General features: G+C 43.8%; 51 protein-coding genes and 1 tRNA gene (1 of these 52 running past the window's edge). 24 read left to right on the top strand and 28 right to left on the bottom strand.

Translation table 11 applies throughout. The features are described 5' to 3' along the window. The 7 genes from ychF to QZZ55_RS10670 form a co-directional block, all read right to left on the bottom strand. Positions 1-155 carry the 5' end (the start) of a redox-regulated ATPase YchF gene (gene ychF, locus QZZ55_RS10700; RefSeq protein ID WP_293267316.1) on the bottom strand. Its footprint begins 937 nt before the window's first position, so 155 of the gene's 1,092 nt are visible here — the first part of the coding sequence; its start codon is at positions 153-155; the stop codon falls past the left edge of the window. Positions 156-172: 17 nt separating this feature from the next. Continuing rightward, positions 173-760: an aminoacyl-tRNA hydrolase gene (gene pth, locus QZZ55_RS10695; protein ID WP_293267315.1), complete on the bottom strand. Its 588-nt coding sequence runs from the start codon at positions 758-760 to the stop codon at positions 173-175. A 30-nt stretch (positions 761-790) separates the two neighbouring features. Continuing rightward, the gene (locus QZZ55_RS10690) at positions 791-1,372 is read right to left on the bottom strand and encodes a 50S ribosomal protein L25/general stress protein Ctc (RefSeq protein WP_293267314.1); all 582 of its coding nucleotides are present in this window, start codon (positions 1,370-1,372) and stop codon (positions 791-793) included. 121 nt (positions 1,373-1,493) lie between these two features. Further along, positions 1,494-2,435: a ribose-phosphate pyrophosphokinase gene (locus tag QZZ55_RS10685; RefSeq protein WP_293267313.1), complete on the bottom strand. Its 942-nt coding sequence runs from the start codon at positions 2,433-2,435 to the stop codon at positions 1,494-1,496. Positions 2,436-2,501: 66 nt separating this feature from the next. After that, positions 2,502-2,576: transfer RNA gene (locus QZZ55_RS10680), tRNA-Gln, on the bottom strand. Positions 2,577-2,670: 94 nt separating this feature from the next. After that, positions 2,671-3,267, bottom strand: a complete 597-nt coding sequence (gene lolB / locus QZZ55_RS10675) for a lipoprotein insertase outer membrane protein LolB (RefSeq protein WP_293267312.1) — start codon at positions 3,265-3,267, stop codon at positions 2,671-2,673. Further along, a complete protein-coding gene (locus tag QZZ55_RS10670; protein ID WP_293267311.1) occupies positions 3,264-4,970 on the bottom strand; it encodes a tetratricopeptide repeat protein in 1,707 nt (568 codons plus the stop codon). The genes lolB and QZZ55_RS10670 overlap by 4 nt, the downstream gene beginning before the upstream one ends. Before the next feature lie 215 nt (positions 4,971-5,185). Between QZZ55_RS10670 and hemA the strand changes: the two genes are divergently transcribed. From hemA to QZZ55_RS10645, 5 genes are read left to right on the top strand one after another with little or no spacing between them, the layout of a single operon-like run. After that, a complete protein-coding gene (gene hemA, locus QZZ55_RS10665; protein WP_293267327.1) occupies positions 5,186-6,451 on the top strand; it encodes a glutamyl-tRNA reductase in 1,266 nt (421 codons plus the stop codon). 3 nt (positions 6,452-6,454) lie between these two features. Next, on the top strand, positions 6,455-7,537 hold the full coding sequence (prfA, locus tag QZZ55_RS10660) for a peptide chain release factor 1 (RefSeq protein ID WP_293267310.1): 1,083 nt from the start codon (positions 6,455-6,457) through the stop codon (positions 7,535-7,537). Between the two features lie 11 nt (positions 7,538-7,548). Continuing rightward, positions 7,549-8,394: a peptide chain release factor N(5)-glutamine methyltransferase gene (gene prmC, locus QZZ55_RS10655; RefSeq protein ID WP_293267309.1), complete on the top strand. Its 846-nt coding sequence runs from the start codon at positions 7,549-7,551 to the stop codon at positions 8,392-8,394. A gap of 60 nt (positions 8,395-8,454) precedes the next feature. Continuing rightward, the gene (locus tag QZZ55_RS10650) at positions 8,455-9,216 is read left to right on the top strand and encodes a molybdopterin-synthase adenylyltransferase MoeB (RefSeq protein WP_293267308.1); all 762 of its coding nucleotides are present in this window, start codon (positions 8,455-8,457) and stop codon (positions 9,214-9,216) included. Continuing rightward, positions 9,213-9,635 carry a CoA-binding protein gene (locus QZZ55_RS10645; protein ID WP_366512314.1) on the top strand — a complete coding sequence of 141 codons (423 nt, stop codon included), beginning with the start codon at positions 9,213-9,215 and terminating at the stop codon, positions 9,633-9,635. The genes QZZ55_RS10650 and QZZ55_RS10645 overlap by 4 nt, the downstream gene beginning before the upstream one ends. A 25-nt stretch (positions 9,636-9,660) precedes the next feature. Here QZZ55_RS10645 and QZZ55_RS10640 read toward each other — a convergent pair whose 3' ends face one another. Both QZZ55_RS10640 and QZZ55_RS10635 read right to left on the bottom strand, forming a co-directional pair. Next, a complete protein-coding gene (locus tag QZZ55_RS10640; RefSeq protein WP_293267307.1) occupies positions 9,661-10,701 on the bottom strand; it encodes a type I asparaginase in 1,041 nt (346 codons plus the stop codon). A gap of 22 nt (positions 10,702-10,723) precedes the next feature. Beyond that, positions 10,724-12,043, bottom strand: a complete 1,320-nt coding sequence (locus tag QZZ55_RS10635; protein WP_293267306.1) for a lyase family protein — start codon at positions 12,041-12,043, stop codon at positions 10,724-10,726. A gap of 160 nt (positions 12,044-12,203) precedes the next feature. Between QZZ55_RS10635 and QZZ55_RS10630 the strand changes: the two genes are divergently transcribed. Next, positions 12,204-13,016, top strand: coding sequence for a helix-turn-helix transcriptional regulator (locus QZZ55_RS10630; RefSeq protein WP_293267305.1), 813 nt, complete (start codon positions 12,204-12,206; stop codon positions 13,014-13,016). 5 nt (positions 13,017-13,021) lie between these two features. Here QZZ55_RS10630 and QZZ55_RS10625 read toward each other — a convergent pair whose 3' ends face one another. The 5 genes from QZZ55_RS10625 to QZZ55_RS10605 all read right to left on the bottom strand — a co-directional run bounded on the left by QZZ55_RS10625 (position 13,022) and on the right by QZZ55_RS10605 (position 18,490). Continuing rightward, entirely contained in the window at positions 13,022-13,645 is a 624-nt protein-coding gene (locus QZZ55_RS10625; RefSeq protein WP_293267304.1) for an ankyrin repeat domain-containing protein, read from the bottom strand. A gap of 2 nt (positions 13,646-13,647) precedes the next feature. After that, entirely contained in the window at positions 13,648-14,604 is a 957-nt protein-coding gene (locus QZZ55_RS10620; RefSeq protein WP_293267303.1) for an AEC family transporter, read from the bottom strand. Between the two features lie 84 nt (positions 14,605-14,688). Further along, complete coding sequence (locus QZZ55_RS10615) at positions 14,689-15,180, bottom strand: histidine phosphatase family protein (protein ID WP_293267302.1); 492 nt, start codon at positions 15,178-15,180, stop codon at positions 14,689-14,691. Positions 15,181-15,289: 109 nt separating this feature from the next. Beyond that, positions 15,290-16,921 (bottom strand): CoA-transferase, encoded by a 1,632-nt coding sequence (locus QZZ55_RS10610; RefSeq protein WP_293267301.1) that lies wholly within the window; start codon positions 16,919-16,921, stop codon positions 15,290-15,292. Positions 16,922-17,092: 171 nt separating this feature from the next. Continuing rightward, positions 17,093-18,490, bottom strand: a complete 1,398-nt coding sequence (locus QZZ55_RS10605) for a sigma 54-interacting transcriptional regulator (protein WP_293267300.1) — start codon at positions 18,488-18,490, stop codon at positions 17,093-17,095. 131 nt (positions 18,491-18,621) lie between these two features. On the opposite strand from QZZ55_RS10605, the gene QZZ55_RS10600 reads away from it, so the two are divergent. After that, the gene (locus QZZ55_RS10600; protein ID WP_293267299.1) at positions 18,622-19,512 is read left to right on the top strand and encodes a hypothetical protein; all 891 of its coding nucleotides are present in this window, start codon (positions 18,622-18,624) and stop codon (positions 19,510-19,512) included. 119 nt (positions 19,513-19,631) lie between these two features. On the opposite strand, the gene QZZ55_RS10595 is transcribed toward QZZ55_RS10600, so the two are convergent. The 8 genes from QZZ55_RS10595 to QZZ55_RS10560 form a co-directional block, all read right to left on the bottom strand. Beyond that, positions 19,632-20,042, bottom strand: coding sequence for an SMI1/KNR4 family protein (locus tag QZZ55_RS10595; protein ID WP_293267298.1), 411 nt, complete (start codon positions 20,040-20,042; stop codon positions 19,632-19,634). A gap of 68 nt (positions 20,043-20,110) precedes the next feature. Further along, the gene (locus QZZ55_RS10590; protein ID WP_293267297.1) at positions 20,111-21,277 is read right to left on the bottom strand and encodes a PilT/PilU family type 4a pilus ATPase; all 1,167 of its coding nucleotides are present in this window, start codon (positions 21,275-21,277) and stop codon (positions 20,111-20,113) included. Between the two features lie 13 nt (positions 21,278-21,290). Beyond that, complete coding sequence (locus QZZ55_RS10585; RefSeq protein WP_293267296.1) at positions 21,291-22,217, bottom strand: exopolyphosphatase; 927 nt, start codon at positions 22,215-22,217, stop codon at positions 21,291-21,293. Positions 22,218-22,364: 147 nt separating this feature from the next. Continuing rightward, positions 22,365-23,066, bottom strand: a complete 702-nt coding sequence (locus QZZ55_RS10580) for an ABC transporter ATP-binding protein (protein WP_293267295.1) — start codon at positions 23,064-23,066, stop codon at positions 22,365-22,367. A gap of 1 nt (position 23,067) precedes the next feature. Next, positions 23,068-23,835: a high-affinity branched-chain amino acid ABC transporter ATP-binding protein LivG gene (gene livG, locus QZZ55_RS10575; RefSeq protein ID WP_293267294.1), complete on the bottom strand. Its 768-nt coding sequence runs from the start codon at positions 23,833-23,835 to the stop codon at positions 23,068-23,070. Then, positions 23,835-25,082, bottom strand: coding sequence for a high-affinity branched-chain amino acid ABC transporter permease LivM (locus tag QZZ55_RS10570; RefSeq protein WP_293267293.1), 1,248 nt, complete (start codon positions 25,080-25,082; stop codon positions 23,835-23,837). Before QZZ55_RS10570 ends, livG begins: the two co-directional genes overlap by 1 nt. Next, complete coding sequence (gene livH / locus QZZ55_RS10565) at positions 25,082-26,008, bottom strand: high-affinity branched-chain amino acid ABC transporter permease LivH (RefSeq protein WP_293267292.1); 927 nt, start codon at positions 26,006-26,008, stop codon at positions 25,082-25,084. The genes QZZ55_RS10570 and livH overlap by 1 nt, the downstream gene beginning before the upstream one ends. Before the next feature lie 112 nt (positions 26,009-26,120). Next, positions 26,121-27,233 (bottom strand): branched-chain amino acid ABC transporter substrate-binding protein, encoded by a 1,113-nt coding sequence (locus tag QZZ55_RS10560; RefSeq protein WP_293267291.1) that lies wholly within the window; start codon positions 27,231-27,233, stop codon positions 26,121-26,123. Between the two features lie 314 nt (positions 27,234-27,547). On the opposite strand from QZZ55_RS10560, the gene QZZ55_RS10555 reads away from it, so the two are divergent. The 6 genes from QZZ55_RS10555 to QZZ55_RS10530 all read left to right on the top strand — a co-directional run bounded on the left by QZZ55_RS10555 (position 27,548) and on the right by QZZ55_RS10530 (position 36,728). Further along, the gene (locus QZZ55_RS10555) at positions 27,548-28,684 is read left to right on the top strand and encodes a YCF48-related protein (RefSeq protein ID WP_293267290.1); all 1,137 of its coding nucleotides are present in this window, start codon (positions 27,548-27,550) and stop codon (positions 28,682-28,684) included. Then, positions 28,677-31,073 (top strand): MMPL family transporter, encoded by a 2,397-nt coding sequence (locus tag QZZ55_RS10550; protein WP_293267289.1) that lies wholly within the window; start codon positions 28,677-28,679, stop codon positions 31,071-31,073. The genes QZZ55_RS10555 and QZZ55_RS10550 overlap by 8 nt, the downstream gene beginning before the upstream one ends. After that, entirely contained in the window at positions 31,063-31,911 is an 849-nt protein-coding gene (locus QZZ55_RS10545) for a universal stress protein (RefSeq protein WP_293267288.1), read from the top strand. The genes QZZ55_RS10550 and QZZ55_RS10545 overlap by 11 nt, the downstream gene beginning before the upstream one ends. A gap of 363 nt (positions 31,912-32,274) precedes the next feature. After that, the gene (locus QZZ55_RS10540) at positions 32,275-33,276 is read left to right on the top strand and encodes a dienelactone hydrolase family protein (protein ID WP_293267287.1); all 1,002 of its coding nucleotides are present in this window, start codon (positions 32,275-32,277) and stop codon (positions 33,274-33,276) included. Between the two features lie 337 nt (positions 33,277-33,613). Next, the gene (locus QZZ55_RS10535; protein ID WP_293267286.1) at positions 33,614-34,342 is read left to right on the top strand and encodes a matrixin family metalloprotease; all 729 of its coding nucleotides are present in this window, start codon (positions 33,614-33,616) and stop codon (positions 34,340-34,342) included. Positions 34,343-34,745: 403 nt separating this feature from the next. Beyond that, entirely contained in the window at positions 34,746-36,728 is a 1,983-nt protein-coding gene (locus QZZ55_RS10530) for a methyl-accepting chemotaxis protein (protein ID WP_293267285.1), read from the top strand. A gap of 32 nt (positions 36,729-36,760) precedes the next feature. Here QZZ55_RS10530 and QZZ55_RS10525 read toward each other — a convergent pair whose 3' ends face one another. Beyond that, positions 36,761-38,068, bottom strand: coding sequence for a glycosyltransferase (locus QZZ55_RS10525; RefSeq protein ID WP_293267284.1), 1,308 nt, complete (start codon positions 38,066-38,068; stop codon positions 36,761-36,763). Positions 38,069-38,331: 263 nt separating this feature from the next. Between QZZ55_RS10525 and QZZ55_RS10520 the strand changes: the two genes are divergently transcribed. From QZZ55_RS10520 to QZZ55_RS10485, 8 genes are all read left to right on the top strand, one after another. Then, positions 38,332-40,125 (top strand): acyl-CoA dehydrogenase C-terminal domain-containing protein, encoded by a 1,794-nt coding sequence (locus QZZ55_RS10520; protein WP_293267283.1) that lies wholly within the window; start codon positions 38,332-38,334, stop codon positions 40,123-40,125. 44 nt (positions 40,126-40,169) lie between these two features. Beyond that, positions 40,170-40,643 carry an SCP2 sterol-binding domain-containing protein gene (locus QZZ55_RS10515; protein ID WP_366512312.1) on the top strand — a complete coding sequence of 158 codons (474 nt, stop codon included), beginning with the start codon at positions 40,170-40,172 and terminating at the stop codon, positions 40,641-40,643. 140 nt (positions 40,644-40,783) lie between these two features. Next, complete coding sequence (locus QZZ55_RS10510; protein ID WP_293267282.1) at positions 40,784-42,454, top strand: AMP-binding protein; 1,671 nt, start codon at positions 40,784-40,786, stop codon at positions 42,452-42,454. 9 nt (positions 42,455-42,463) lie between these two features. Further along, complete coding sequence (locus tag QZZ55_RS10505; protein ID WP_293267281.1) at positions 42,464-43,018, top strand: DUF2889 domain-containing protein; 555 nt, start codon at positions 42,464-42,466, stop codon at positions 43,016-43,018. Between the two features lie 18 nt (positions 43,019-43,036). Beyond that, positions 43,037-44,059 carry a nitronate monooxygenase family protein gene (locus tag QZZ55_RS10500; RefSeq protein ID WP_293267280.1) on the top strand — a complete coding sequence of 341 codons (1,023 nt, stop codon included), beginning with the start codon at positions 43,037-43,039 and terminating at the stop codon, positions 44,057-44,059. A gap of 13 nt (positions 44,060-44,072) precedes the next feature. Continuing rightward, positions 44,073-44,831, top strand: a complete 759-nt coding sequence (locus QZZ55_RS10495) for an enoyl-CoA hydratase-related protein (protein WP_293267279.1) — start codon at positions 44,073-44,075, stop codon at positions 44,829-44,831. A 275-nt stretch (positions 44,832-45,106) separates the two neighbouring features. Beyond that, on the top strand, positions 45,107-45,859 hold the full coding sequence (locus QZZ55_RS10490) for an electron transfer flavoprotein subunit beta/FixA family protein (protein WP_293267278.1): 753 nt from the start codon (positions 45,107-45,109) through the stop codon (positions 45,857-45,859). After that, the gene (locus QZZ55_RS10485; RefSeq protein ID WP_293267277.1) at positions 45,856-46,785 is read left to right on the top strand and encodes an FAD-binding protein; all 930 of its coding nucleotides are present in this window, start codon (positions 45,856-45,858) and stop codon (positions 46,783-46,785) included. Before QZZ55_RS10490 ends, QZZ55_RS10485 begins: the two co-directional genes overlap by 4 nt. A gap of 59 nt (positions 46,786-46,844) precedes the next feature. Here the strand turns inward: QZZ55_RS10485 and QZZ55_RS10480 are convergent, their stop codons facing one another. Further along, positions 46,845-48,455: a methyl-accepting chemotaxis protein gene (locus QZZ55_RS10480; protein ID WP_293267276.1), complete on the bottom strand. Its 1,611-nt coding sequence runs from the start codon at positions 48,453-48,455 to the stop codon at positions 46,845-46,847. A gap of 472 nt (positions 48,456-48,927) precedes the next feature. Between QZZ55_RS10480 and fadB the strand changes: the two genes are divergently transcribed. The 3 genes from fadB to QZZ55_RS10465 all read left to right on the top strand — a co-directional run bounded on the left by fadB (position 48,928) and on the right by QZZ55_RS10465 (position 54,166). Then, positions 48,928-51,084, top strand: coding sequence for a fatty acid oxidation complex subunit alpha FadB (gene fadB / locus QZZ55_RS10475; protein WP_293267275.1), 2,157 nt, complete (start codon positions 48,928-48,930; stop codon positions 51,082-51,084). A 2-nt stretch (positions 51,085-51,086) separates the two neighbouring features. After that, positions 51,087-52,265, top strand: coding sequence for an acetyl-CoA C-acyltransferase FadA (gene fadA / locus QZZ55_RS10470; protein ID WP_293267274.1), 1,179 nt, complete (start codon positions 51,087-51,089; stop codon positions 52,263-52,265). Between the two features lie 212 nt (positions 52,266-52,477). Continuing rightward, positions 52,478-54,166, top strand: coding sequence for a methyl-accepting chemotaxis protein (locus QZZ55_RS10465; RefSeq protein ID WP_293267273.1), 1,689 nt, complete (start codon positions 52,478-52,480; stop codon positions 54,164-54,166). Positions 54,167-54,226: 60 nt separating this feature from the next. Here QZZ55_RS10465 and ald read toward each other — a convergent pair whose 3' ends face one another. The 4 genes from ald to QZZ55_RS10445 all read right to left on the bottom strand — a co-directional run. Then, on the bottom strand, positions 54,227-55,342 hold the full coding sequence (gene ald / locus QZZ55_RS10460; RefSeq protein WP_293267272.1) for an alanine dehydrogenase: 1,116 nt from the start codon (positions 55,340-55,342) through the stop codon (positions 54,227-54,229). 222 nt (positions 55,343-55,564) lie between these two features. Then, a complete protein-coding gene (locus QZZ55_RS10455) occupies positions 55,565-55,885 on the bottom strand; it encodes an AzlD domain-containing protein (protein ID WP_293267271.1) in 321 nt (106 codons plus the stop codon). Next, positions 55,882-56,646, bottom strand: a complete 765-nt coding sequence (locus QZZ55_RS10450; RefSeq protein ID WP_293267270.1) for an AzlC family ABC transporter permease — start codon at positions 56,644-56,646, stop codon at positions 55,882-55,884. Before QZZ55_RS10450 ends, QZZ55_RS10455 begins: the two co-directional genes overlap by 4 nt. Before the next feature lie 16 nt (positions 56,647-56,662). After that, positions 56,663-57,671: bifunctional helix-turn-helix transcriptional regulator/GNAT family N-acetyltransferase (locus tag QZZ55_RS10445; RefSeq protein WP_366512311.1), on the bottom strand; the 1,009-nt coding region annotated here is incomplete at its 5' end.

Here is a 57,671-nt window from a genome sequence, read left to right as displayed (position 1 = left end):
TCTAGTCGTGTATCTGGCATAGGGACAACGCCAGAATTAGGCTCGATAGTGCAAAATGGAAAGTTAGCAGCATCAATGCCTGCTTTTGTAAGAGCGTTGAATAGTGTTGATTTACCTACGTTAGGCAGGCCAACGATTCCGCATTTAAAACCCATAATGTAATTACCTTTCGTTAGCCTTTAAAGCTGTGGAGTTTGTTCATGGCTTTCGCCCAATCGCCGCAAGTGGCATCAGGGAGATAGTGGATTGCTTCTTCGATTGCTGTTTGTGTACTATTGCGATCGCTGATTGGTGCTTTGTTTAATACAAAGTCAGCCACTGCGTTTGCGTGGCCGGGGTGTCCGATGCCAAGGCGTAGCCTGTAAAAATTTTTATTGTTCCCCATCTTGCTAATGATATCTCTTAAACCGTTGTGTCCACCGTGTCCGCCGCCTTTTTTAAAGCGTGCAATACCGGGAGGTAAGTCGAGTTCGTCGTGAGCAACAAGAATGTTTTCTGGAGGAATTTTGTAAAAATTGGCAAGCGCTGAAACAGACTGCCCACTAAGGTTCATGTAGGTGGTCGGTATCAGTAAATGTATTGTCTGATTATTCAGAGTGGTTTTCCCATACAAGCCGTAATACTTCTTTTCGGCTTGTAGGGAAGTGAGTTGTCGGGCAGCAAGCTGCTCGACAAACTCGGCACCGGCATTATGACGGGTTTTAGCGTATTGACTGCCTGGGTTACCCAAGCCAACAATGAGCTGAATCGTATCTTTCATGCCAGGGCTAACGTCCTAAGGCTAAATATATTATTTAGCACCGCGTGGAGAGTAGATGTAACCGATCCCTTGGTTGTGGTCTCCACCACGACGCAATGCAGCAATCTCAACACCTTCTGGTACTGTGATATCTGACAGGTGAAGAGTCTGACCAATTTCAACATTTTCTAGATCAATAGTCAGTGCTTCTGGTAGGTTGTCAGGTAGGCACAAAATCTCTACAACGTTGCTTTCAGCAGCAAATTTTGCAGCGGCTTTAGACGCAGCAGATTTTTCAAAATTAGCAAAATGAAGAGGAACGGTGATTTTGATTTTTTGAGTGCTAACAACACGAAGAAAATCAGCATGCATAATCAGTAACTTGGCAGGGTGACGCTGCAAGTCTTTAATGATTACTTTTTCATCTTTCCCATCAATTTTCAAAGTTAGGATAGAAGAGAAAAAAGTCTCATCAGATAATAACTTGACCAAGTCTTTGTTGACCATTGAGATAGAGGCTGGTGTTTCGCTGCCGTATACAACGCCTGGTACCAGGCCTTCGTGACGCAGGCGGCGGCTCGCACCTTTCCCCTGATCTTCACGAGATACAGCTTCAACTACAAAATTAGACATTTTTTTACCTATAAGTAAACTACCTTTAGCGCCTCGCGACCAGGGCTCTAAAGTGATTTAAAATAGCCCTTTTCAGGACTTCATATACCCGGTAGCGGGTTTCTGGCAGGCTTTGTTCCGGCTAGCGGAACATAGCGCTGATAGATTCTTCGTTGCAAACACGACGTACTGCTTCAGCCAGTAAGGGCGCTAAAGTTAGCTGTCTAATTTTGCTGCACTGTTGTGCATCTTTTGATAGAGGAATGGTGTCAGTAACGACCAATTCATCTAGCATAGAGTTCGTAATGTTGTTGATTGCAGGGCCTGATAAAACCGCATGAGTTGCGTATGCAATAACACGAGCCGCGCCGTTTTCTTTGAGCGCCTGTGCGGCTTTACATAAAGTGCCTGCTGTGTCACACATATCATCTACTAAAACGCAGGTGCGGTTCTCTACATCACCGATGATGTTCATCACCTGAGATTCGTTAGCGCGTTCACGGCGTTTGTCGATAATAGCTAGGTCGCAATCCAACTGCTTGGCAACAGCACGGGCACGTACTACACCACCAACGTCTGGAGAAACAACCATTGGGTTTTCGTACTGCTGGTCAATAATGTCGTCCAGTAATACTGGAGAGCCATAAACGTTGTCTACAGGAACAGAGAAGAATCCCTGAATCTGGTCTGCATGAAGGTCTACTGTGAGTACACGGTCTACACCTATCGTTGTCATCATGTCAGCAACAACTTTAGCTGTGATAGCAACACGAGCTGAACGCGGACGACGATCCTGTCTAGCGTAACCAAAGTAAGGTACTACAGCTGTAATTCTTGCTGCTGATGCGCGACGCAGTGCATCAGCCAAGACAATCAATTCCATGAGGTTGTCGTTGGTCGGTGCGCAAGTGGATTGAATAATAAAAACATCTCTACCGCGGACGTTTTCCTGGATTTCGACACTGACTTCACCATCGCTAAAACGAGCAACGTGAGCTTTACCCATTGGTATATCGAGGCGATCGACTACTTTGAGCGCTAGCTCAGGGTTTGCATTGCCAGTGAAAACCATCATTTCTGACATGATGTGCACCTTTTCGGACTGTTCTTCATTGGAATTCATGTTGAGTGGGAACTCACCATAGATTATTGGCTGGGGTAGCAGGATTTGAACCTGCGCATGACGGGATCAAAACCCGCTGCCTTACCGCTTGGCTATACCCCAGTATCATCTCTGGAGGTCATTCCCCTCAAAAAGAGGGCGCTATTCTCTTAAAAACAGCCAGAATGGTCAAGTAAAAACGAAAATTGTGCTCTTTTTAATCAATAATTCGCCAGTTCCGTAGAATCAATGTCAGCTTTAGCGCTTCGCGGGTCATTGTTAGCTTTCTTGGTAGGCTTGTTTTGTTGGCTTCAACATAACTATGGTATTCAATTTCCCAGCCCTGTTGCGTGAGACTCGCTAGGCGGTTATTTGTAAGAGATAGGTCATAAGTGCTATTGGGTGAAGGGATGCCTTTGATCCAATACTGTGCATCATTAACAGGGATTTTCCAGCCAAGGCGCAGGCTAAGCAATTCTTCTGGAGTGCCAGCGGCCATTGGTTGTTCACCGGCAATTTCTAGGGTTGAAGAATGCGGGTCGCCGCTTATGGTGGCTCCACCTTGGCCGAGGGGGCCAGATAAGCTAATGCGGTACGCCTGCTTATTTTGAGTCCAAGAGAGAGTGGCGGATTGCGAATCATCTGGTGTACGAATGCCTATTTTCCCTGCTGCAGCCCAATGAGACATCTTGGATATAATCATTTCATGCTCTTCCCAACTGATGGTCGTTGGTGCTGGTGCAGTGGCGGTAGGGATAAGGCTGCAGCCTGTCATTACTAGAGATAGCAGCAGCAATAAAAAAAACTTTTTCATGGTTGTCCGTTCAGTGTTTTCTTAGCGTTGAGAGTATGAGGATTATCTGGGAATTTGTTGAATAATTCGGCAAACAGTTTTTGGGCTTGTTGTTTATTATCCGTGGCCACTAATACTGCGATTAGGTGGCTACCTACCTCGGGGTCTGGATAGGCTTTGTAGGCTTGGTTCAAAAAAGAGAGTGCTTCTTCATAGCGGTTCAATTTGAATAGTACCCAGCCGATAGAGTCCATGATAGCGGGGTCTTTTGGCTTTATGTTGATGGCTTTATTTAGAAGGAGGTAGGCCTCCTGATAACGCTCTGTGTACAGTGATAATGTGTAGCCTAGCGCGTTGAGAGCCATTGCGTTATCTGGGTCTTTATTAATAATAAACTTAAAATCAGCTTCAGACTGTGTGAACTCTTCTGGCGGGCGCAACATTGCACGCGAATAGCGTAAAGGAATATGGTCTGGATAAGCGGATACCCCTTTATCTAGATGGCTGATGGCTTTTTTCTCAAAACCAAAGCTTCTTAGCCAGTCTGCATGCAGAACGAGTAGATTGGGTGCTAGGTTTGCATGGGTTGCTGTGGCATTGGATATTATCGATGTGATGCGGGGTTCATGTGTTTTGTTGGCTAGCAGCGCAAGAGTCCGAGTATACGCTTGCAATATGTTATTACCACTATCTACTTGTAAGTAGTGCTGGATTGCTTGTTCTGGATTGTTTTTTTGTTCTTCAATTAGCCCTAAATAAAACTGCAGTGATGTGTCTCGCGTGCGTGAGTACAGTGGCTGCAAAATAGATTTGCTATCGTTTAACCTATTAAAATCCAATGCTAATAATGCGAGATACAGGTGTAGTTGATTGTCAGTGTCAAAGCTTGTGATGAGTCGAGAGCTTTCTTTGACGGCAGCTTCATGCTTGTTGCTTTTATAAAGTGTTTGTACTTTAAGAATGGATAGTTGTTTGTTGTCAGGGTCTTTTTTTAGCAAAGCCGAGGTTATGCGAAGAGCTTCAGAGAGTTTTCCGGTGTCCTTTAAAAGGTTAACCTTTTGGATGGACGCAGTTCTATTTTCAGGGTTTAGTTTGATTGCTTTGCTGAAGCTGATCAACGCCTCATCATTTAACGATAGGTGGCGCTCGAATAATCCTTTTGTTAGCCATAACTCTGAGTGTTTGCTCGAGTGTGTTATTTGTTTGCTGATAACGTTTAAATATGACTTTGCTTCTGCGGGTGTCATTTTTGCAGAGTGACTGTTGAGTAACCCCAATATCTGATGGCTGTTAGTAGACAGTGCAGTTTCGATGAAAGGCAATGCTTTCGAGAATTCTTTCTGTTGGATGAGTAAGCCAACCAGCAAGGTCTGCGGTTCTTTGCTGTCCGGTTCGTATTTAACCCAAATTCTAGCCGCTGCTTCAAGTGATACTTTATCTTTAGTGAATTGGGCGATACGAGCAGCCCGTCTGATAATGCTGGGGTCGCCTGTTAATTCAGCTTGTTTTAAATATTTTTCAAGAGATATATCGTATTGTTGATGGTGGCCAGCAAATTCAGCGATAAGAAGATCATACAAAGACTCTCCATTAAGCTCCCCAGGTTCATATGCACTTTCCCAAGCATGAGTTGGCTGTGCTGGTTCGTTGGCGTTCTGTATGGAGCTACACCCAGTCAGTATTCCTGTACTGATAACCAACAAAAAGAGTATTTTTTTTAGCACAATATATAATCGATCCAAGGTTGATGTACTACTGACTAATGCCACTATAGTAGAGTTTGATATGCCTTGTCATCGCCAAAGCATACCTTGATTAGTGTAAAACTGTGTAAATTGGTTCCATAAAGTGCACTTTCATCCCTAGGTAATTTCATGTTTTAGGCTAATTCGGTGTATCATTGCGCGCTTATTGGTTGTCTGGTGTAGTTAATCGATCTATGTCTCTTCTTGCTTTGGGCATTAATCACAAAACGGCGTCTGTCTCCGTCAGAGAACGAGTGGCATTCAGTCCTGATAAATTGGCGGATGCTTTGCGGCAGGCCCATGGCTTTGCGCAGCTTAAAGAAATTGCCATTCTTTCTACGTGTAATCGAACTGAGTTGTATTGTTCGACTGAGTTGCCGGGTACGCGCTCTGTATTGGAATGGCTGGGTGAGTACCATGGGCTTGAGCTGAGCGAACTTGAAGCTTGCGCATATACCTATTGGGATGAGTCTGCAGCCAAGCATATGATGCGGGTTGCCAGTGGTTTAGATTCTTTGGTGTTAGGTGAGCCGCAAATCTTGGGACAGCTTAAGTCCGCCTATTCTTTATCACAGGATCATGGGCTTGTTGGCGCCGAACTAGGGCGTTTATTCCAGCAAACTTTTTCTGTGGCAAAAAAGGTACGTACCGATACAGCTATTGGTGAAAATCCGGTATCTGTTGCGTATGCTGCAGTGAATCTTGCACAGCATATTTTTTCTGACCTTAAAGATAGTCGAGCACTGTTGATTGGCGCTGGAGAAACAATCGAGCTGGTCGCCCAGCATTTGGTGAACGCAGGTGTTAGTGATATCACCGTTGCTAACCGTACAGTTAGCCGTGCATTAAGCGTTGCAGAGGCTTTTAATGGTAAGGCAGTGATGCTTGGGGATATCCCTGAAGTATTAGCCGATGCTGACATTATTATTTCATCTACTGCTAGCCAGTTACCCATTTTAGGTAAAGGGGCAGTAGAGAACGCATTAAAAAAACGCAAGCATCGGCCAATTTTTATGGTTGATATAGCTGTCCCACGAGATATTGAGCCCCAAGTCGCAGACTTAGACGATGTGTACTTGTATACCGTTGATGATTTACGTGAAGTAATTGAAGAAAATCAACGAAGCCGTGAAAGCGCAGCAAAAGAGGCTGAAGCAATTATTGATGTTGGCGCGCATGAGTTTATGCGCCAATTACGCTCGCTAGATGCTGTTGATACTGTTACCCAGCTACGCGGACGCTATGAATCTTTACGTGATCAAGAAGTAGGAATTGCCTTAAAGCAATTGAAGAAAGGTACTGATCCCGAAGAAGTGCTTGCTCAGATGGCACGCCGTTTGACTAATAAAGTGCTTCATCACCCAACAATTCAGCTTAGAAAAGCGAGTGCTGAAGGCCAGTCTGAGATTGTGACTGCTGCCCAGACGCTTTTCCAATTGTCTGATACGGACGAAAATTAATACATGAAAGAGTCTATTCAAACCAAGCTGGAGAAGCTGGCAGATCGATTTGAAGAGTTATCTGCATTACTAAGTGATGCAGGTGTTATTTCTGATCAGAACAAGTTTCGGGATTTTTCTAAAGAGTATGCAGAGCTAGAGCCGGTAGTACAGGCTTACAGTGCATACCAGCAAGCGCAGAATGATGTATCAGAAGCGCAGTTGATGATGGAAGACAGCGACCCAGAAATGCGTGAGATGGCCAAAGAAGAATGGTCAGATGCTCAGGCGCGTATTGTGACGCTAGAAGATGAGTTACAGATTCACTTATTACCTAAAGACCCTCACGACGGCAGCAACGTTTTCTTGGAAGTGCGTGCAGGAACAGGGGGGGATGAGGCCGCTATCTTTTCAGGCAACCTTTTTAGAATGTACTCAAAATTTGCTGAAGCACAGGGCTGGCGTATTGAAGTCATTAGTGCAAATGAAGGCGAGCACGGTGGCTATAAAGAACTTATTGCCCGTATTGTAGGGCAAGATGTGTTTTCGCGAATGAAATTTGAATCAGGTGCGCATCGTGTGCAGAGAGTACCTGAAACGGAGTCGCAAGGGCGTATACATACATCGGCTTGTACGGTTGCGGTTATGCCTGAATTAGATGATGTTGCTCAAGTAGAGATAAATAAAGCAGATCTACGAGTTGATACTTATCGCGCTTCTGGTGCGGGTGGGCAGCATGTAAACAAAACAGATTCGGCTATCCGCCTTACGCATATTCCTACGGGTGTTGTGGTTGAGTGCCAGGAAGAGCGTTCTCAACATAAGAATCGCGCGAAAGCGATGGCCTTATTGGCATCTCGTTTGCAATCCGCAGAGAAAGAGAAACATGCGGCTGAGCAAGCGACAACTCGTAAGAGCCTAGTGGGCAGCGGAGACCGTTCTGAACGTATTCGTACTTATAATTATCCACAAGGCAGGATTACTGATCATCGTATTAACCTGACTCTTTATAAGCTTGATGAAATCATGGAAGGCAAGCTTGAAGAGGTTATTAATCCGCTAATGCATGAATATCAAGCCGAGTTGTTAGGAGCACTATCTGAGTAGTAGGGGCGACCATGCAAATTGCTGAGGCGATATTATACTCGAAACAGTTAGAAGAGGTCAGTGACTCGTCTCGGTTGGATGCTGAACTGCTGTTATGTCATGTGTTGGGTAAGCCCACGAGCTACTTGATGACCTGGCCTGAAAAGCAGCTTTTGATGAGTGAGCAACAGCAGTTCTTTGCACTGATGGCGCGACGCTCTAAAGGTGAGCCTATTGCCTATATTTTGGGTACTCAGGCTTTTTGGACATTAGATATTGAAGTCTCAACTGACACTCTCATTCCCCGTGCCGATACAGAAGTATTGGTGGAAACAGCTTTATCCCTCTTTGTTAATACTCCGTTTTCTAATAGATCGCTGAGAGTAGCTGATCTAGGCACAGGCACAGGTGCTATTGCTTTAGCTTTAGCCAGTGAAAGACCTGCATGGGAAATATGGGGGTGTGATCGTATTGATGCGGCGGTTACGCTGGCGCAACGAAACCAAAAAAGGTTAGGTTTGGCTCAGGTAAGTTTTGTTCAGGGCAGTTGGCTTGAACCTCTCTCTGGGCTTTTTGACATGATAGTGAGCAACCCTCCGTATATAGATCCAATGGATGAGCATCTTGATCAAGGTGATGTTCGTTTTGAGCCACGCAGTGCGTTAGTGGCTGATGATGAAGGTCTATCGGACATTCGACATATTATTAGTGCTGCAGCAGAGTATCTTATGGTTAATGGGTGGCTATTGTTTGAGCACGGATATCAGCAAGGGGCTGCTGTGAGGCAGTTGTTTTCTGAGCAAGGCTATGAACAGGTAAGCACTTGTCAGGATTATGCAGGCAACGATCGTGTCACCTTAGGCTGTTGGATAAAATAAGTTATGGTCATAATGCATTTGATGGCTATTAGATAAACTAAGGTGCTGGAGAAAAGAAGCATGCTAAGTGATGAACAGTTGCTACGCTATAGTCGCCAAATTATGTTGCCTGATGTGGATATTGATGGTCAGGAGCGCTGGTTAGCTTCCAAGGTACTCATTATAGGCTTGGGTGGATTGGGTAGCCCTGTGGCGCTTTATTTGGCGGCTGCCGGCATCGGTGAGTTGGTGTTGGTAGATGATGATCAGGTTGATCTTTCGAATCTGCAGCGTCAAGTTGTTCATACTACGGCTCGCATCGGAATGAATAAAGTAGACTCGGCCGCACAGATGTTGCGAGAAATTAATCCAGATATTAATGTTGTGACGCGAGCAGAGCGCTTAGATTCTGATGGATTAAAAGCATTAGTGGCCCATGTTGATTTGGTGCTGGATTGTACAGATAATTTTTCAACACGCTTTGCTGCGAACCAGGCTTGTGTTGAGCATAAAAAACCACTGGTTTCAGGTGCTGCTATTCGTATGGAAGGCCAAATTGCGGTTTATCAGCCGGGTGTTGAAGGAAGTCCCTGTTATCAGTGTTTGTATACAGAAGGCGATAATGAAACGCTTACTTGCTCTGAATCTGGCGTACTTTCTCCATTGGTAGGTATTATTGGTTCTATGCAGGCCTTAGAGGCTCTTAAGGTGTTGGCTAATATCGGCACAACGTTGACAGGACGGTTGTTACTGTTGGATGCAAAGCATATGGAATGGCGTTCGCTTAAACTGAAGCAAGATCCTGCTTGTCCAGTATGCAACAATAAGGAGGTTAAGGCGTGAGTGAGATAGAAAAGGTAAAGCGTATTCTTGAAAAAAGTCGGGTTGTTGCACTTGTTGGTGCTAGCCCAAAGCCTGAGCGTGCCAGTTATCGGGTTATGGCTTTCCTACTTAATCAAGGCTATCAGGTTATCCCTGTTAATCCATTGAAAACGGGGCAGAAGTTGCATGGCCAAACAATTGTAGCGTCATTGCATGATATTACTGAGACTGTTGATTTAGTGGATATATTCCGCAACTCAGAAGCGGCTGCTAGCGCAGTTGATGATGCGATTAGCATTGGTGCTAAATCGGTATGGATGCAACTTGGCGTGATTAATCAGCCTGCTGCTGACCGAGCTGAAGCAGCAGGGCTTGATGTGATTATGGATCGTTGCCCTGCTATTGAAATTCCGCGCTTGGGTATATCAAAAGTTTCATAAAGCTTTTGTGGTTTCATCGTTTCTATTACAGCGTTACCTCTCCGCAAAGAGAAGACGACATCAATGTTTTGATGTGCTCGGTACTTTTTTCGGTAGCTAATAAAAAAAGTAGCTTTGTATAAGCCGCTTCAACTGTCATGTCAGCACCTGGAATTACGCCTAATTGATTGAGGCGGGCTCCAGTGGCATAAGATCCTTGTATCACTTTGCCGGAGTGGCACAGAGTTAAGTTGACGATTATAACCCCGCGATTATTTGCTTTCTCTAGTAGGGACATCATGCAGTGATTATTATCTGGAGGGTTTCCTGCCCCGTAACTCAGCATAACAACCCCTTTTATATCTGGATTATCTAATACTGCTACTAATTGAGCGTCGCTAATGCCAGGGTAGAGGTGGAGTTGTGCAACGTGGTGCGTGCAACAATCGGGTGTTTTGAATTGAGGTGTGCTTTTTTGTGATTCTTGAATCTGCTGAGTATTCTCTAAAGTGGTAGGGCAGAGTTCAGCTTGAATGCCCGATTGGCCTAAAACATTAAAATTTGGAGATGAAAAAGCGCGCAACGAAGAAGTGTGAATCTTTTTAGCACGGTTTCCCCTTAATAGCTGGTCGTCGAAGCAGATGCAGACTTCTTTGTTATCAGGCTCTCGTGCGAACTCAATCGCATTTAATAAGTTGTTCGTGGCATCGGTTCTTGGTTGAGCCAAAGGAATTTGAGAGCCAGTTAGTATTACTGGTTTGCTTAGGCCTATAAGCATAAAAGAGAGCGCCGAGGCTGTGTAGGCCATGGTGTCAGTGCCGTGAAGAATGACGAAACCATCATATTTTTCGTAATGAAGTTCGATAAGCTTAGCCAGAGTAGCCCAATCAGCAGGGACAATATTTGAGCTATCAATGAGTTTGTCGAGCTCAATAATATCGAAAGGCTGGAGAGCTGAAATGGATACTTTATTGAGTCGCTGCTCTAAAAGCTCATTGAATCCCCCTTGAGGTACGTAGCCAGATTCGGAAGGCCACATTCCAATGGTACCGCCAGTATAGATAATTAGAACACGGGACTTATTCATTTGACGGCCTCATTAAATGTAATTATATAGCCGTTTTCATGGGGCTAGTATTTGCGGCTGCCGAGCTTAGATGATTTAGAGGATGAGTTCCATAGCTGAGAGTTGGCATGAGTGCTGCGAGTAGACGATTATCAGGAATGTTGAGCTGAATGGGAGGGTTATTGGAAGTTATGCCACGGATACAGCGGTGGTCCAACATGTATATAGCAGAGCTCAGCATTTTCATGGAGTTAAGAATGTTGTAGATAATGACAGGCTCCATTGCGTTGAGTTGTTGGGAGCCTGCTTCTGCGGCCATGCAAACAGTGACATCATGCCCAATGACTTGAAAAGCAGTTTGGCTAACGGCCTCGGGAATGACGGGGCTGGATACACCTGGTACGAGTGATGAGCCTGCTTGTGCGACCGGAAGGTTGATCTCATTAAAGTTTGTTAGTGGGTCGTTAGATAGTATGCATATTTCACTACAAATCTTGGAAAGCTTTATTGCTAATTTTCTTTGGATAGCAGAGATCTTTACAAATACTTCCATACTGGATTCGTTATCAGTCGAGCCTTTTTCTGGTGTGATGGGTAGAGATGAAATGCGTGTAAGGTGTTTTATTGCTGATTGCGAATAATCAGGATGAGTATTATTCGCATGGTCGTGCGATGTGCTATCAAGGTTAACTGCACAAAGCTGGGTACAGGCGCTTTGTATATTCACTATCTCTTTTTCAAGAGATAGCGTGAAGTCCTTAAACTCACTTCCTAACATTTTTATTACAGTATCTTGTAAGTGTGCACTTCTTATTAGAGGCGTTTGAGCAAACTCTTCAGACTTCGTTTTGAGGCTTTTTTTAATGGAAGAGAGTGCGTGTGTCAGCGTTTGTGTGCTCAATACTATAGATAAACGTGTAGCTGTTGCATAAGCATCATTGGCTGACTGAGATTTGTTGACATCATTGTTAGGGTGTAAGTATTGGTATTCACCTTTTTCGTGTCCCATAACAGAAAGGGCGAGGTTAGCAATGACTTCATTGGCGTTCATATTAGTGGATGTGCCGGCTCCGCCCTGAATTAAATCAACAACGAATTGGTTATGTAGCTCCCCTTCACGAATACGCATGCATGCTTGACGAATTGCATTGGCTTTTTTGCTGCTGAGTAGCCCTAGTTCATGATTCGCTTCAGCGGATGCTTCCTTCACCATGGTTAACGTATTGATGAGGTCTTGGAAGTGGTGAATAGGTACGCCAGACGTGTTGAAGTTTCGCAGTGCGCGTAAAGTCTGGATGCCGTACCAAGCATTATTGGGAAGCGTTTCATCACCTAATGAATCATGTTCTGTTCTGTTGTGCATTGGGTGATTAGCTCTTTATAAAATAGATGAAATACCATTCAACCATACTTAAGTAGTGTCTATCTATTGGGCATTGATGCAGTATCTGATGCAGGGTGCTGCTTGTAATGCATCATTCAGCGCCACTATAATAAAAGTATCTAAATTAAGGGCTGTGTATATGTACCAGGATTTGTCCAGCAATCTTAAATTACTCTGCAGTTATTATGACTCGATTGCTGATGTGTGCCGACGCCTGAATCTTAATCGTACACAGTTTAATCGGTACTTAAGCGGCCGTTATAAGCCCTCACCAAAGACTATGCGAAAACTCTGTGATTTTTTTGGTGTAGAGGAGTATGAGCTATTGCTTCCTGTCGCTCAGTTTGAACGCCTTATTCAAGTCCGTCCGAAAGTGGTTACTTCTTCAGGTCTACCGAGAGTCGAAGATGGTCATCTTCAGGCATTGAGTCATGCAAGTTCGGCTCAAATGGAGAAGTACGTGGGATACTATTTCGAATACTACATGTCGATGGCATGCCCGGGTAAGATACTTCGGAACTTGATATGTATTGAAAAACGAGACGATGCGTATTATTACCAGCGCACTGAACGGTTAAAGGAAAGCCCGTCTGAAGCCGCATTTCACAGTAAATATCTCGGTATGGCGCTATTTCTGACTGACCGTATTTTCATGATAGATTATGAAGCGCTGGCGACAAATGAAATAACAGAAACCGTGCTGACCCCGAGCTATAAAAACCGCATTAGTCGTTTAAATGGTTTAAGAATTGGAGTGCCTGCAAACGGGGTGAGAAAACCGAGCTGCGCCCGTGTGGTTATGGAGTATTTAGGGTTGCAAGTCGACATTCGAAAAGCACTAGGGCTCTGTGGTCTATATGAGTTGAGTGATGATGCAATTGATGAATCTGTTAAAGTGTCGGTACGTAATCAGATGGATGAGTCTGATTGGCATTTTACTGCACGTGCATAATGCTTTTATTGGCCTAAAAACATCTGTCTGATGCGCAAGTCATCAACAGAACGCTTTAAATGCTGCGTCAGTTCTTCAGGTAATGATGTTGGCCACTGCGCCGGTGTTTGAATACCTGAAGCAATTAAAAAATTAAGAAGCTCTATATTTTGATCCACTAGAGCATAATCCAGTGCGCACATTCCTTGAGAGTCTACTTGGTTGAGGTTAATCCCATACTCGATAAAACGGCTCAGATGCAGCATCAGCTCTGTGCTAGAACAGTGCTTAAAACAGGCTGCTATTAAATACGTGTCTGCGTCCTTTAGCTTATGCTCAGTACTCGCGCCTGATTGTAGTAGTGCATTGATGAGAGGTAGGCTTTGTTCTTGTTTGAGAGCCATGAGCAAGTAGGGCTCATTGGTTGATGAGCGTTGCTCAATTTTAGCTCCCGCAGCAATGACCATAGCAAGGGCTTTAGGTTGATTGGCAAGGATAGCGGTCTCGATGGCGCTGCAATGTTGTTCTGTTGAGTTGTTTAGCTCTGCAGGTCCAACACTTTTAAGCCGCTTAGCAAGAAAGGCTAAATCTCCTGTTTCAATTGACTTAAATAGTTTGGATTTTTTTTGTTTTTTGAACAACGCTAGCATAGCTAGATGACCTCTAAAATTTTCATCAGGTAAATACCACTACTTAGTGTGAATACTGAACCGATAGTCGTTGTTAAGATAATATTAGCGGCCAGTTGAGCGTTACCCCCCATGGCTTTTGCCATGACGAAACTAGCCGCTGCAGTAGGGCACCCGAAAAGAACAAACATTAGTACCAAATCTTGGTTATTGAAACCAGCTTGCCAGGCGCCTAGTGTGAGAACAATCGGTAGAATCAGTAACTTAGTCGCAGTAGCCCAAAATGCCTGAAATGATGTGTTTTTTAGGCTTTTTAAGTTTAATGTAGCGCCAATAGTGAGTAGTGCTAAGGGGAGTGTAAGGTTGGCAAAGTAACGTCCAGTGCGGTCAATAACTTCGGGTAACGAGAATCCAAAATAGGAAAAAGGTAGAGCAAGTAATACGGCGATAATTAACGGGTTTTTTAGGATCTCTAAAATGACACCGGACAGTGATAAGGCATTATTGTTTTTCATCGGTAATGCGAGAGCAATTATGGATAAAACGTTATAAACAGGGATAACCAATGCAAGTAACAGAGAGGCTTGGGCTAAACCTGTTTGACCAAATAAATTGAAGCTTACTGCTAAGCCTATAATGCCATAGTTACTGCGAAAGGCTCCTTGAATAAAGACGCCTAGATCTTCAGGTTTCTTAATCCAATGCTTTGCTAACCACCAGATAGCTATAAATGTGATGAGTGTTCCAGCGGCCACGTAGCTGAGTTGTGCCGGGTTAAAAACTGCCTGAAAGTCTGTTCTGGCGATGCTCATAAAAACAAGCGTTGGTAAAGTGATCATAAACACCAGTTTGGAACCAGTGCTCACAAATGCGTCATCAATAAGGGACGTGCGTTTTAATAGCACACCCATAAATACAATGAAAAAAATAGGAGCCACAATGTTAGCGGTAAAAGCCAATGTATCAAGATAAAGCGCCACGTAGGGCTCCTTATAAATAAATGGAGGCAAGATAATACTGTTGTCGAGGCTTAAGCGCTATGCAATACCGCGTGGCTGAATGGCTTATTGATGTAGTTTTGGATAATCGAACCAGAGCAGTGTCCCACATGACTCCGTCAGTTCTGACCAGCAGGTAACACCCAGTTGAATATGCATAACACCGCAGGTGGGAAGGTTGTTAACCCTCTCTGCGCTTAAGTATTCTCCTAGACGTTGTAAACCTGGGTTATGGCCAAACAGTATGATGTGATGATCTTTGTCCGAGTGGCGCTGTAATATGTTAAGTAGTGTCTCCATACACGAGTCATATAGTTCAGGAATTACTTCAACGACAGGTTTGTTAGGTAGCTGTTTGCTGGTAGCTTTTGCTGTCAGGTAAGCGCGAGTAGCGCCGCTCGATAAACATTTGTCTGGATTAAAGCCTGCGATTTTGAGGCGCTCAGCCATGGCGGGTAAATCACGCTTACCACGTTTGTTTAAAGGGCGATTAAAGTCTTCAATATCAGGATTTTTCCAACTTGATTTTGCATGTCTGATAAGCGTAAGTGTGCGCATAGAAAGGCTCCAGCTTGAAAGAAGCAGTTCGTGCAAGATAGCATGCTTTAGGGTTCTCTAAATTAAAAAGTGAGAAATACTTGCGGTAGATACAAATATTTTTCATTTATTAAATAGTAAATTCTTGGTCTTTTGCGGTGTTATCTAGCATGCGTTTCCACACCGAGCGCATATGTGGCATCGGCATGCTGCCCACATGCTGTAAGTTCATAGGCCCGTCGTTAAACAAGCGCGGGTCCATTAATACATAATCATCATCGATTATGGGAGCAAACTCCATTTGATCAAGGATATCAGTTTGCAGGTTAACGCCGGGAGCAATCTCTAGCAGTTTTAACCCTTCTGGTATTAACTTGAAAACAGCTCTTTCTGTAATGAACATAACATTCTGCTGCTTTTCTAAGGCGTATTGACCGTTAAAAGTAATTTGTTCTACGGCAGCGAGAAATTTCTTGATGGGGCCGTTATCAATGACCATTAGTTTATTGTTGTGAATCTTAAGTGTTTGAGGGCCTGAGGTAAATGTACCAAGAAAGTAAACATCTTGGGTATTTTGTGTGATGTTTATGAACCCTCCGCACCCGGCGAGACGTTCGCCAAAACGGCTGACGTTAATATGACCTTGTGGGCCTGCTTCCGCTAAACCGAGAAAAGCCTGATCTAAACCGCCTCCATCGTAAAAATCAAATTGTGCGGGTTGATCAATGATGGCATCGGCATTAGCTACGGCTCCAAAGCTTAAACCGCTGGCGGGAGCTCCTCCAATACCGCCGGGTTCAACGGTCAATGTGAATTCTTTAAGTCGGCCTTCTTCTGCAGCAACTTGAGATATAATTTCTGGCATGCCAATACCCAGGTTGACGACTGATCCTTTACGCAATTCCATTAACGCACGTCGGCCAATGACCTTTCTGGCTGAAAGAGGAATTGATTGTAGCGGGTTGCCGGTTCTAATTTCACCGCAATAAGCTGGATTGTAATGTTCAGCAAATGTTTGTGGATGATCGTCTGGTTCAGAGAGCACCACATGGTCCACCAAAATGCCGGGAATGCGAACGCGGTCTGGTGTGACTTGATGCAGCTCGGTTGTTCTTTCGACTTGTACGATAACAGTGCCACCGCTGTTTTTAACAGCTTGGGCTATTGCTAGCGCTTCTAATGGAAGCGCCTCTTTTTCCATCGATATATTCCCTTGTTTATCAACGGTTGTACCGCGAAGCAGTGCTATATTAATAGGGAAGGCTTTATATAATAGAAATGGGGAGCCGCCTATTTCTAATCGCTCAACAATATCTTCTTGTGTGCGATGGTTGATTTTTCCGCCATCTTGCTCGGGATCTACAAATGTATGCAGTCCTACGTGTGTCAGTGTGCCAGGTTTGCCTGCAGCAATATCACGAAATAGGTGGCAAATAACGCCTTGAGGTAGATTATATGCTTCAATTTTATTATCAATCGCCAGCTTGCCAAGACGCGGAGCTAAACCCCAATGTCCCCCAATGACACGTTTAAGCATGCCTTCATGACCAAAACGGTTCAGTCCACGGCTTTTGGCATCGCCTTGCCCTGCTGCATACACTAAGTTAAGACCATTAGGGTGGCCGGTAGTTAAGAAACGTTTCTCAATAGCTTTAGCGAGTGATTCTGCAAACCCAATTCCGATAAAGCCTGCGGTTGCGATAGTGTCATTATCTGCAATAAGAAGTGCAGCTTCATGGGCTGAAATAAGGCGGTTGGGCATGCTATTACCTACAAGTTAGTTGTTATTGTTCTTTTAGCTATAGCAAAAGATAAGCCAGTCATATTTTTTTGATTAAAATCAATTTGTTATATTGTTTTTGGTGGAGTGTGCCATGCGACATGGTGTATGGTTTTATAGACACTAGTGTATGGTTTGTTTGTGCTTTGGCTATTAGTCCTGACACTTTTTTAAACGCTCATATAATGTTGCTCTAGAAATACCTAACAGTTTAGCGGCGCTACTTTTGTTTCCGCCTGTTTGTCGAAGCGCGTGTTTCAATGCACTTTGCTCTGCTTTTAATCGTGTGTCGGGCAAGCTAGGAGATAAGGTGTTCGGGTTTACACAAGGAAGGTCATCAAATGCACCTAAGTCCTCAGGTTCAATAGCGATGCCTTCTGCCATAACACAGCCTCGTTCTAAGCGATTATGAAGTTCTCGAACGTTTCCGGGCCAGCTGTATTGAAGTAGCCATTGCAGAGTTGATTCAGCTAATGCGAGTGCAGGGAGCTGTGCTTGTTGATGAATATTTTTTAAAATATGAGAACACAGTAATGGGATATCTTCTCTTCGCTCTCGTAATGGGGCTAAACGAATAGGTAGCACGTTTAGGCGGTAATAAAGATCAGCACGAAATTTCCCCTCATCGACCAGCTGTTTGAGGTTCCCTGAGGTTGCTGCAATGATACGCACATCGACTTGTTCTAAGCGATTTGATCCCAGTGCCTCTACCTCCCTTTCTTGCAAGACTCGAAGTAATTTTGCTTGCATCGTTAGGGGTATTTCAGCAATTTCATCTAAAAATAGGGTGCCGCCATTGGCGAGTTGTATTTTGCCTTTTCGTCCACTTTTATCAATGCCCGTATAGGCACCAGGTGCGGCGCCAAACAGTTCTGCCTCGACTAAGGACTCAGGGAGAGCTGCCATGTTGATGCCAACAAATGGGCCCCCGTTACGTTGAGATGCATGGTGAATGCCTTGGGCAAGTAACTCTTTACCTGTTCCTGTTTCGCCAAGAAGAAGTACTGTTGTGTCTAACAGTGCAGCTCTACGTGCTTGTCTCTTTAATTGTTGGATAATGGAGGACTGACCAATCAAATCATCAAGTGCGTAGCGAGAAGGGCGAATCAGTTTTTGTTGTTCTAGTTGTCGTTTAAGGCGAGCAAATTTATCAAATAATGGTCTTAGGCTTTCTAAATCAGTGTAAAAAATAAAACCAATAGCGCCCATTACCGTGCCATCATTATCTTTTAATGGCATGCGGGTGACGACACACCAGCGACTGTTTATTTGCATGAGGTCGACAAAGGTGGGTTTTCCGCTTTTTAATACTCTGGGTAGTTGTGTATTGGGAAGTAAGTCTTCAATAGGGGTGCCGATAAGTTCTTTGTTTTCAGATATATTAATGAGTTGTCGGTACTTAGGGCTCATCCAGATAATACGACAATCAGAATCTACGGCAATAGCACCTTCACAGAGACTTGAGAGTAGCTCAAAGGGATGTTGTTTGCTGGTTTGCCCGCTCAGTAACTCATCAAGGCAGATATGTTGCTCAGCTTTATGTTTGATCAATGGTGCATCCCTTGCTACTTATGCATTAAATGTTCGAGTTAGATCATTAAATTTTTACTCATATGTAGCACGAAACACAAGTGCTGGCTTTATATTATACTGCTAATCAATCGTCTTTTAGGGCATGTTTCATGGATAAAGTATCAACTACAGCGCTATCAAAATTGCGCTCTATATCGAGTAAATCGATGTTTGTGCAATTGGAAGCTGCTGGGTGGATTGTGCGTTTAGAGAAAAGCTGGGAGCTAACGCCAAGTGGCAGGGAACAAGGTGGTGAAGTAAAACAAAGCGATAAATTTGGGTCTTATATTATCTGGCCACCCCAGTTAAACATTGAGGGTGAAGTAGCAATAATTGCGTATGAAAAAGAAGACCTGCACAGTGCTGCTAACATAGGGCAAAAAGTTGAATTATCGGCAAGACAAGTTAACGCGTTGTTTTCTGAGTTGGGTTGGGTGAACCGCCATCGTAAAGGTTGGCAACTTACCGAGCAGGGAAGAGCCTTAGGGGGTATTCAAAAAGAGAGTCTCAAAACAGGTATCCCTTATGTGCTATGGCCATCTGCTTTTATAAGCAACCTTTCATTCCAGCGTTCCTTAAAAGCGTTAAAAGGAAATCTTGGGCAGGCATTAGGGTTAAACGAGTCAATGAGCGGAGAAGCTGCCGCTTTTAGAAAGAAGTTTCCTGCCAACTATCGTGCCCTGGATGGACATCAGCTTCGATCTAAACCTGAAGTGCTGGTTGATAATTGGCTATATTTAGCAGGTATAGTCCATGCTTATGAGCGTCATTTGCCGGTTGAAGAGGATGAATACAGTACTTTTTATATCCCTGCAGGTAAAATCTATGTTGAGCTTTGGGGGCATGAAGGGGACCTAGGATACCAGAAAATCAAACAACAAAAGCTGCAGATATACTCAAAGTATGGACTGACACTCATAGAGTTGCACGAGGGCGATATAATGAATCTTGATGATGTATTGCCACGTTTGCTGTTAAAACACGGTATAGAGGCTTACTAAAGCAACTATACTGTGTGATAAAGATTATTATGTTGAAACGTTGTTAATTGCGGTGGATACATTGATATATAAAAAAGGGCATCATTGATCAGAGTAGATAACAATTATTCGCTCATAGCTTAATGTGACCTGTTCATCCATATATCGCTAACCCAATCCCATAGATTATCCCACTGCTCTTCGCTGGCCTCTTCTTCAGATGACCAGAAACCGATATTGCCATCTTGCTCTATGAAGTAATAACCTCCATTGGCTTCGCAAAACGGGATAAGCTCTCTCGGCAAGCCTAAAGACCATGCAGTTGCGGTTAGTTCTGGTAAATGGGTATGAGCATGGGGCTCCGTTGCTGTTACGAGTGAAATAGAGCCAACAACTACGTCGCTAGCTTCTAATAAAAACTCTTTCAGATCGGAGGGGATAGAGATAAGAATCTCTTCTTCCAGTTCAACGAGTTCATCTTCTGTTGGAAGACGAACAGAGTTGAAACGGTCTTCGTTTAATTCACGAAGTTCATCAATGATATCGTTCATATTAAGTTGTAAAACCTTAAGCCTGCGCCGCTAGACAGTAATAATTGAGATGAAGTCTACAGGATAAACTAGAAAACTGTTTGGCCTTTGTGTTCTTCATCGTCATCTGCTTCTTTTTCTTCAACTTTATCCTCTTCTAAGCTGAAGTTTAACCCACCGCCGCTACTGCTACTTCCCTCTTCACTCAGTTTGAACTTCAAACGAAGGTTGTTGGCGGAATCAGCATTTTTAATCGCTTCTTCTTCACTAATCTTTCCATCTCTGGCTAGCTTGAACAATGCTGAATCAAAAGTTTGCATGCCCAACGCTTCGGATTTAGCCATGATTTCCTTGATACCATCAATGTCTCCTTTAAAGATTAATTCTTTAATGGTTGAAGTGCCGAGAAGTATTTCAATAGCAGCCGCACGTTTACCGTCTATAGTGTGGACAAGTCGTTGCGAAACAATAGCGCGAACATTCAGTGAAAGGTCAGTGAGGAGTTGATGACGTTTTTCTTCAGGAAAGAAGTTAATAATTCGATCAAACGCCTGGTTCGCATTATTTGCGTGCAGTGTAGAGATAGCTAAATGGCCGGTTTCAGCAAAGGCTAAGCAGTGTTCCATTGTTTCTTTATCACGGACTTCTCCAATAAGAATAACATCAGGAGCCTGGCGCAACGTGTTGATTAATGCATTATGAAAGCTGCGTGTATCAACACCCACTTCACGCTGATTAACAATGGACTTTTTGTGGTGGTGGACGAACTCAATAGGGTCTTCAATTGTAATGATATGGCCGCCACTATTACTATTTCTGTGATCAATCAACGCAGCAAGGGAAGTCGACTTCCCTGAACCAGTTCCCCCTACAAAAAGTACTAAACCACGTTTGGCCATAATGACATCTTTAAGCACATCAGGGAGGCCAAGATCTTCCATGCGCGGAATATCTGTTTTTATATTTCGCGCAACGATAGCTACATCGTTACGCTGTTTGAAAATATTAAGTCGAAAACGGCCAGACTTATCGACTGATATGGCGAGATTCATCTCTAAATCGTGTTGAAAAGCTTGCTGCTGTTCAGGGTCCATCACCTGTAATGCGATTTTTTCAATTTCTCCAGGCTGTAGCGCTGTCTTGCTTAATGGCTTGAGAATCCCTTGGAACTTCCCGCATGGAGGGGCTCCTGTTGATAAGTAAAGGTCAGAGCCATCTTTCGCTGCTAACAGGCGTAGACAATCATAAAAATCCATTTGGTAGTCCTATTTATCCATCAGCGTTAATTTGTGCAATTAGTTTTAGTAATGTTTCTTCAGCTTTGTCATTGTCTACTTGGCATGTGCCAGCAGCTTGATGTCCACCACCATTATACGTGAGCATTAGTTCACCAACGTTTGTTTTTGATGCGCGGTCAAAGATAGATTTCCCGGTAGCAAAAACAGTGTTTTGCTGCTTAAGGCCCCATAATACATGGATAGAAATATTGCACTGTGGGTACATTGCATAAATGACAAAGCGGTTACCCGCGTAAATTACTTCTTCGTTTCGTAAGTCTAATACAGCTAAATTACCATGAATCGTTGTACAGCGACTGATTTGGTCTTTGAATTTTTTCTCTTGCTCAAAGTAAAGATCAACTCGCTCTTTTACATCGGGCAGTAAGAGAATATCGTTAATAGAATGATCTTTGCCGTAATCAATCAAATCCATCATTAGATTGTAATTAGAAATTCTAAAATCATGGAAACGACCTAGGCCTGTTCGCGCATCCATTATGAAGTTAAGTAGTTCCCAGCGTTTTGGATTTAATACCTCTTCCTGGTTGTATTGGGCAGAGTCTCCTTTATCCACTGCTGTCATCATGCTTTTCCACTCAGCAGGGAAAGCTTCATTCCCACCGTAATGCTTCCATACAACGCGAGCGGCAGAAGGCGCGTCAGCGTCAATAATATGATTAGACCGGTCGCCTTTATTACGCAGTGTTTCAGAGAGGTGGTGGTCAAAGACTAAATGGGCGCCTGCAACGTAAGGCAAGTTCGTAGTGATATCGTTGGGCGATATATTGATTGTTCCATCTTGCATATCTTTTGGATGAACAAATGTGATGTCGCTTATGAGGTCGAGATGTTTAAGTAAAATTGCGCACACTAGACCATCAAAGTCGCTACGGGTGACTAATCGAAATTGAGACATACCAGTATTCCTGCGTTAGCTTACAAAATTTTATAGAAATCATTATAGACAAGGTTTGAGAGTGTGCAGGTGGAATTGACAGTAAAAATAAAAAAGCCACTCGTTACATAAGTAGCGAGTGGCTTTTACTATAAATACACGAGGTTGTTAGCCGCCGAGGTAAGCTTTACGAACTTCGGGGTTGGTCAGCAAAGCATCTCCACTATCGCTGAGAACAACGCGGCCATTTTCCATCACGTAACCTCTATCAGCAATACGTAGCGCTTGGTTTGCATTTTGTTCCACCAAAAAGATCGTGACACCTTCATCGCGTAGTTTCTCAATAATAGAGAAAATCTGCTGAATGATGATCGGAGCCAATCCCAGTGATGGTTCATCCAGTAAGATCATCCTAGGGCGGCTCATCATAGCGCGTCCAATAGCTAGCATTTGCTGTTCGCCACCGGACATAGTACCAGCGCGTTGGCTGATGCGCTCCTCTAAGCGAGGGAACAGTTCTAGTACATGCGCTAGGCTTTCTTCATACTCTGCGTTCGTGCGAAAGTAAGCACCCATATGCAAGTTTTCTTGCACGGTTAGGCGAGAAAAAACGCGCCGTCCTTCAGGAACAACAGCTAACCCTTTCCGCATGATTTCAGGCGTGTTTACTGAAGAAATCTCGTCGCCGTCGAAAAATATTTTTCCGGATGAAGAGCGAGGATCGCCACAGATGGTCATCATCAGAGTGGTTTTTCCTGCTCCATTTGCGCCGATAAGGGTGACGATTTCACCAGTATTAACGTCGATTGAGATATCGTGCAATGCTTGAATCTTTCCGTAATGAGTATTTACATTTTCCAGTTTCAGCATCTTACGACTCCCCAAGGTAGGCTTTGATTACATCAGGATTATTCTTGATATCGTCGGCATTACCGTCGGCCAGAGGTGTTCCTTGTGCAATCACATAAATATGATCAGAAATACCCATAACTAAACCCATATCGTGTTCGATCAACAGGATAGATATTTCATGCTCATCACGTAGTTTAATGATGAGCTCATCAAGCTCCTTGGTTTCATTCGGGTTAAGACCTGCTGCAGGCTCGTCCAGCATCAATAGTTCGGGTTGAGTCACCATGCAGCGGGCAATCTCTAAGCGCCTTTGCTGGCCGTATGAAAGATTACCCGATTCGCGGTTGGCTGAGTCGAGTAGGTCGACCTCTTTTAGCCAGAAAATAGCGCGGTCCATCGCTTCTTGTTCTAGGCGGCGGTATGACGGTGTCTTAAATAGTCCGGCTAATAAGCCTGTATTTAAATGGCGATGCTGTGCGACTAGCATATTTTCAATAACGGTCATGTTCGAGAACAAGCGAACGTGCTGAAAAGTACGTACTAAGCCTTGACGAGAGATTTGAAAATCTTTCATCCCGGCAATTTCTTTACCCTTGAACATGACGCTGCCCGCGGTTGGAATATAGAAACCAGACAAGCAGTTAAAGACTGTAGTTTTACCGGCACCATTGGGACCAATAACAGAAACAATCTGGCGATTTTTCACGGTTAAGTTAACTTTGTTTACCGCTACCAGTCCGCCAAACTGCATGGTTAGCCCGTTAACATCGAGTAATAACTGACTCATTATTTTAACTCCAGAACAGGGCGTTTCATGGGCACTAGACCTTGTGGGCGCCAGCGCATCATCAGAACCATTGTTAGTCCGAACAACAGCATGCGATATTCAGAAAACTCACGCGCCAATTCAGGGAGTATTGTCATAATGATAGCCGCCAGAATGACGCCTATCTGAGAACCCATACCACCGAGAACTACAATCGCCAAAATGATGGCCGATTCGATAAAGGTGAAAGATTCTGGGCTGATAAAACCTTGTCTTGCGGCAAAGAATGAGCCTGCAAAACCAGCGGTTGATGCACCAATAGTAAAGGCTGATAGTTTGATGGCGGTACGGTTCAATCCAAGAGAGCGACAGGCTATTTCATCTTCTCGTAATGCTTCCCATGCACGGCCAATAGGCATACGCATAAGACGGTTAATAACGAAAATGACAAATGCCACTAGCACAACAGCTATTAGGTAAAGGAAGATAACTTTATATGAACTGGAATAGTCTATGCCGAAATACTCATGAAAGAGTGTAGCACCGTCTTTAGATCGACGTGTGAACTCTAAGCCGAATAGTGCAGGCTTATCGATACCAGAGATGCCATTGGGGCCACCAGTAACTGCGGTCCAGTTGTTTAGTAATATGCGGATGATTTCACCAAACCCTAAGGTCACAATGGCAAGGTAGTCACCGCGTAACCGTAGGACCGGGAAGCCTAAGATAAAGCCAAAGAGTGCTGCCATACCGGCAGATATTGGCAAGCATATCCAAAAAGACATATCGAAGTATTGCGACAGTAGTGCATAGGTGTAGGCACCTACCGCATAAAAAGCTACGTAGCCAAGGTCAAGCAACCCAGCTAAACCAACAACAATATTAAGCCCTAAGCCCAGCATGATATAGATAAGAGCAAGTGTTGCTAAATCTACAGATCCACGTGAAACCATGAAAGGCCAAATAACCATGCAAACAAAAACGCCAGCCATTAGCCAAGGTTTTAGTTGCGCCATTTTATCGCCTTCTGGCAAAAAGTGACTTACTGTAGGTTTTGGGATTTTACCAAAAGCAGTATCGATTTGGTCAGCGAAAATCTGCGAGAAGAAAACCAAGGCGATACCGCCAATAATCCAAGCCCATTGCTCAGTAGATGCGCCTGTGACTTGTAGTGTGGTGCCATCAGTGTTTAGTTTTACACCAATCATCAAGCATGCCAAAACGAAGGCAACACCTGCAGAAAATATAGCGTTGTAGAGTTTGCCCATTATACTTTCTCCACTTCCGGTTTGCCTAACAAGCCGCTAGGACGGAACAGTAGGATCAGTATTAATAAGCTGAAGGCAACGACATCTTTATATTCTGAAGGGAAGTATGCGGCAGTAAGTGCTTCTGTAACACCTAAAATGAGGCCTCCTAATACGGCACCAGGTATTGAACCAATCCCGCCAAGTACTGCTGCTGTAAATGCTTTTAAACCTGCCATAAAACCGATGAAAGGATTGGCTACGCCGTAGTAGAGGCTTAATAGTAAACCAGCAATGGCAGCCAATGCTGCACCAATTATAAATGTCGTAGCGATAACGCGGTTAGTATCCACACCGAGCAAGTTGGTCATACCGATATCTTCTGAACAAGCGCGACAAGCACGCCCCATGCGTGAGCGAGAGATAAACAGTGTGAGTCCCAACATTGTGACGAAGGTAGCTACCCATATGAAAAGTTGCATATAAGAAAATGAAACTTCAAATAATGATGGGTCACCGAAGGTCCAGCCACCTGAGATCATCGGTGGAAGAGCAACGTCGCGTGAGCCTTGTGACAAAACGACAAAGTTTTGTAAAAAGATAGACATACCGATAGCTGAGATCAGCGGGATTAAGCGATTTGTACCGCGTAGAGGGCGATAAGCTACACGCTCGATTGTCCAGCCATAGGTGCTAGCGATTAGTACAGAAATTACTAAAGCTATAAAAAGAATAAGTGGCAGGCTGACCATGCCCATGCCTAAAAGTCCGGCAATCACGATAAAAGTAATATAAGAGCCGATCATATAAATTTCGCCGTGAGCGAAATTAATCATGCCGATGATGCCGTAGACCATGGTATAGCCAATAGCGATCAGGGCATAGGTCGACCCGATAGTCAGCCCATTAATGAGCTGCTGAATCAAATAGAGAATAGTTTCTGACATATGCGGGAACCGTATAATGAAACACCCTTAATCCCGGATCACGGAATAAGGGTGTTTGTTATTAATCAACGCAGAGGCAAGTACTGTGTTGATTTTATTGTTGTTATTAGCATTACTTAGCGGGTGTTTTAGTACCGTCTGCATGCCAGTCGTAAACGACAAATGAGAACTGAGCTAGGTCGCCCTTCTCATTGAAAGCTAATTCGCCAGTAGTCGTTTTGAAAGTATTACTACGGATGTAATTAGCAAGTTTTTCTGTGTCTGTTGATTTTGTTGCTGTCATTGCAGCTGTCATTACTTCAACAGCAGAGTAAGCAGGGAATACGAATGGGCCGGTAGGATCTTCGCCTTTATCAACAATTGCTTTAACGAGTGCTTGGTTAGCAGGGTCTTTATCAAAGCTCTGTGGCAGAGTTACTAATAATCCTTCAGATGCTGCACCGGCAATTTTAGAGATGTCAGGGTTACCTACACCTTCAGGGCCCATGAACCTAGCATTCAAGCCTTTTTCTTTGGATTGACGCAAAATAAGACCTAGCTCTGGGTGGTAGCCACCGTAGTAAACGAAGTCTACGTTGTTCTTTTTCAGCTTAGCGATTAGCGCAGAGAAATCTTTATCGCCTGGTGTTACACCTTCAAACATAACGGGCTTGATGCCTGCCGCTTCAACTTCTTTTTTTACGGCAGTTGCAAGGCCTTCACCGTACTGCTGCTTGTCATGGATAATCGCCATGTTTTTTGGTTTAACACTGTTAATAACATATTGGCCTGCAAACGGGCCCTGCATGCTATCCAAACCAATGGTACGGAAGATCATTTGATGACCTTTTTCCGTAATAGTAGGAGAGGTCGAAGCAGCTGTAATCATCAAAACGCCTTCTTCTTCGTAAATATCTGAAGCAGGTTCAGTAGAAGATGAACAAAGGTGACCTACAACGTGCTGAATACCATCATTAACGATTTTGTTAGCAACTGCGACTGCTTGCTTAGGATCGCAAGCGTCATCATAAATTACGCCTTCAAGTTGCATGCCATTAACGCCGCCAGCTTTGTTGATTTGTTCAATCGCTGCTAGCACACCAATTTTTTGCATGTCACCGTATTGAGCAACAGGACCTGTTGCAGGACCCGCTAAGCCGATTTTGATAGTGTCAGCCTGCGCTGCAGCGCCGTATAAGCAAATTGCAGTACCTACAGATAGCAGCGTACGTGTAAATTTCTTCATGGGAAATATACCCTCTCCGTCCTTCGGCTCGAAATGTCGATGCCTGGACCCTATAGTTATTTTGTTAGACAGGACGAATAAACTATAAAACAGGGGAAAAATCAATGTTTACTATAGGAAACGCAACTTAAAATAATGTCGTTGATCGATAATGTCATTTATATTGAGAACTTCTGCTATTGAGCATAAGAGACTAACAAACGATGCTAATATCTGATTTAAGGGCTTCAGCATCGATAAGTAAGAATGAATTGTAGGATTATATGATGTTGTTCCTGTGTTCTCCCCAAATAATGATAAGAAGTGGGGGCTATATGCTCAGTACTAAAAAAGTCGGCCAGCGTGCTTGTTGGTATGTATTTGTATTGTTGATGGCAGTGACGCCATTCAGCTTCGCGATGGTTGATCGAATTGATACACCTAGTCCCTTCTCTTACAGAGCTAGTGATGGCTTGCTATTAGATATAGCCAAAGCGGGTAAGCGACTTGTCGCGGTGGGTGATCAAGGGCGAATACTCGTATCAGATGATCAAGGTAAACAGTGGCGTCAAGTTACGTCGCCTGTCAGTGTGCTGCTAACAGCTGTTTATTTTATTGATGCGCAGAATGGCTGGGCAGTGGGCCATGATGGAATAGTAGTACACACCAAGGATGCCGGCGAAACGTGGGTTAAGCAGCTTGATGGTCATCAGTTGAATCAACTACAGCTAAAAACGTATCAAGCATTAGTAGAGTTAGGTGGTGATTCACAAGCTCAAGATCTTGAAATGGATGAATTGGAGCTTTATCTAGATGATGCGGCGGTAGCGATGGAGGAGGGGCCAACCCAGCCTTTGCTTGATATTTTGTTCATTAATAATCAACAAGGCTTTTTATTAGGTTCGTACGGCTTATTACTAAAAACAGTGGATGGAGGCAATACCTGGTCGGTATTGTCTCATCGTTTACCTAACCCAGACCGTTTCCACTTGAATGCCCTATTAATAGATCAATACCAGTCTTTAATTGTTGCCGGTGAGGCTGGAACGCTTTTTCGTTCTGATAATTTTGGAGAAAGCTGGGTAGCGCTCGACTCCCCCTATGAGGGCTCATTTTTTGGCATATCTAACTATGTAGAGCAGGGGCAAACTCAGCTCTTGGCATTAGGCTTGCGGGGGCACTTATTTGTAAGCGACAACAACGGTGATTCTTGGCAGCAAATTAAATTAAAAAGTTCGTCTTCATTAACCAGCGCTGCTGTATACGATAATCAGTTGATGATAGTTGGGCTTGGCGGGTTGGTGCTGCATTCAACTACCAATGATGGCCTATTAGCAGGCCTTAAACCTTTTGATCAACAGGATCGACGTGCTTGGAGCTCTGTTGTTCGCGTGAATGATGGCTGGGTATTGGTCGGTGAGAAAGGTATCAAGCGTGTGTCTGATCAGGCGTTGGAGGCTAGTTATGAATAACTCTTCTACACCACGGGCGTCTAAATTAACGTCGGCACTACTGGGTCCTATAAAACTTTCTGAGCAAGTTATCGAGCGAGTGTTGTTTCATAAGCGAATGCCCGTATTGCTTATTTTTGCCTTACTAACGCTTTGGCTAGGCTTTCAAGCGATACAGATTCGGCCAGATGCCAGTTTCGTTAAGATGATTCCTACGAGCCATCCTTATGTTGAGAATTATCTAAAGTACCGTAGTGATCTCTCTGGGCTAGGTAATAGCTTGCGTGTTGTTGTACAAGCGAAAGACGGTGATATTTTTACCTCAGAATTTCAAGACACTTTGAGGCAAGTCACCGATGAAGCCTTTTTTATTCCAGGTGTAGATAGATCCGCGCTGAAATCGATTTGGACGCCGAATGTTCGCTGGACGGAAGTCACTGAAGATGGCTTTGAAGGTGGTCCGGTGATCTCGCCTGAATATGATGGTGGTGCTGACAGTTTGGATCAGTTGCGTACTAATGTGTTGCGTTCGGGGCAGGTGGGCATACTCGTTGCCAATGATTTCAAATCAGCAATTATTCAGATGCCTCTGTTCGATAAAGATCCATCTACGGGAGAAAAACTCAACTACCAAGCTTTCTCTAGTAAAGTAGAAGAATTGATCCGAAAAAAGTATGAAACTGAAGATATTCAAATTCGTATTACCGGGTTTGCTAAAATTGTTGGCGACTTGATTGATGGGTCTAAATCAGTGGCTCTTTTCTTTGCCATTGCTATCGGCATCACGTTGGTACTGCTGTTCCTTTACTCTGGCAGCATAGCCGGCACACTCATTCCTATAGGCTGTTCGCTGGTGGCGGTGGTATGGCAAATGGGCTTACTAAAAACACTGGGCTATGGGCTAGATCCATATTCAATGTTAGTACCCTTTCTTGTGTTTGCTATTGGTGTGAGCCATGGCGTACAAGTAGTGAACACTATTCGGTTAGAGCAGTCTGAAGGGGCTGATCCGTGGTTAGCCGCCCGTCGTGCTTTTCGTGCGATCTACATTCCTGGATTAACAGCTCTTTTATCGGATGGCTTAGGTTTTGTGACTTTAATGGTAATTGATATTCAGGTTATTCAAGACCTTGCAGTGGCAGCATCAGTGGGTGTTGCCGTGATTGTTCTGACTAACTTATTACTATTACCCTTATTGATGTCGTATGTGGGTGTCGGTGAAAAAGCGATTGCTAAGATGCATGCGAGTCAGAATAAAGAAAGTTCGCATTGGCAAATATTCACTGTTTTTGCTAAACCGCGTGGAGCGATGGTAGCCGTTGCTTTTGCATTGTTTGCCTTAGGTGTCGGAATATATGGCAGCCAAAACCTAAAAATTGGTGATTTGGATAAAGGTGCGCCAGAGCTGAGAGCGGATTCACGCTACAATCTTGATAACGCATTTGTGACCGATCACTACTCCACATCCAGTGATATCTTTGTAGTAATGGCGACGACTGAGAAGGAGCAGTGTACTAGCTATGAAACGTTGGCAATGGTGGATAGCTTTCAGCAATTTCTCACCAATGTGCCGGGTATTCAGAATAGTGTTTCATTGGTCGATGTATCTAAGCGAGTAACAGCAGGGCTAAATGAAGGTAATTTAAAGTGGCGTAGTATTAGTCGTAATCAGTATGTGATTAATGCCTCGTTAGCTTATGTTCCATCAGGTTTCATGAACGGTAGCTGTTCGCTGTTGCCGGTGATTATTTTCTTGGACGATCATAAAGCAGCAACCCTTGATCGGGTATCAGATGCCATTTCGGGGTTTGCAAAGCAACATAATAGTGATGGGCTAACATTTGAAATGGCTGCTGGAAACAGCGGCTTTGAAGCTGCCACAAATGATGTGATCGGTACCGCGCAATATGAAATGCTCGCATGGGTTTATGGTGTGGTTAGTATTCTCTGTTTACTTACGTTTCGCTCAATAAAAACAGTGATCTGTATTATTGCACCATTAGCGTTGACTTCTGTGTTGTGCCAAGCCCTGATGGCGTATTTAGGTATTGGTGTGAAAGTGGCAACTTTGCCGGTGATTGCCTTGGGTGTGGGTATTGGAGTGGATTATGGCATCTATATATACTCTCGCTTAAATAGTTATTTACTGCAGGGTAAGGATTTACCTGAAGCGTATTTGGCGACCTTAAAAACGACGGGCTCATCGGTAGCCTTTACTGGGCTCACGCTAGCAATTGGTGTCGTGCTATGGCTATTTTCACCGATTAAATTTCAGGCCGACATGGGTGTTTTGTTAACCTTTATGTTCCTTTGGAATATGTTAGGGGCACTAATATTGCTGCCCGCGCTGGCGTGTTTGTTGCACAAACATAAAGCCGCTAAGACGGAGGAGAGTACTCATGTTTACTAAGAAAGTGCTGGTGGCTCTGGATGCCAGTGATGCTGCTGAGAAAGCCTTTAAACGTGGCGTATTAATCGCAGATCGAATGGGTTGCGAGCTTGAAGTGCTGTGGTTGATTACGCCCTTACCTGATCATGCCATTATGCGTTTTATGGCGTTGCTCAGTGTGGATGGTATGCAGATAAAACAGCATTACCATCAAGAGAAAAGTTTTCTGCAAGATGTATTAGCGCGTTGGGAAAGCGACCATTTTGCGCTACTCATTAAAAGTTGCGATACGTCGCATAAAGGTTTGTTGGCACCACTCGACTGGCAGTTACTGCGTCAAACTCCATGCCCAGTGTTATTGGTAAAACGTGATAGCTTATGGGAAGGCGGTAAAATCATGGCTGCTGTCGATCCATACTCGCGTAAAAAAAGTTATTTACAGTTAAACCAGAGTGTTTTGATGATGGCAGGTGTCATAAGCCAAGAAGCTAAAGCTGACTTGCAGGTGGTTGTTTCATATTCGCCACCAATGCTAGGAGCTGATGCCCAAAGCCAATCAGTTGATATGTTAGTAGACAAGGCGAGTTGCGCCGCACGAACGTTATTGGATGGCATGAAAATAATAGCCAGCACGTATCATATTGGAGAAGGGCCTCCTGAATACTGGATACCCAATGTAGCAGAAGAGCAGCATGCTGCGTTGGTGGTGATTGGTACACATGGGCGTGATGGTATAAAGGGGGCTTTATTGGGGAATACTGCAGAACGTATACTCGATCGGCTTAGCTGTGATGTATTAGTGTTGCGTGAAGGTCTGTCTGATAACTTCGATTTGCCTTTAGCATCAAGCAAACAATAGCTTTCTTGTTTTGCTCATAAAGGAGTATGTGAGGAATACCTATTCTTATGCTCCTTATGTATTTGAGCCACAAAAGCGCACGTTGAAAGTTTAAATGGGTGCCGCTTATCATAATGCTTTAACGTGCTTTGCAGTGCTAACGCCTATTTCATCTTTGTCTAAAGCGAAAACTACAGCGCTACCTAAATTATATTAATTATTAACAGTCTTAATTGTCGGTTGTTTAGTGATGGAAGTATTAGATAAACTGGCGCGACAAAACCTTTAATAAAAATAGATTAAATGTATGTATAGCAATAATATCAGTTTTCATCATTTTTATTGAATTAATAGTTATTTTTTTATTTATTATCTTGGAGTGTTATGAGTAGGTTTTCATGCTTGATGTTAGTGATTATTCTTGCGAGTGTTTTTTCACTAAAAGCTGTTGCTGGTTATTCGGTGGGGTTTATTAAAGTTGATACTTTTTCTAATGAAACTAATGAAGAAATCCCTGTTGCCGTTACTTATCCTACGAATGTACCTGAGAAGGCGGTAAGGTTTGGCCCTTTCGAAATGAACTTGGCAATAGGAGCTGAAGTAGCTAAAGGAACGTTCCCCTTGGTTATTATTTCTCATGGCTCTGGAGGTTCAAATTTAGGGCATAGAAGTATCGCATTTGCGCTTGCTAAGCAGGGATTTGTAGTGGCTATGCCATTGCATCCAGAAAATAACTATAAAAATAATTCAGCTGAAGGAACGGTAAAAAACTGGAAAAACAGACCTAAGCACATAAAAACAGCTATAGATGCTTTGTTGCTGAATCCTAAATTATCACCCAATATAAATATCGATAAAATTGCTGTGATTGGACATTCAGCAGGAGGTTATACAGCCTTGGCTGTTGCTGGTGGTATGGCACAGACAAACTCTATTATTGAGTTGTGTAATAAAAAACTACTTTTAAAGGAGCGTATGTGTGGTTTGGTTAAAGATCATAAATTAACACCAGCGCAGATAGAAAATCGGCGCGACCAGCGAGTAAAAGCGATAGTTTTAATGGCACCCGTAGGTGTCCTGTTTACACAAAAAGACTCTCTAGAGCAGGTAAATATACCTGTTCTTGTAATGAGAGCAGAAAATGATGCTGAGCTTACAGAACCTTATCAATCGGAAATGATTGCTCAGAACATGAAAGATAAAGAGATGCTGACATATCGTGTGATTAAAAATGCGGGTCATTATTCTTTTATAACTCCGTTCCCTGACGCCATTAAAAGTGAAGCCGGTGTTGCAGGTGAAGACCCTGTGGGGTTCGATCGTAAAGCCTTCCATAAAAGATTAAGTGCAGAAATTGTTACGTATTTGTTGAGAGTGTTGAAGTAAAGAAGAGAAGCGCTCTCCCATGACATCCGCACTGTATTATTTTTCATATCGATGACCTTTGATCATTTAGCTGAGCATTCATTTAACCTAGTGCAAGGCAAAAAAATTATTGAATCTGTATTGAATACTCTCAAGTTTTAGGCGAGCTGGACGATACTGTTAAATGTTAATGCTTTTAATTCAGCGCGGATTTTTCAGGGTTGAGCTGTCTATAAATGGCCATGCGAAAAGTGTCTATACTTCTTATGTGGTTATCATAAATAGTATTCAGGTGTGCCTTGAATAGAAGGAAGTAGCCGTATTTTTCAATCTAATACATATGAAACAAAGGACGTCTATGTTTAAGGGAATATCAATTTTATTGTTGCTATTATTTTCAACAATATCCAGTGCTTATGTTATTGATGGATATAAGTGGGGAAGTCCTATTTATGGCACGGGTGCAACATTGAGCTGGAGTTATATGGATTCCGGGCTTAGTTGTTCGGGTGTTTATGAGTCTGCTGGATGCACCATCACCTCTTTAGAAGACTTTATGCCTTCAGGTTTTGAGAGTGAAATCACGCGCGCTTTTGATGCATGGACTGCTGTGGCCGATCTAACGTTTGTTGAAGTAGCCGATAGCGGCGGAGCGCTCAATGATCCCGGCACCGTAGGAGATATTCGCATTGGTGGCCACCCATTTGATGGTATGGGCAATGTAGTGGCGCACGGGTATTTACCAGAGTTTGGGAGCTTCTCTTCTTCTGGGGATATTCACTTTGATACGGGTGATTTGTGGAATATTGGCTTTGGTTTGCCTGGTATTGATATTTATCAGGTGTTTGTTCATGAGTTAGGGCATGCGCTTGGTTTAGATCATACGACTGTGCCTGGTTCTTTAATGAATGCTTATTATTCTGAAGCGTTTTCAGGCCCTCAAGTAGACGATATAGCTGGAATCCAATTCCTTTACGGGCCTCCAGTTGAGAACCATGTTCCTGAACCTGCTTCAGTATTCTTACTTTTTTTGGGGTTGTTAAGCTTAATGTCGTCACGCCGGTGGCAGAAAAATCCTTGTAGCTAAACGATGCTTTATCGTGCTTATTCGACAAGAGCACCCTATCACTTTTCTATTGGGTAGTGTGCTTTGTGGTTTTTCAGAAGAGCCCAAACTTGTTGGGGTTTTAGCAGGTTTCTAATTCCACATGCTTGTTAGCGCTAGCCTTGCAACTGAAAGTCGACATTATTGAAATGGGCTGCTTCGCGGTAATTATTGATGAATGAGCATTCCAGAATGTGTTGTTATCTTTTCGAGTGAGACCAGCGCAATTAATACTGTGGATCCAGATTTATATTTTATATAAGGTTTGTTGTAATACTCCAAAATGAGCACTACTTTTAGACTAAGAAAAAAATAATAATAACCAAGAAGAGATGCCTCCCTTAATTTATTAATAGACTGTGGCTCTTCGTTTGCAGGTAATCACATGTTTTTGAAAGTTACTCACCGAATTGCTCTGGGGTTTGCTCTTCTTGTCATTTTTATAATGATTTTGGGAGGTGGCGGTCTGTGGGGAACAGAAAACATCAATGCTCGTTTACACCAAATTTCAGACCGCTCGTTGCCTATTTCCAATGGAAGCTTCAGGCAGTCAATGGCCTTACAAGAAGCCAATATTGCATTGCTTAGCGTGCTAACAAATAGCGATGCTGCCCCAGCACAACGCTTGGTGCATAAGAAAGCACTTGAGCAACAAATGGCACTGTTTAGTTCAGAGCAACAAGAGTTAGAGCCCCTCTTAGAAGGTGATGCTGAATTGTTTTCGTTGCTTCAGGAAACCGGAAAAATAAAAGACTCTTTTGTTGTGGCTGCAGCCGGTGTGATGGCTCTTCATGAAGATAGCTTGAATTTGCTAACACGCTCCAGACAAAAAGAAAGTCGCTTTCAGCGGCAAATGGATACATTGAATACATGGGGGCAGCAGTACTTGTCGAAGAGCGGAGGTGGAGGCTCTGAGGCGCGGCAATTCATGCGCAGTGCTAATGCTCATAAATCACAGGTGATAAACTTTAAACAGAGTAATGATTTCAATACTCTCAATGCTAAGTTAAAGCAAAGCAAAGGTGCATTAGGGGCTAGTTTAGATGCGCTTGTAAAAGCAGACGCTAAAGCCGGTCGAATTAAAATTTTAGTTAAAGATTTGATCGCTCAATTATACAGTGACAAAGGCGTTGTGCAGTTGTATCGAGAGTTAGATCAAATTAATAACCTTCGAGAGGAGCAACTGTTACAGGTTAACCAGTTGTTAAAACAGGCTCGCCAATCTGCTGATAAGTTCAGTCGTCTTACACAAGAGCGTTCAGATACTCAGCGGCTTGAAGCCGACCAGACAAGCTCGCTTAGTCAGCGAATTATTATAGCGCTATTGGTTGGCGCAACGATTATTGCAATCGTTATTAGTGGTTTAGTTGTTCGTTCTATTTCTCGGCCTTTGCAGCAAATGCTGACAAAGCTATCTGCTGTTGCAGAAGGGGATATGCGTATTGTTTTCGATCACAATAATCGTGATGAGTTTGGTCAGTTAGGCAGTGCCCTAAATGAGGTAGTAGAACGGTTGTCAGAATTGTTATCACGGATTCGAAACGCTTCTCAGCAATTGACTGGTGTTGCAGAAAAAAATGCAGTCATCAGTAACCAAACAACCTCATCGATGGCAGAACAGAGCTTGCAGTTGGAAAGTACATCATCTGCAGCAACACAGTTGGAATCAACGGTCACTGAGGTGGCTAATCATGCGTGTGCAACTTTAGAGGCTGTACAAGAGTGTGAGCGTTTGAGTACGGATGCAGAGCGTTGTGTGCAACAAACGTTGGCAAGTATTGAGCAGCAATCTCACGATATTAAAGAAGCAGTTAAACAAAGTGATCAACTTGATAAGTACAGCCAGCAGATAGGTAGTATTTTGGTTACGATTGGGGCGATTGCTGAACAGACTAACTTACTGGCTTTGAATGCCGCTATTGAAGCTGCGAGGGCGGGTGATCAGGGGCGAGGTTTTGCTGTTGTCGCTGATGAAGTTCGAAGTTTAGCTAGCAGAACACAAAATTCCACTCAAGAGATTCAGGATATGGTGGTGAATATGCAGCGCAGCACTCAGCAAGTTGTGCAGGTAATGCATCACAGTGTAGGTCAATCACAGCAATGCGTGCTGCATGCTGGAACATCTCAAACGGCTCTGCAGAATATGAACAGTTCAATCGCTAATATTCGTGAAATGAGTACTCAGATATCTGAGGCGACAGGTCAACAAAATGAAGCGGTAGAAGAAGTGAGCCGAACATTGGTGACTATCAATGAGGCCGCTGCCGAAATAGCTTCAGGGGCCGAGAACGTTGCTTCTAGTAGTCAGAGTTTACTCAGAATTTCTCAAGAACAGACGCAGTTAATAAGCCAATTTAAAACGGCTTAAGTCTTGCTGTAAATATTGATGCGTGGCTGTTATCAATTACTAGGCTCTGCTTGTACGGCTTGGGTTGAAGCTAATGTGCTTTTAACCTCAATCCACTGTGCCATATATTGAGTACTTTTGTGATGATGGTGGAGCAGCATTTGGCCAGTAAAGTTGTTTAGCCGGTGTTGCTCTAAAGTCTCCGCATTCAGTAATGACTCGATACGAGTCATTAGGTTTGACTGAATGTCTTCTTTGCAAAAGTGATCCGTTAGTATTTTGTAACCATGTGCTTGTGCTGTCTGCCACTGCTGAGTATCCGTGTATAACTCAATGGCCGCTTCAGCAAATGCTATTGGTGTATTCGCTACACTTCCGCTCCAGCCTTCTTGTGAGTTAGTTATGCCTTCTGTTCCTATCAGTGTGGTTACTGAGGGGGTGCCGTTTCTCATGGCATCAATGAGTTTTCCTTTGATGCCTGCACCAAAGCGTAGCGGAGCTAATAGCACTCTTGCTTGACCAATTACATGGTGCGCATCTTCTGCCCAGCCTTTCACTAAAAATCCATCTTTTTCATTATGTAACGCGGTGGCCTTGGGGGGGGGGTATGCGCCGTATATATGCAGCTCGGCTTTAGGTAGTTGTTGTCGAATTAGTGGCCAGAGTTGTTGCTTTAGCCATAATACTGCATCCCAATTAGGGGCATGACGGAAATTGCCAATGCTTATAAAGTGCTGGCGCTCATTAAAAGGGGTGGGTCTAGGCTGTGTTGTTGGTATTAGAAATGGACAGAGAATTAATAAGTTAGCGGGTAAACCGAAATATTGAGAGAGCAAATTGACTTCATAGTCAGAAACCATCATGGTTAAATCAGACCTATAAATAGCAGCAACTTCGCGTTTGCATTGATCTTGTTGAGCCATTTTGTTGTACAGCGTTGAAGGTAACGAGAGTTGTGATAAATTGAATTGATTGTCACGCAACTGTTGTTTTATTAATTGATGGCGTGCTTCTCTCAGACTGTGTAAGTCTTCTGTGTCGAGTATGCGTAATGCATTTGGGCAATGTTTTTCAACACGCCAGCCAAATTGTTCTTCCATCATGAAGCGGTCGAATAAGACTATATTAGGTTGTAGATCTGTCACCCAGTTATCAAAACGTGATGAGTTGAGCTCTATCGACACTTCTTCTACACCGAGTGAGGAGAGGTTGGCTCGGTGTTCACTAAATGCTGCTGGGCTAGCAAAAGTAACATGCCAGTGTTGAGATAAAAAAAGTTCGATGAACGATAACATGTGATAGCCCGCTGCTGATGAGCGCGGCTCGGGCCAGACATAACCGATAATAAGTAGTTTCTTCATGAGGCTATTTTAAACTAATTAGTAAGATGTCAGTCATAATAAAAGGAATTTGATTGAATTATTTTGTTATATTTTTGCAGTGCACAATGCTCGTGTCTATGGCGGTTTTGAAGCGGATGAAACTATTTGTTAGTGATATTGGCACCTTTTGTTATTGGTGAGTGATGTGTTTTCGTCCATTCTTACTGAAATTAAGTAATTCATGTTTGCCTATTACACCGAGATATCCGGGCGCATAAAAAATAAGAACAGAGGAATTGAGCATGCCAGAATATAAAGCACCTATACGTGAAATACAGTTCGTGATGAATGAAGTGCTTGAATCTGAAAAGCACTATGCCAGTTTGCCTGGCTGCGAAGAAGCAACACCGGATATGATCAGCGCAATTATTGAAGAAGGGGCTAAATTCTCTGAGCGCGTGTTGTCACCGTTAAATCAAGTGGGCGATCAAGAAGGCTGTCAGTTCAGTGATGGAGAAGTCACAACGCCTACAGGCTTTAAAGAAGCTTACCAGCAATACGTCGAGGGGGGATGGCCATCATTAGCTCATGACCCTGCGCATGGTGGGCAAGGGTTACCGGAATCGATTGGTACCGTAATTAGTGAAATGGTAGGTACTGCTAATTGGTCATGGGGTATGTATCCAGGTCTTAGTCATGGGGCCATGAATACATTGCATGAACATGGTACCGATGAGCAAAAAGAGGTTTATCTGACAAAGCTTGTCAGTGGTGAGTGGACAGGTACTATGTGCTTGACTGAGCCTCATTGTGGGACTGATTTAGGGTTGTTGCGTACTAAGGCAGAGCCTCAAGCAGATGGTAGCTACAAAGTATCAGGTACTAAAATCTTCATCTCTGCCGGTGAGCATGATATGGCAGACAATATTATTCATATCGTATTGGCGCGCCTACCTGATGCGCCTGCAGGAACTAAAGGTATCTCTCTCTTTATTGTTCCTAAGTTTACGCCTGAAAGCGAAGGTGTTGGTGCGCGTAACGGTGTTGCTTGTGGTTCGCTAGAACATAAAATGGGAATTCATGGTAACTCTACATGTGTCATGAATTTTGATGAGGCTACCGGTTACCTTATAGGGCCTGCGAATAAAGGCCTTAACTGCATGTTTACCTTTATGAATACCGCGCGCTTGGGTACTGCATTACAGGGTTTAGCGCATGCTGAATGGGGCTTTCAAAATTCACTTCCTTATGCAAAAGATCGTTTGCAGATGCGTTCCTTGACGGGTAAAAAGAATCCTGAAGGTGCTGCCGATCCTATTATAGTGCATCCAGCGGTGCGTAATATGCTCTTGACGCAAAAAGCGTTTGCTGAAGGTGGGCGAGGGCTGATCTATTTTTGTGCCCAGCTCGTTGATAAAACAAAGCTTGCTGATACCGAAGCAAAGGAAGAAGCAGATGGTCTGCTTGCTTTCCTCACACCCATCGCTAAAGCATTTTTGACCGAAGTAGGTTTTGAATCTGCCAATCACGGGGTGCAAGTATACGGTGGTCATGGCTTTATTTCAGAATGGGGCATGGAGCAAAATGTTCGTGATGCTCGTATCTCTATGCTGTATGAGGGTACGACACAAATTCAAGCATTGGACCTGCTAGGCCGTAAGGTGCTGATGACCCAGGGTGAGTCATTAAAAGGTTTTACAAAAATGATTCACACTTTCTGTAAAGAAAATGCAGATAATGAAGCGATGAAGCCTTTTGTTGAGCCGTTAGTTACGCTTAACAAAGAATGGGGTGAGCTGACCATGAAAATTGGGATGAAAGCGATGCAAGACCGTGAAGAGGTTGGAGCAGCCGCTGTAGATTACTTGATGTATTCAGGTTATGTGACATTGGCATATTTTTGGGCACGTATGGCTTATAAAGCACAAGAGTCGCTGGACCAAGGAACAGAAGAAGAGGCTTTTTATAAAGCAAAATTAATAACGGCTCGCTTCTACTATGCACGTTTGTTGCCGCGTACCCGTTCGCATGCAGAAATTATGCTGTCGGGAGCAGAAAGTTTGATGGCAATGGATGAAGAGCACTTTATCTTTTAATACCAGCTAATTATTAAACGGCTAATTAGAAGAGTGAAAACGTAGTGAGAATTTTAAAATATCGTGCGGGCCGCTGGTTGGCTAAGCAGTTAGTGAGTCTCAACGCAAAACGTTACAGAAATAGTAAACAGAGTGCTCAGGTATCAAGCACTCAAACCAATAATCCTAATATTTTGAATAATCTAGTAGAGGGCATAGGTATGTCAGATCTGAAATCAATTTTTGAAGAGATGAAGAATCGTTTTAACAGCAGCGCTGCCGCAGGTTTGGATGTTGTATTTCAATACCAGATTGATGATGGCGAGCCGTATCATGTGACGGTTGTTGATGATAGCTGTGTCATTGCTCAGGGTGAGCATGATGAGCCATCAGTAACATTATCGATGGACACAGAAACGCTACAAGAAGTTGTCTCTGGGGAGACCGATGGGATGCAGGCATTTATGACGGGTCGTATTCGTGCAGATGGCGATATTATGCTTGCAACACGTCTGACAGCACTTTTTCCGGTGGCATAAAACGTAAAGATGAGCGAGGCTATGGATAGATTGCATAGCCTGCTAGGGCATTGCTAATGTAAATCAACTCTATTTGTGAAAATACAGTGGTGATCGGAAGTGATTCCGCCTACCAATAACAATAAGATCAGGGGCAACTAATGGACAATGCACGAGGGACTTGGATTCCTGCTGAACTCAATCCGCAAGGTTACAACACGATACTCGATGTGGTGGCCAGTGTGTGTCAGCGTTACGCCGAGCGTCCTGCTTTTACTAGCTTTGGACGAACGCTTACGTATGCAGAGATGGATACATTGGCGGATGCTTTTGCTGTTTACCTTCAGGAAGAGACCGACCTCAAACCAGGTGATCGGCTTGCCATTCAGCTACCTAATCTTATTCAATACCCTATTGTCTTGTTCGGGGCATTACGTGCGGGTTTAGTCGTCGTTAATACTAACCCTCTCTATACACCACGTGAACTTGAGCATCAGTTTAATGATTCGGGTGCTAAAGCGTTGGTAATCCACGCCAGCATGGCGCACAACGCTGAAAAGATTATTGATAAAACACAAATTAAACATGTGTTTGTCACTCAGGTAGGCGACTTGCATGGTTTCATTAAGCGTACGCTATTAAATAAAGCAATTAAGTACATTAAAAAAATGGAGCCTGATTATAATCTGCCGATGGAAATCTCTTTGCGAGCCGCTTTATTGAGTCGCATCGGAAAAAAACCGCAGGTGGTTAGCGTACAAAAAGAAGATGTTGCTGTTCTCCAATACACTGGTGGAACCACCGGTGTATCTAAAGGGGCTGTGTTAACGCACGCCAACCTGGTTTCCAATATGTTGCAAGGTCGTGAGCTGATCAGCCAAGCTGATAGCAGCTGGTCTGATACTTCTATTGCCCCTTTGCCGTTGTACCATATATATGCATTTACACTTTCTCAGATTGTTATGGAGGCGGGTGGTCACAGTATATTGATTGCCAACCCAAGGGATATTCCGGGCTTTGTTAAGGAGATGAAGCGTTGGAAGCTCACAAGCTTTATGGGGCTTAACACTCTTTTTGTGGCCCTTTGTAATAACGAGGATTTTAAAACACTCAGCTTTGATCATCTGAAAGTGACTATTTCGGGTGGTATGGCACTGACAAAAGCGGCAGCAGACCAATGGAAAAGCGTGACTTCTTGCGACATTATGGAGGGTTATGGGTTAACTGAAACTTCACCTGCTGTTGCAATAAACCCACCGGGGAAAGTAAGTATTGGAACAATCGGCTGGCCTCTAAAAGAAACTGATGTGCGTATTGTTGATAAAAAGGGCGCTGAAGCAGCTGTTGGTGAGGCTGGTGAGCTATGTGTTAAAGGCCCTCAAGTCATGAAAGGGTATTGGCAACGAGAGAAGGAAACTCAAGCTTGCTTCACGGATGATGGCTACCTGATTACAGGAGATGTTGCTGTTTGTGAAGAAGATGGTCGTTTACGCATTGTTGATCGTGCGAAGGACTTAATTATTGTTTCTGGTTTTAATGTCTACCCTAACGAGATAGAAGATGTAGTCACTTCGCATCCTGATGTTCTTGAATGTGCTGCGATTGGTGTTAAAGACGAACGCAGTGGGGAAGTGCCTAAGCTGTTTGTTGTTAAAAGTAATGCTGATCTTACCGAAAAAAATGTGCTGAAGTGGTGTAAAGAAAACTTAACCAATTACAAAGTACCTAAATCGGTTGTGTTTGTTGATGATTTACCGAAATCTAACGTAGGTAAGGTTTTACGTAGGATGCTAAAAGATGATGGAAGCGTTGAGCAGGTGAGCGTTGCCTGAGGGGGTGTTATGCCGTTAAAAAAACCTGTACGTCGCAAGCATGCACACCGCCGTTCTATTTCTTGTAATGCATATGAGCGTGAAGACGGCTTATGGGATGTAGAAGCCCAGATGACGGATATTAAAGCTGAAGTGGTAGACAGCCCTGAACGAGGTGGTTTCGTTTCAGCGGGTGAAGCGTTTCATGACATGACTGTGCGCTTTACGTTAGATCGATCCTTACTTATCCATAATGTCGAAGCTGTTATTGATCAATCTCCTTTCATTATGTGCCCTGGTGCTGCGAGCGTTTTCAAACAACTCGAAGGTACACGAATAAGTTCTGGTTGGCACCGTCAAGCAAAAGACTTGGTTGGTGGTGCAAAAGGCTGTACACATTTGCATGAATTGCTACCTGTTTTGGCGACAACGGCAATCCAAAGTTTGTGGCCGAGCATGGATGATGATGTGATGGATGCTGGTGCTAAAGTGATGCTGAATACTTGCCGGACATGGTCACAAGATAGCGATGTAATTAAGCGTTATTTGCCGGAACACTATATTGAAAAACCCTATAGATCTTAACCTTTCAGGAGAAAGAGTATGAGCCTTCCTGCTTTGTTTCAGGGGCGTTTAACCTTGCCTTTGATCTGCGCTCCGATGTTTTTGGTGTCAGGGCCTGATTTAGTAATAGAGGCATGTAAAGCCGGAGTGGTCGGTACTTTTCCTGCTTTAAACCGACGTACGAGCGAAGAATTCGAATTGTGGTTGGTTGAGATAATAACAACACTTCAGACGTATATAGAAGAAACTGGTAAACAGCCTGCGCCATTTGGCGTTAATTTAATCGTCCATAAAAGTAATCCGCGATTGCAGGCTGATCTTGATATTTGCAAAAAGCATAAAGTACCGTTGATTATCACATCGCTGGGCGCTGTCCCTGATGTTGTTGAAGCAGTACATGAGTATGGCGGTTTGGTTTTTCATGATGTTGCGACGATTCGCCATGCAGAAAAAGCAGCTGAGGCGGGTGTAGATGGTTTGATTGCTGTTTGCGCGGGTGCCGGTGGACATGCAGGGGTGCTGAGCCCTTTTGCGTTTGTAAATGAGATTCGTAAGTTTTACCAAGGTAGCGTTATTTTGTCGGGTTGCCTGTCAACAGGCCGGGATATTGCTACGGCGCAAACGCTTGGCGCAGATGCCGCTTATATGGGTACCCGCTTTATCAACACGCAAGAAAGCCTAGCGGTTACAGAATATAAGCAGATGATTGTCGATAGTAGTGCAAAAGATGTTGTCTATACGCCGGAAATATCAGGTATCCCTGCTAATTTCTTAAAGCCGAGCTTACATCTTGCTGGTTTAAATCCTGACACCGGTAAGCCGCTTGATGCTGAAGAGTCTGAGAGCGCGAAGGCTGGTAAGGAGTTGAACCTTGGAGAAGAATTGACTGCACCGAAAGAAGGGGCAACGGCTTGGAAAAACATATGGTCTGCAGGACAAGGGGTTGGCTCGGTTGGCGATGTGCCTAGCGTAGCTGATTTACTGGTAACGCTTCATGGTGAGTATATTGATGCGACTGTAGACTACGGTCAGCGAAGCCGCGAGTACGCATTTAAAATATAAGGTGAGTTTGAGTATGAGTAAGCATGTTGTACAGCAGCAAGAAGGTGCTGTGTTAGTTTTGCAAATAAATCGTCCTGATAAAAAAAATGCACTGACACTGGATATGTATCAATCATTGATTGATGGCCTGCTGTTAGCCCAGAGAAGTGATGCCATTCGTTGTGTGTTGATATCCGGAACAGAAGGGTGCTTTACATCGGGGAACGATATTCTCGATTTCATGGCGGCGGCTTCTCAGCCAGATAAAGCGGCATTACCCCTTACGTTTTTACAGACTATATCGACCTTTAGTAAACCTTTGATTGCAGCGGTAGCTGGTGATGCTGTAGGTATTGGTACCTCTATGCTTTTGCATTGCGATTTAGTTTATTGTACTAAAGACGCGCGCTTTCAGTTACCGTTTGCTCGTTTAGGTTTAGTACCCGAAGGGGGAACCAGTTTATTGTTACCTCAGCAGTTGGGGCATCGTTTAGCATTTGAGTTACTAGTACTGGGGAACCGTGTTAACGGAATTCGTGCTGCTGAGCTTGGGTTGGTCAATACTGCAGTGGATGACCCGTTCAGTGAAGCCAAAACTGCTGCTGTGCAGCTTTCAAATATGGCACCTCAGGCAGTGAAGCTCAGTAAAAATATGATGAAAAGTCATCAACAAGCACTGCTGCAAACTGTGCTGGTGGATGAGGTTGAGCAATTAGTAGAGCGTTTAGCTTCAGCAGAAGCTAAAGAGGCGTTCAGTGCATTTGTTGAAAAACGCCAACCAAAATTTAACTAATCGGCGGGGTAGTGCATCGGATTCACCTTTGCCACTAATGTTATTTTCAGAGACAGTTATATGAACTTGCTTTACGTTTACGTTAAGGTAATATAAATAACTGCTAAAAGACTAGGTGATTTCCCTTGTATTTATGGGGTGTTTTGCGAGAATAGTTCTAGTCGTCAGTAAAACAAGTTTTTTGGTTATTGTTGCTTGGCGGTTTAGAGTTATTGTTATTAATACGTACGGTCTGGCGTTCAGACCATCAAAAGAACAACAAAAGCGAGGCTTGTATGAAGATACTTGTCGCTGTAAAGCGCGTCATTGATTATAACGTCAAAGTACGTGTTAAAGCGGATAAAACAGATGTGGATCTAGCTAATGTAAAAATGGCAATGAACCCGTTCTGTGAAATTGCAGTTGAAGAAGCAGTTCGTCTTAAAGAAAAAGGTGTAGCTACTGAGATCGTTGTAATCTCTGTGGGTGCTAAACAGTGCCAAGAGCAGATTCGTACAGCTCTAGCGCTAGGCGCTGATCGCGGTATCCACGTAGAGACTGATGCTGCTCCAGACTCTCTAAGTGTTGCTAAATTGATGGCGAAGGTCGTTGAAGAAGAACAACCAGGTTTGGTTATTCTTGGTAAGCAAGCGATTGACTCTGATAACAACCAAACTGGGCAGATGCTTGCAGCCTTGCTGGATCGTCCACAGGCAACCTTTGCTTCTGAAGTCGTCGTTGATGGTGATAAGGTAAGTGTTAAGCGTGAAATCGATGGCGGTTTACAGACGATTGAGTTGGATTTACCAGCGATTGTTACTACTGACCTTCGTTTGAATGAACCGCGTTACGCTTCATTGCCAAACATCATGAAAGCTAAGAAAAAGCCACTGGATGTTAAAACACCAGATGACTTAGGTGTGACTGTTGGTAGCAACATTACATTGGTTTCGGTTGAACCACCTGCTGAACGTAAAGCGGGAATCATAGTGGGCTCTGTTGCTGAGCTGGTCGATAAACTTAAGAATGAAGCGAAGGTAATATCATGAGTATTCTAGTTCTTGCAGAACATGATAACCAGGAGCTGAAACCGGCAACGTTAAACACAGTTGCAGCTGCGGTTAACGTTGGTGGAGACATTGATATTCTGGTAGCAGGAAGTGGTTGCCAGGCTGTCGCTGAACAAGCATCGAAAGTCGCTGGTGTACGCAGTGTGCGTGTTGCAGATAATGCAGCTTATGAGAACCACTTAGCAGAGAACACCAGTAAACTGATGGTGTCTATCGCTGAAGGTTATACCCACATTTTTGCATCTTCTACATCAGATGGTAAAAATATTTTACCTCGTGTAGCTGCATTGCTAGATGTTAATCAGCTATCTGATATTTCAGCAGTTGTTAGTGCTGATACTTTCCAGCGCCCAATTTATGCGGGTAATGCTATCGCTACCGTTAAATCTGCTGATGCTGTCAAAGTAGCTACTGTACGTGGTACGGCGTTTGACCCTGTTTCTGCTGATGGTGGTAGTGCGACAATTGATGCTATCGGTGAAGTGATAGCATCAGAAAACACTCGCTATGTGAGTGCAGAGTTGGCCAAATCTGACCGCCCTGAACTGACGTCTGCCTCGATCGTTGTATCGGGTGGCCGTGGTATGGGTAATGGCGAGAACTTTGAGTTGCTATATAAGCTTGCAGATAAGCTCGGTGCTGCTGTTGGTGCGTCGCGTGCTGCTGTTGATGCTGGGTTTGTACCGAATGACATGCAGGTTGGTCAAACCGGTAAAATGGTTGCTCCAGACCTTTATATTGCTGTTGGTATTTCCGGTGCGATTCAGCATTTGGCCGGCATGAAAGATTCAAAAATCATTGTTGCGATTAACAAAGATGAAGAAGCGCCTATTTTCCAGGTGGCTGATTACGGCCTAGTGGCGGATCTTTTTGATGTGGTTCCTGAATTAGAAGCTGCGTTGTAATCAATTATATTGAGAAAAAGGGCTGCAATTGCAGCCCTTTTTGTTTGTGCTATTTGTACTTAAAGGTTAAAACGCGAAACTAAATTGTTAAGAGCTTCGCTCTTGTTCTCAAGAGATCCAATTGCGCTTTGGTTTTCTTTAACTGCGCCAGATGTTTCCTCTGAAAGGTTAAAGATACGTTGGATGTTAGCGCTGGTTTCGGTCGTTACAGCGGACTGTTGCGATGATGCTTCGGCAATCTGTAAGTTCAAGCTGGAAATGGTGTCCATCTCTTTAGCAATGATTTTAAGTGCCTCTTCGGCTTCAGATATTGAGTTTACAGATTCATTGCTGCGTTCTTTGCTGGAAGACATTACGTTAACCGCTTCTTCTGTACCGGTTTGTAATTCTTCTATCATGTTACGTATTTCGATGGTGCTTTGTTGTGTTCTACCGGCCAGTGTACGAACTTCGTCAGCAACAACAGCAAACCCGCGTCCTTGATCTCCTGCACGTGCTGCCTCGATGGCTGCATTCAATGCTAGCAGGTTAGTTTGCTCTGCAATGTTGCCAATAACACTGATAATTTCACCGATCTGGTCTGATTGGCTTTTTAGTTGGAATATAACATTTGCGCCTTGCTCAACTTCATTGGCCAGTGCCTGCATACTACTGGCTGAACTTGAAAGTGCTTGAACACCATGGGTAAATTCTGTTTGCGCATGCTCTACAGCAGTAACTGCATCGGATGTGTTGTCGGCAACACTATGAGCTGTACTTGCGAGTTCCTCAACAGCGGTTGCTAATTGTTCGGTTTCATTCTTTTGTAGTTCAGTTCTGGCGGCGTTACCTTGAGCGTTGTGATTTATTTGGTTAAGACCATCTTCTAAATCGTTAGATACACCCCGAATATCACCTATCAATGTTGCCATATGGCTCATGAAGGTGTTGAGTTCTTCGGCTAGCTTTGCAAACTCATCATTGCCTTTAACGTCTAGGCGTTTATTGAGGTGAGTATCTCCTGTAGCGAGACCATGTATGGCCTGGTGTAGCTCAGAGAGGCGACTAGCAATAAAACGGTTTAGCCAGAAAACAAGTACTAATCCACCGCATAAGGCCAGCAAGATCACAATAACCATATACAGTGTGCTATTTTCTTGAATGGCTTCAAATTCATTGGTTGTTTTGGTGATAATCAGTTGGTATTGCTCTTCAAGAGTAGTGAACCCCTTAATAGCAGGAGAGTCGGATATTTTGACCGTGCTATCGACTTTTTTGATACTAGCTTTGTCTGCGAATAGTCCCTGTACTTGGTCAGCGGCTTGGCGATAATTTTTTAGCGTCATGGCGATATCATCTAATGCGCTTGCTTCTGTTTTATTAAGCGCAGGAACTGATCTATATTGGGCAATGAGTACTTCAATCGCGTCATAGTTCTTAACAACGCGCGTGTAATATTTAGGTGTTCCGCGTAGTACATAGTTTTTAAAGTTGTGGATTAAAGCGCCATAGCCGGCTTGCTGCCTTATTTGTAAAAGCAGTGTTTGCCTTGCTTGTGCTTGTTGCTGAAGTTTATTCCAACTAGCGTCACTAGAGGATGACATCCAACTTTGGACGAGAAACATCGATGCAAATGCAGCAATGGTACAGATAATTAGTACGAAGAATCTGTGTTTAAGAGTCAGATGCATACTGTGTCCTTAAGGGGTGTTGGAAAGTTATCGAAGTCCTGAAGTTGGCTAAATATAGGTGACGTCGTTAAAAAACGACAGTTTCTATTTGATGTTTTGATGCAAAGAGACTCATAACTTGATGTTGGTCAAGTTTAGTGCAATCTAGCATTGGAAGGAGAGCGTAAGAGCAAGAGTGGATTACTCATGTTTATAAGGTGCGTTATCCACAATTTCTAGAGTGGTTTACGAGTGTTTAATGGCGTTATTAGGAGTGTATATCTTGATAACTAAAAATATTTTGAATCAAATTGTTACTGGAGCAGCAGACTATTCCCTCTATATGGCGGTGCTTACAAGGGGTATGAATTGTATGGTCAGTGATGCTGATTGAAACTGTCATTGTAACAAAGCCACTAATAGCTAGACTAAACAAACTAAGCGACATAAGTCACAAAATAACAGTATATAACCTGACGTATGGAGTCATCCCATGTTAATGGAAGGTCAAGCGATTCGCTTGCAAGCAGTTGAAGAGGGTATTCATGAGGTGGTATTTGACCTCAAAAATGAAGCCGTAAACACTCTCAGTCAACTGGCTATGCAAGAGCTAAGAGAAGCGGTAACCCAGCTACAGCAAACCGACGGCGTAACAGGCGTTATTTTTACCAGCGCGAAAGACAGCTTTATAGTTGGCGCTGATATTACCGAATTTAAGCAGATGTTTGATCATGACGAAGAGACCATTGTAGCGAACTTGATTCGCTTACAGGGCCTATTCAGTGAGATTGAGGATCTACCGTTCCCCACAGTTACTGCGATAAATGGTATCGCGTTAGGTGGTGGCTTTGAATTGTCCTTGGCGACTGATTACCGTGTGATGGGTGATAAAGCTAAAGTGGGCTTGCCAGAGGTCAAATTAGGCATCTACCCTGGATGGGGTGGTACTGTTCGTTTACCTCGTCTGATTGGTATTGATAATGCCAATGAATGGATTTGTGCTGGGGCTGAGAAGCGCCCTGCAGCAGCACTAAAGGATGGTGCTGTGGATGCCGTTGTCGCAACCGATCAGGTACGTGATGCTGCTATCGATCTTGTTAAGCAATGTATTGCCGGTAAGTTTGACTATCAGGCGCGCCGGGACGAGAAAAAGTCTCCGGTTAAACTGAATGCTATCGAGCAAATGATGGCTTTTGAAACGGCTAAAGGTTTGATTGGTGCTAAAGCGGGCCCTCATTACCCTGCGCCGATGCAGGTGCTGAAAACGATTCAGAAATCGTGCACGATGCACCGTGATCAAGCGATGGAAGTCGAAGCTAAGAATTTTGTTAAGCTAGCCAAAAATGCAGTAACTCCGGCTTTGGTTGGTCTGTTTATGAAAGACCAATACGTTAAAAAAGTCAGTAAAAAATATGAAGCTCAGGGTTCGCCCGTTAAACAAGCTGCCGTATTGGGTGCTGGCATTATGGGCGGCGGTGTTGCTTATCAGTCAGCAGTGAAAGGCACGCCTATCTTGATGAAAGATATCAACCTAGGTGCCCTACAACTAGGTTTAGATGAAGCGAACAAGCTATTGGGTAAGCAGCTTAAACGTGGTCGTTTAGATGCTGCGAAAATGGCAAAAACGATTAATCGTATTACGCCTACCTTGAGCTACGGTGATTTCAACCGTGTTGATTTGGTCGTTGAAGCTGTTGTTGAAAATATCAATGTTAAAAGGTCAGTATTGGCTGAAGTTGAAGGGCATATGCCTGAAGATGCAATCCTGACCTCTAATACGTCAACCATTTCTATTACTGAGTTGGCTAAGTCTCTTAAACGTCCTGAAAACTTCTGTGGAATGCATTTCTTTAATCCCGTTGCGCTAATGCCTCTGGTAGAAGTTATTCGTGGTGAAAAGAGTAGCGAAGCCGCTATTGCGCGAACCGTCTCGTATGCCAAAGCGATGGGTAAAACCCCGATAGTAGTGAATGACTGTCCAGGGTTTTTAATTAACCGTATTCTCTTTCCTTACTTTGGTGGTTTTTCAGCCTTGCTAAGCGATGGTGCTGATTTTCGTAAAATCGATAAAGTCATGGAAGGTTTTGGTTGGCCGATGGGGCCTGCTTACCTGCTAGATGTTGTAGGTATTGATACGGCTTATCATGCCGATGCTGTTATGGCGGAAGGCTTTCCTGATCGTATGCAGCACGAAGGTGAGAATGCAATTGACCGGATGTTTACGTTAGAGCGCTTTGGTCAGAAAAACAGTAAAGGCTTCTATCAGTATGAAATGGACCGCAAAGGTAAGCCTAAAAAGCTTGCTGATGAAGAGGTCTTCACGTTATTGGATGGTGTCTTGGGTGATACACGTGATTTCTCAGATGAAGAAATTATCGCTCGTATGATGATCCCACTCTGTATTGAAACAGTGCGTTGTCTGGAAGATGGTATTGTCGCTTCAGCAGCCGAAGCTGATATGGGCTTGATTTATGGTATCGGCTTTCCTCCGTTCCGTGGTGGTGCATTGTACTACCTAGACCAAATGGGATTAGCTGAGTTCTGTGAACTCGCTGAGCAATATAAACACCTTGGCGGGTTGTACCAGCCAACGGAACGTATGAAACAGATGGCTGTTGCTGGCGAAACCTATTTCGGCGGGGAGAAATAATCATGAGTCTGAAACCAAATGACGTAGTGATCGTCGATGGCATCCGTACCCCGATGGGTAAATCTAAAGGTGGTTCTTTTCGTAACGTTCGTGCTGAAGCATTATCTGCTGCTGTTATGAATGGCTTATTGGCGCGAAACCCGAATGTTAACCCTGCAGATATAGAGGATGTAGTTTGGGGGTGTGTTAACCAAACCAAAGAGCAAGGCTTTAACATTGCACGTAATGCTTTGGTGTTAGCTGGTTTGCCGCATACTATTGGTGGGCAAACAATTAACCGCCTATGCGGGTCTTCTATGTCAGCGTTACACAATGCAGCACAATCTATCATGACCGGCAATGGTGATACTTTCATCGTCGGCGGAGTAGAGCATATGGGGCATCTGGATATTCTGCATGGTATTGATATCAATTCAGAAATGTCTAAGCATGTTGCTAAAGCTGCCATGATGATGGGCATTACCGCTGAAATGCTGGGTAAGATGAATGGTATTTCGCGCGAAATGCAGGATCAATTTGGTGCACGTTCACATCGCTTAGCACATGAAGCACGTGAAACAGGGCGCTTTGATAACGAAATCATCCCAATCGAAGGCCACGATGAAAATGGCTTTAAGAGCCTGCTCGAGCAGGATGAAGTCATTCGTCCAGAAACGACATTTGAAGTCTTACAAGGTTTGAAACCTGTTTTTGTTCCTAAAGTGGGTACTGTCACCGCGGGTACTTCATCAGCATTCTCTGATGGCGCATCTGGCATGTTACTGATGTCTGCTGAAAAAGCCCAAGCGCTTGGCTTGAAACCGCGTGCTGTCATTCGCTCGATGGCTGTTGCTGGTTGCGATCCATCTATTATGGGTTATGGACCAGTACCTGCCACTCAGAAAGCATTGAAACGTGCCGGATTAAAGATGGATGATATCGATTATATCGAGCTGAATGAAGCCTTTGCGGCGCAAGGTTTGTCGGTACTAAAAGGTCTGAAGTTAATGGATCGTATGGAAGATAACGTCAACCTGAATGGTGGTGCTATTGCACTAGGGCATCCATTGGGTTGTTCTGGTACGCGCATATCAACTACCTTACTGAATGTGTTGGATCAGAAAGATGGTACGTTGGGCTTAGCCACTATGTGTATCGGTATGGGGCAGGGCGTTGCGACTGTGTTTGAACGTTTGAATTAATGAGTTCTGCTTTGTAAATCAGAAAAAGGCCTTAATTGGCCTTTTTTCGTTGTGTTAGGAATGTGTAAGAATTTAGGTATGTTTTTTAAAAGCTTTACTATCATTAAATATATGGCGATGGTTGAGTGATATGTGGTGGCAGTTCACTGTGAAGCAGTAATTACTCGATAACATCTATTTTTTGATGTGATTTTGTACGAAAGGATAATCGTATGGTTCAAGTATTAAGGGATTTAAGCATAGCTAAAAAAATCAATATTCTCGTTCTGATTCTGATGGTGTTACTCACTTTTACATCATTGTTTGGTGTGGAAAAGGTAAGGAACATTGGTCAAGAAATGATGACCATTTCTGAAGAAGATATGCCTTTAACTGAGTTGATTAGCGATATAACTATTAAGCAATTAGAGAAAACTATCTTAATAGAACGCGCTATGAGAAGTGCAGGTATTGGTATAGGGGATAGTAATGTGAATGCTTTAAAGTCAGAAATATTCACACTAGGAGATAATATAGCCCAAGAGATACTTACTGGAGAGGGTATTATTGGCAAAGCTCAGCAGCACTCTATATCGGCCCAGCAAAGTGAAGAACTCAATAAACTATCGTCTGCATTGATAGCGATAGAAAAAGAGCACCATAAGTATGAAGAAAAAGTTGATCACCTTTTTAAAAGCGTAGAGTCTGGAGTAGCCGCAGATAGTGCCGCTGCTGAGTTGCATGCAGTTGAAAAAGCACAAGAGTCACTTAATCATCATCTGGAAAGTTTATTAATGGGTGTTGAGAAAATGACAGCGCATGCGCTTGAAACTGTTATAGAGGATGAAGAGCAGGCATTACAAGGGATGATAGTTATCAGTCTTGTATCAGTTGTGATAGGCGTCTTATTAGGGAATGTTCTTACCCGCGTAATAACTAAGCCTCTTCGGGAAGCTGTTTCTGCTGCTGAGCGTCTTGCTGAAGGGGATTTGACCGTTACATTAAAGGCTAACTCAACCGATGAAACAGGTCAGTTGTTATTAGCTATGAATGCCATGGCTGAACGACTAAAGAATATGGTTTCCTCTATAAGCGCAGCCTCCGCCCAGTTGACGCATGCGGTTGATGAAGTTGCGGTGGTTAGTCAGCAGACATCAGTTAATGTGCAGTTGCAAAAAGATAAACTCACAATGACGGCTACGGCAATGGAGGAGATGACGGCAACCGTAAGGGAGGTCGCACATAGTACTCAAGACGCTGCTGTATCAGCAACGGTCGCCGACGACGAAGCCAAGCGAGGCGGTGATCTGATGCGCTCAGTAAATGGAAGTATTGAATTATTAGCAACCGATATTTCGAAGGCTAGCGAGGCTATTTCTGGTCTTAATCAGGAGTCTGAAAATGTTGGTGACATCCTTGAAGTGATTACCAGCATTGCTGACCAAACTAACTTACTTGCCTTAAATGCAGCGATAGAAGCTGCTCGTGCAGATGATCACGGCCGTGGTTTTGCAGTGGTAGCGGATGAAGTAAGAACATTAGCCAGTAAAACTCGTGATTCTACAACGATGATTCAAGGGATGATTCAGCGTTTGCAGACTCAAGCAAAAGAGTCGGTGCAGACGATGGAGGTGAGCGCTGAAAATGCTACCAGTACGGTTAGTATGGCCAGCGATGCTGAACATACTCTTTCAGGAATAGCACAAGCCGTGGCAACAATCAGTGATATGAACATGCAAATAGCGAGTGCATCTGAACAACAGAACGTGGTTGCAGATGAAATTAACCATGCTATAGCTGCGGTTAATCAAGTGGGTGAAGAAACTTATGAAGGGTCACAGTTAGTAGCTAAAGCGAATGAAGATTTAGCGGTATTGTCGGCTAGTTTAAGTGAATTGATCCAGCAGTTTAAGGTGGCCTAAAGTGTTTGCAAGGGTATTAATGAAGGCTCGGAAAACGCTAGTTTTCCGAGCCTTTTTTGTCTAGCTTACGGCATCTGCAGGTGCTTGGTATGCATAACCTAATACATCGGCAACGGCTTTATAGGTAATATCGCCGCGATGTACGTTTAAGCCATTTAACAGATGCGCGTCATCTTTTAGTGCTTGCTTATAGCCTTTGTTAGCGAGAGCCTGAACAAACGGCAGTGTTGCGTTAGTTAAGGCAAAAGTAGAGGTGCGTGCTACGCCGCCTGGCATGTTAGCAACACAGTAATGCACAACATCTTCTACAGTGTAGGTTGGCTCTTGATGAGTCGTTGCGTGAGAGGTTTCAAAGCAACCGCCTTGGTCAATAGCTACATCTACTACTACTGCACCGGTTTTCATTTTTTTCAAATGCTCACGTGTTACTAATTTTGGTGCTGCAGCACCCGGTATTAGTACGGCGCCGACCACTAGATCTGCTGCAACAACTTCTTCTTCAATAGATTCAACATTTGAATAAAGCGTTTTCAGCTGAGGACCATATATTTCATCTAACTGCTTGAGGCGAGGAAGAGAGCGATCCAATATAGTAACGTCTGCTCCTAAGCCCATTGCCATGCGTGCAGCGTTAATGCCTACAACACCACCACCAATCACAACAACTTTTGCAGGTGCAACACCTGGTACGCCGCCAAGTAACGTGCCTAGTCCGCCTTGCGCTTTTTCTAATGAATGAGCACCGGCTTGGATTGCCATGCGTCCTGCTACTTCGCTCATTGGCGCAAGTAGAGGCAAGCCACCCTGGCTATCAGTAACCGTTTCGTAAGCAATGGCGACAGCATCAGATTCAACTAATAGTTTTGTTTGCTCTGGGTCTGGCGCAAGATGTAGGTAAGTGAATAAGATCTGGCCAGAACGGAGCATTTTACATTCGCTTGGCTGTGGCTCTTTAACTTTGACGATCATCTCAGCTGTGGCGAAGATTTCTTTGGCTGTATCGATGAGAGTTGCGCCGGCTGCTTCATATAATTCATTAGTCAAGCCAATAGCTGTTCCGCCATCACGCTGCACAATGACTTGATGTCCTGCGGCTACTAACTCGCGTACACCCGCTGGCGTCATGCCAATGCGGTATTCATGGTTTTTGATTTCTTTAGGGACGCCGATAAGCATGTTGAATCTCCAATTATCTGAAATAGTGACCTGAAGCAGCCGCTTTATTATTGTTGGTAAATCTATATTCAGATTAGCATTTGATTTGAAGATAATCTTACTGTTTATTTGTTTATTATCGATAAAAAAAACCAGTTATTTTAAATGAAGTAGTTTTTAAAACTGTTGCGGCGCACAAAATTGGCGTAATTTATGGCTGTAGTTTGTTTGTTTTAGGTTGGGTTAAAATCCTAAACCGAATCGAAAAAAGCTAAAGGCAAGCATCCCTATTACAATAGTTGTTAGCAGGTCTTTGCGAATAAATGCGGTGATGATAGCTACCAATGACGCCAGTAACCACGGGTTGCTAGGGCTTACCCATAGCTGCCCTTGTGGTATCAACACTGCCGGTACAATAATAGCTGTTAATACCGCAGGTGGAACAAACCCAAGCCCTGTGCTTAGCCACGCGGGAAAATGTACGCGTCCTGCAACTGCAAAAAGTACATAACGTACGCTAAACGTCACAATGAACATACCTAGAATTAAAAGTGCTTCATTCATGTGGGTTCCTTATTGCTTTTGCAGTGTTGAATTTTTTGTTGTGCCAATATCAAATGACAAGATAAGCCAACGGAAATCCCCGAAATGGCGGCAAGCAAAAGACCAAGTTTGTGAGGCATTGCTGCTGTTGCAATCGCCATAGCAGCCGCGACAATAACGCAGGCCCACATGGGTTTGCTGGTAAGGTAAGGCACAACCATGCCAATAAAAGTAACTGACATTGCAAAATCTAGTCCCCATTGGGTCATGTCAGGAAAGAGCTCTCCTAGCGCAACGCCTATAGCTGTACACAGAATCCAATTTCCATACATGGCGCAAAACGAGCCTAAGTAGAACCAATGTGCCGTACGGATATCCTCTTGCTGCAGGTAGCGGCTGCTCACCGCAGCGAAAGTTTCATCGGTCAAGCCAAAAGCCATTAATAGTCGCCAGCGCTGAGGGAGGTGGCGTACTTTAGGCACAAGATTTGCCGCGTATAGAATGTGCCTGAGGTTGACCACGAACGTTGTCGCAATAATGATAGGTATCGCAGCGCCTGCAGCGAGTAAACCCAGCACGATAAACTGGCTGGCACCTGCAAACACAATGATAGACATAGCAAGGGCGCCCATGACAGAAAGCCCGCTCGGTTCTGCCAATGTTCCAAAAATAATCCCGAACGGTATGGCTCCCACAATTAAAGGAAAGGTCGCTTTTGCGCCGCCAATAAACTCATGGCGACGTTGCTCTGTAGTTGAGGGGAGCGTTGTTGTTTGTGTCATGATTGTTTGCCATTCATCACAGGGTTAATGTCATGTAGATATCTGACCGAGGGTATATCGATTGCCCGTTAGGATGAGGAACTTCGTGAAAACCAAGGTTGCGATAGAGTCGGATTGCGCGGGTCAGCTTTGTTGCACTTTCTAGGTAGACTTCTGTGGCACCCATTTCCCGCGCTTTGTTTAAGGCGGTGAGTAGTAACTTGCGGCCGATACCGAACCCCTGCAGAGTTGAGCCAACACCCATTTTAGATATTTCAAAGAGGCCGTTACTCTGGTTTGCTAAAGCGACACAACCGACAATCTCTTGGTGACAACGTGCAAACCAGATATAACCACCTTTTGCTAGATAGTAGCTTTCGGGAGTAAATAAGGCGCGTTCATCATGATCTGTGAGTTCTCCATCGAAAAACTCTTGTAGCCATTGCAGGTTAAGTTGGCAAAACTGTTCTTTTAATGATGCGTCCCAACCAATGATTTCTATATCGTGCTCACTGATGCGATGCTGTAAATTGGCGAGCACGGGTTGAACAAACCCTTGTTGTTGGATGCGTTGTTCGAAATCATCGAGTGCGGCTAATAAAGGATGCTGCTGCTCGGCAATGACATGGTCTAAATAGTGCTTTATCTCATGCCAAATAGGAGCGATCTCTGCAACCAGCGCATCACTTTGTGGTGTTAGCGTTAATAGCTGGCGCCGCTCATCTTTTGGGTCGGGTGTTTTACTTATCCAACCCTCGCTAAGCATGTTGCGCGCAATTTTGCTGATCGCTGGATGACTAACGCCTAACTGCTCCGCCGCCTCGGTGACTGCTTGAGCACCCTGTTGATGCAGTAAATTAAACAATGGAAAAAAAGTGGGGTTAAGCTGAATGCCCTGAGTTTGATAAATCTCGACAACATCCTGAATTAGACGATCCGATAGCCTTTTTAAGCGGCTCCCCAGCGATAAGCTGCCAAAGGTTTTCATTAAGTCGGTAGTGGGTGTAGGCATAAAAGGCTCGATTAAGGTGTGGTATGAATGCTTG

This window comes from Neptunomonas sp. (assembly GCF_016744175.1).
Lineage (GTDB): Bacteria > Pseudomonadota > Gammaproteobacteria > Pseudomonadales > Balneatricaceae > Neptunomonas.
Note: the sequence above shows the minus strand (reverse complement) of the source record. Positions and strands in the feature narration are given on the sequence as shown.

What these genes read in the sequence shown, in the direction of transcription:
- prmC (WP_293267309.1), top strand. Translation starts at nt 7,549, where the DNA reads ATGCAAATTGCTGAGGCGATATTATACTCGAAACAGTTAGAAGAGGTC.
- QZZ55_RS10530 (WP_293267285.1), top strand. Translation starts at nt 34,746, where the DNA reads ATGTTTTTGAAAGTTACTCACCGAATTGCTCTGGGGTTTGCTCTTCTT.
- hemA (WP_293267327.1), top strand. Translation starts at nt 5,186, where the DNA reads ATGTCTCTTCTTGCTTTGGGCATTAATCACAAAACGGCGTCTGTCTCC.
- QZZ55_RS10455 (WP_293267271.1), bottom strand. Translation starts at nt 55,885, where the DNA reads ATGAATGAAGCACTTTTAATTCTAGGTATGTTCATTGTGACGTTTAGC.
- lolB (WP_293267312.1), bottom strand. Translation starts at nt 3,267, where the DNA reads ATGAAAAAGTTTTTTTTATTGCTGCTGCTATCTCTAGTAATGACAGGC.
- QZZ55_RS10650 (WP_293267308.1), top strand. Translation starts at nt 8,455, where the DNA reads ATGCTAAGTGATGAACAGTTGCTACGCTATAGTCGCCAAATTATGTTG.
- QZZ55_RS10625 (WP_293267304.1), bottom strand. Translation starts at nt 13,645, where the DNA reads ATGCTAGCGTTGTTCAAAAAACAAAAAAAATCCAAACTATTTAAGTCA.
- QZZ55_RS10495 (WP_293267279.1), top strand. Translation starts at nt 44,073, where the DNA reads ATGAGTAAGCATGTTGTACAGCAGCAAGAAGGTGCTGTGTTAGTTTTG.
- QZZ55_RS10535 (WP_293267286.1), top strand. Translation starts at nt 33,614, where the DNA reads ATGTTTAAGGGAATATCAATTTTATTGTTGCTATTATTTTCAACAATA.
- livH (WP_293267292.1), bottom strand. Translation starts at nt 26,008, where the DNA reads ATGTCAGAAACTATTCTCTATTTGATTCAGCAGCTCATTAATGGGCTG.
- QZZ55_RS10635 (WP_293267306.1), bottom strand. Translation starts at nt 12,043, where the DNA reads ATGCACAACAGAACAGAACATGATTCATTAGGTGATGAAACGCTTCCC.
- QZZ55_RS10560 (WP_293267291.1), bottom strand. Translation starts at nt 27,233, where the DNA reads ATGAAGAAATTTACACGTACGCTGCTATCTGTAGGTACTGCAATTTGC.
- livG (WP_293267294.1), bottom strand. Translation starts at nt 23,835, where the DNA reads ATGAGTCAGTTATTACTCGATGTTAACGGGCTAACCATGCAGTTTGGC.
- QZZ55_RS10640 (WP_293267307.1), bottom strand. Translation starts at nt 10,701, where the DNA reads ATGAATAAGTCCCGTGTTCTAATTATCTATACTGGCGGTACCATTGGA.
- ald (WP_293267272.1), bottom strand. Translation starts at nt 55,342, where the DNA reads ATGCTTATCGGCGTCCCTAAAGAAATCAAAAACCATGAATACCGCATT.
- QZZ55_RS10570 (WP_293267293.1), bottom strand. Translation starts at nt 25,082, where the DNA reads ATGGGCAAACTCTACAACGCTATATTTTCTGCAGGTGTTGCCTTCGTT.
- QZZ55_RS10690 (WP_293267314.1), bottom strand. Translation starts at nt 1,372, where the DNA reads ATGTCTAATTTTGTAGTTGAAGCTGTATCTCGTGAAGATCAGGGGAAA.
- QZZ55_RS10505 (WP_293267281.1), top strand. Translation starts at nt 42,464, where the DNA reads ATGCCGTTAAAAAAACCTGTACGTCGCAAGCATGCACACCGCCGTTCT.
- QZZ55_RS10490 (WP_293267278.1), top strand. Translation starts at nt 45,107, where the DNA reads ATGAAGATACTTGTCGCTGTAAAGCGCGTCATTGATTATAACGTCAAA.
- QZZ55_RS10545 (WP_293267288.1), top strand. Translation starts at nt 31,063, where the DNA reads ATGTTTACTAAGAAAGTGCTGGTGGCTCTGGATGCCAGTGATGCTGCT.
- QZZ55_RS10485 (WP_293267277.1), top strand. Translation starts at nt 45,856, where the DNA reads ATGAGTATTCTAGTTCTTGCAGAACATGATAACCAGGAGCTGAAACCG.
- QZZ55_RS10615 (WP_293267302.1), bottom strand. Translation starts at nt 15,180, where the DNA reads ATGCGCACACTTACGCTTATCAGACATGCAAAATCAAGTTGGAAAAAT.
- QZZ55_RS10630 (WP_293267305.1), top strand. Translation starts at nt 12,204, where the DNA reads ATGTACCAGGATTTGTCCAGCAATCTTAAATTACTCTGCAGTTATTAT.
- QZZ55_RS10525 (WP_293267284.1), bottom strand. Translation starts at nt 38,068, where the DNA reads ATGAAGAAACTACTTATTATCGGTTATGTCTGGCCCGAGCCGCGCTCA.
- pth (WP_293267315.1), bottom strand. Translation starts at nt 760, where the DNA reads ATGAAAGATACGATTCAGCTCATTGTTGGCTTGGGTAACCCAGGCAGT.
- QZZ55_RS10450 (WP_293267270.1), bottom strand. Translation starts at nt 56,646, where the DNA reads ATGACACAAACAACAACGCTCCCCTCAACTACAGAGCAACGTCGCCAT.
- QZZ55_RS10550 (WP_293267289.1), top strand. Translation starts at nt 28,677, where the DNA reads ATGAATAACTCTTCTACACCACGGGCGTCTAAATTAACGTCGGCACTA.
- QZZ55_RS10600 (WP_293267299.1), top strand. Translation starts at nt 18,622, where the DNA reads ATGGATAAAGTATCAACTACAGCGCTATCAAAATTGCGCTCTATATCG.
- prfA (WP_293267310.1), top strand. Translation starts at nt 6,455, where the DNA reads ATGAAAGAGTCTATTCAAACCAAGCTGGAGAAGCTGGCAGATCGATTT.
- fadA (WP_293267274.1), top strand. Translation starts at nt 51,087, where the DNA reads ATGAGTCTGAAACCAAATGACGTAGTGATCGTCGATGGCATCCGTACC.
- QZZ55_RS10580 (WP_293267295.1), bottom strand. Translation starts at nt 23,066, where the DNA reads ATGCTGAAACTGGAAAATGTAAATACTCATTACGGAAAGATTCAAGCA.
- QZZ55_RS10590 (WP_293267297.1), bottom strand. Translation starts at nt 21,277, where the DNA reads ATGGATTTTTATGATTGTCTACGCCTGTTAGCAGCGAAAGATGGCTCT.
- QZZ55_RS10465 (WP_293267273.1), top strand. Translation starts at nt 52,478, where the DNA reads ATGGTTCAAGTATTAAGGGATTTAAGCATAGCTAAAAAAATCAATATT.
- fadB (WP_293267275.1), top strand. Translation starts at nt 48,928, where the DNA reads ATGTTAATGGAAGGTCAAGCGATTCGCTTGCAAGCAGTTGAAGAGGGT.
- QZZ55_RS10555 (WP_293267290.1), top strand. Translation starts at nt 27,548, where the DNA reads ATGCTCAGTACTAAAAAAGTCGGCCAGCGTGCTTGTTGGTATGTATTT.
- QZZ55_RS10540 (WP_293267287.1), top strand. Translation starts at nt 32,275, where the DNA reads ATGAGTAGGTTTTCATGCTTGATGTTAGTGATTATTCTTGCGAGTGTT.
- QZZ55_RS10520 (WP_293267283.1), top strand. Translation starts at nt 38,332, where the DNA reads ATGCCAGAATATAAAGCACCTATACGTGAAATACAGTTCGTGATGAAT.
- QZZ55_RS10685 (WP_293267313.1), bottom strand. Translation starts at nt 2,435, where the DNA reads ATGTCAGAAATGATGGTTTTCACTGGCAATGCAAACCCTGAGCTAGCG.
- QZZ55_RS10595 (WP_293267298.1), bottom strand. Translation starts at nt 20,042, where the DNA reads ATGAACGATATCATTGATGAACTTCGTGAATTAAACGAAGACCGTTTC.
- QZZ55_RS10500 (WP_293267280.1), top strand. Translation starts at nt 43,037, where the DNA reads ATGAGCCTTCCTGCTTTGTTTCAGGGGCGTTTAACCTTGCCTTTGATC.
- QZZ55_RS10510 (WP_293267282.1), top strand. Translation starts at nt 40,784, where the DNA reads ATGGACAATGCACGAGGGACTTGGATTCCTGCTGAACTCAATCCGCAA.
- QZZ55_RS10480 (WP_293267276.1), bottom strand. Translation starts at nt 48,455, where the DNA reads ATGCATCTGACTCTTAAACACAGATTCTTCGTACTAATTATCTGTACC.
- QZZ55_RS10610 (WP_293267301.1), bottom strand. Translation starts at nt 16,921, where the DNA reads ATGCCCAACCGCCTTATTTCAGCCCATGAAGCTGCACTTCTTATTGCA.
- QZZ55_RS10585 (WP_293267296.1), bottom strand. Translation starts at nt 22,217, where the DNA reads ATGTCTCAATTTCGATTAGTCACCCGTAGCGACTTTGATGGTCTAGTG.